Annotated in this window: 39 protein-coding genes, 1 rRNA gene and 1 pseudogene; 21 read left to right on the forward strand and 20 right to left on the reverse strand. The window is 63.1% G+C overall.

Translation table 11 applies throughout. From position 1 onward, the window contains the following. The first annotated feature begins 196 nt into the window (after positions 1–196). A complete protein-coding gene (locus HHL14_RS31055; protein WP_169501430.1) occupies positions 197–964 on the forward strand; it encodes an N-acetylmuramoyl-L-alanine amidase in 768 nt (255 codons plus the stop codon). On the opposite strand, the gene HHL14_RS31060 is transcribed toward HHL14_RS31055, so the two are convergent. Continuing rightward, positions 956–1,315 (reverse strand): hypothetical protein, encoded by a 360-nt coding sequence (locus tag HHL14_RS31060; protein WP_169501431.1) that lies wholly within the window; start codon positions 1,313–1,315, stop codon positions 956–958. The genes HHL14_RS31055 and HHL14_RS31060 overlap by 9 nt on opposite strands. A 61-nt stretch (positions 1,316–1,376) precedes the next feature. Here HHL14_RS31060 and HHL14_RS31065 point away from each other — a divergent pair, with 61 nt between their 5' ends. Further along, positions 1,377–1,952: a hypothetical protein gene (locus HHL14_RS31065; RefSeq protein ID WP_169501432.1), complete on the forward strand. Its 576-nt coding sequence runs from the start codon at positions 1,377–1,379 to the stop codon at positions 1,950–1,952. A 218-nt stretch (positions 1,953–2,170) separates the two neighbouring features. Here HHL14_RS31065 and HHL14_RS31070 read toward each other — a convergent pair whose 3' ends face one another. The 3 genes from HHL14_RS31070 to acs form a co-directional block, all read right to left on the reverse strand. Beyond that, a complete protein-coding gene (locus HHL14_RS31070) occupies positions 2,171–4,189 on the reverse strand; it encodes a sodium:solute symporter family protein (RefSeq protein WP_169501433.1) in 2,019 nt (672 codons plus the stop codon). Between the two features lie 3 nt (positions 4,190–4,192). After that, positions 4,193–4,627, reverse strand: coding sequence for a DUF4212 domain-containing protein (locus HHL14_RS31075; protein WP_206002602.1), 435 nt, complete (start codon positions 4,625–4,627; stop codon positions 4,193–4,195). A gap of 166 nt (positions 4,628–4,793) precedes the next feature. After that, a complete protein-coding gene (gene acs, locus HHL14_RS31080; RefSeq protein ID WP_169501434.1) occupies positions 4,794–6,776 on the reverse strand; it encodes an acetate--CoA ligase in 1,983 nt (660 codons plus the stop codon). A gap of 417 nt (positions 6,777–7,193) precedes the next feature. Between acs and HHL14_RS31085 the strand changes: the two genes are divergently transcribed. The 9 genes from HHL14_RS31085 to HHL14_RS31125 all read left to right on the forward strand — a co-directional run bounded on the left by HHL14_RS31085 (position 7,194) and on the right by HHL14_RS31125 (position 15,091). Next, positions 7,194–8,096 (forward strand): DMT family transporter, encoded by a 903-nt coding sequence (locus HHL14_RS31085; protein ID WP_169501435.1) that lies wholly within the window; start codon positions 7,194–7,196, stop codon positions 8,094–8,096. Positions 8,097–8,412: 316 nt separating this feature from the next. Further along, entirely contained in the window at positions 8,413–8,982 is a 570-nt protein-coding gene (locus HHL14_RS31090; protein ID WP_230413288.1) for a TIGR00645 family protein, read from the forward strand. A gap of 51 nt (positions 8,983–9,033) precedes the next feature. Then, a complete protein-coding gene (locus HHL14_RS31095) occupies positions 9,034–10,557 on the forward strand; it encodes a fumarate hydratase (protein ID WP_169501437.1) in 1,524 nt (507 codons plus the stop codon). A gap of 193 nt (positions 10,558–10,750) precedes the next feature. After that, on the forward strand, positions 10,751–11,230 hold the full coding sequence (gene bfr / locus HHL14_RS31100; RefSeq protein WP_169501438.1) for a bacterioferritin: 480 nt from the start codon (positions 10,751–10,753) through the stop codon (positions 11,228–11,230). A gap of 220 nt (positions 11,231–11,450) precedes the next feature. Further along, positions 11,451–12,338, forward strand: a complete 888-nt coding sequence (gene murI, locus HHL14_RS31105; protein WP_169501439.1) for a glutamate racemase — start codon at positions 11,451–11,453, stop codon at positions 12,336–12,338. 228 nt (positions 12,339–12,566) lie between these two features. Further along, positions 12,567–12,827 carry a (2Fe-2S)-binding protein gene (locus tag HHL14_RS31110; RefSeq protein ID WP_169501440.1) on the forward strand — a complete coding sequence of 87 codons (261 nt, stop codon included), beginning with the start codon at positions 12,567–12,569 and terminating at the stop codon, positions 12,825–12,827. Between the two features lie 334 nt (positions 12,828–13,161). After that, the gene (locus HHL14_RS31115) at positions 13,162–13,899 is read left to right on the forward strand and encodes an energy transducer TonB (protein ID WP_169501441.1); all 738 of its coding nucleotides are present in this window, start codon (positions 13,162–13,164) and stop codon (positions 13,897–13,899) included. 27 nt (positions 13,900–13,926) lie between these two features. Beyond that, entirely contained in the window at positions 13,927–14,655 is a 729-nt protein-coding gene (locus HHL14_RS31120) for a MotA/TolQ/ExbB proton channel family protein (protein WP_169501442.1), read from the forward strand. A 16-nt stretch (positions 14,656–14,671) separates the two neighbouring features. After that, on the forward strand, positions 14,672–15,091 hold the full coding sequence (locus HHL14_RS31125) for an ExbD/TolR family protein (RefSeq protein ID WP_169501443.1): 420 nt from the start codon (positions 14,672–14,674) through the stop codon (positions 15,089–15,091). A 414-nt stretch (positions 15,092–15,505) separates the two neighbouring features. On the opposite strand, the gene HHL14_RS31130 is transcribed toward HHL14_RS31125, so the two are convergent. Continuing rightward, positions 15,506–16,522 carry a LysR family transcriptional regulator gene (locus HHL14_RS31130; RefSeq protein ID WP_169501444.1) on the reverse strand — a complete coding sequence of 339 codons (1,017 nt, stop codon included), beginning with the start codon at positions 16,520–16,522 and terminating at the stop codon, positions 15,506–15,508. 122 nt (positions 16,523–16,644) lie between these two features. On the opposite strand from HHL14_RS31130, the gene HHL14_RS31135 reads away from it, so the two are divergent. The 4 genes from HHL14_RS31135 (at position 16,645) to hemP (ending at position 19,210) form a co-directional block, all read left to right on the forward strand. Further along, positions 16,645–17,523, forward strand: a complete 879-nt coding sequence (locus tag HHL14_RS31135) for a pirin family protein (RefSeq protein ID WP_169501445.1) — start codon at positions 16,645–16,647, stop codon at positions 17,521–17,523. 262 nt (positions 17,524–17,785) lie between these two features. Continuing rightward, positions 17,786–18,184, forward strand: coding sequence for an OsmC family protein (locus HHL14_RS31140; protein WP_169501446.1), 399 nt, complete (start codon positions 17,786–17,788; stop codon positions 18,182–18,184). An 88-nt stretch (positions 18,185–18,272) separates the two neighbouring features. Further along, complete coding sequence (locus tag HHL14_RS31145) at positions 18,273–18,755, forward strand: SRPBCC family protein (RefSeq protein WP_169501447.1); 483 nt, start codon at positions 18,273–18,275, stop codon at positions 18,753–18,755. Between the two features lie 182 nt (positions 18,756–18,937). Then, positions 18,938–19,210 carry a hemin uptake protein HemP gene (gene hemP, locus HHL14_RS31150; RefSeq protein ID WP_169501448.1) on the forward strand — a complete coding sequence of 91 codons (273 nt, stop codon included), beginning with the start codon at positions 18,938–18,940 and terminating at the stop codon, positions 19,208–19,210. A gap of 310 nt (positions 19,211–19,520) precedes the next feature. On the opposite strand, the gene HHL14_RS31155 is transcribed toward hemP, so the two are convergent. The 5 genes from HHL14_RS31155 to uvrB form a co-directional block, all read right to left on the reverse strand. After that, entirely contained in the window at positions 19,521–20,930 is a 1,410-nt protein-coding gene (locus HHL14_RS31155; protein ID WP_169501449.1) for a 4Fe-4S binding protein, read from the reverse strand. Further along, positions 20,927–21,772 (reverse strand): FTR1 family iron permease, encoded by an 846-nt coding sequence (locus HHL14_RS31160; RefSeq protein WP_169501450.1) that lies wholly within the window; start codon positions 21,770–21,772, stop codon positions 20,927–20,929. The genes HHL14_RS31155 and HHL14_RS31160 overlap by 4 nt, the downstream gene beginning before the upstream one ends. A 97-nt stretch (positions 21,773–21,869) precedes the next feature. Beyond that, positions 21,870–22,202, reverse strand: a complete 333-nt coding sequence (locus tag HHL14_RS31165) for a cupredoxin domain-containing protein (protein WP_169501451.1) — start codon at positions 22,200–22,202, stop codon at positions 21,870–21,872. Positions 22,203–22,312: 110 nt separating this feature from the next. Continuing rightward, positions 22,313–22,861 (reverse strand): iron transporter, encoded by a 549-nt coding sequence (locus HHL14_RS31170; RefSeq protein WP_169501452.1) that lies wholly within the window; start codon positions 22,859–22,861, stop codon positions 22,313–22,315. A 359-nt stretch (positions 22,862–23,220) separates the two neighbouring features. Beyond that, positions 23,221–25,314, reverse strand: coding sequence for an excinuclease ABC subunit UvrB (gene uvrB, locus HHL14_RS31175; RefSeq protein WP_169501453.1), 2,094 nt, complete (start codon positions 25,312–25,314; stop codon positions 23,221–23,223). Positions 25,315–25,679: 365 nt separating this feature from the next. Between uvrB and HHL14_RS31180 the strand changes: the two genes are divergently transcribed. After that, the gene (locus HHL14_RS31180; RefSeq protein WP_169501454.1) at positions 25,680–26,879 is read left to right on the forward strand and encodes an amino acid aminotransferase; all 1,200 of its coding nucleotides are present in this window, start codon (positions 25,680–25,682) and stop codon (positions 26,877–26,879) included. Positions 26,880–27,043: 164 nt separating this feature from the next. Here the strand turns inward: HHL14_RS31180 and HHL14_RS31185 are convergent, their stop codons facing one another. Both HHL14_RS31185 and HHL14_RS31190 read right to left on the reverse strand, forming a co-directional pair. Beyond that, positions 27,044–28,276, reverse strand: a complete 1,233-nt coding sequence (locus HHL14_RS31185) for a DUF3734 domain-containing protein (RefSeq protein WP_169501455.1) — start codon at positions 28,274–28,276, stop codon at positions 27,044–27,046. 10 nt (positions 28,277–28,286) lie between these two features. Beyond that, the gene (locus HHL14_RS31190) at positions 28,287–29,084 is read right to left on the reverse strand and encodes a 3-hydroxybutyrate dehydrogenase (RefSeq protein ID WP_169501456.1); all 798 of its coding nucleotides are present in this window, start codon (positions 29,082–29,084) and stop codon (positions 28,287–28,289) included. A gap of 235 nt (positions 29,085–29,319) precedes the next feature. Between HHL14_RS31190 and HHL14_RS31195 the strand changes: the two genes are divergently transcribed. Both HHL14_RS31195 and HHL14_RS31200 read left to right on the forward strand, forming a co-directional pair. Beyond that, on the forward strand, positions 29,320–30,291 hold the full coding sequence (locus HHL14_RS31195) for a potassium channel beta subunit family protein (protein ID WP_169501457.1): 972 nt from the start codon (positions 29,320–29,322) through the stop codon (positions 30,289–30,291). Between the two features lie 149 nt (positions 30,292–30,440). After that, a complete protein-coding gene (locus tag HHL14_RS31200) occupies positions 30,441–31,286 on the forward strand; it encodes a 23S rRNA (adenine(2030)-N(6))-methyltransferase RlmJ (RefSeq protein ID WP_169501458.1) in 846 nt (281 codons plus the stop codon). A 243-nt stretch (positions 31,287–31,529) separates the two neighbouring features. Here HHL14_RS31200 and HHL14_RS31205 read toward each other — a convergent pair whose 3' ends face one another. The 4 genes from HHL14_RS31205 to cueR form a co-directional block, all read right to left on the reverse strand. Further along, on the reverse strand, positions 31,530–32,570 hold the full coding sequence (locus tag HHL14_RS31205; protein WP_169501459.1) for an ABC transporter substrate-binding protein: 1,041 nt from the start codon (positions 32,568–32,570) through the stop codon (positions 31,530–31,532). 340 nt (positions 32,571–32,910) lie between these two features. Further along, on the reverse strand, positions 32,911–33,255 hold the full coding sequence (locus HHL14_RS31210; RefSeq protein WP_169501460.1) for a hypothetical protein: 345 nt from the start codon (positions 33,253–33,255) through the stop codon (positions 32,911–32,913). Between the two features lie 265 nt (positions 33,256–33,520). Beyond that, a complete protein-coding gene (locus HHL14_RS31215) occupies positions 33,521–33,667 on the reverse strand; it encodes a DUF3563 family protein (protein ID WP_169501461.1) in 147 nt (48 codons plus the stop codon). A gap of 304 nt (positions 33,668–33,971) precedes the next feature. Continuing rightward, positions 33,972–34,394, reverse strand: coding sequence for a Cu(I)-responsive transcriptional regulator (cueR, locus tag HHL14_RS31220; protein ID WP_169501462.1), 423 nt, complete (start codon positions 34,392–34,394; stop codon positions 33,972–33,974). Positions 34,395–34,516: 122 nt separating this feature from the next. Between cueR and HHL14_RS31225 the strand changes: the two genes are divergently transcribed. Beyond that, a complete protein-coding gene (locus tag HHL14_RS31225) occupies positions 34,517–34,756 on the forward strand; it encodes a heavy-metal-associated domain-containing protein (RefSeq protein WP_169501463.1) in 240 nt (79 codons plus the stop codon). 13 nt (positions 34,757–34,769) lie between these two features. After that, complete coding sequence (locus HHL14_RS31230) at positions 34,770–35,687, forward strand: dTDP-4-dehydrorhamnose reductase family protein (RefSeq protein ID WP_169501464.1); 918 nt, start codon at positions 34,770–34,772, stop codon at positions 35,685–35,687. Between the two features lie 48 nt (positions 35,688–35,735). Here the strand turns inward: HHL14_RS31230 and HHL14_RS31235 are convergent, their stop codons facing one another. The 3 genes from HHL14_RS31235 to imuA are packed head-to-tail and all read right to left on the reverse strand — an operon-like array spanning position 35,736 to position 41,942. Next, the gene (locus tag HHL14_RS31235) at positions 35,736–39,392 is read right to left on the reverse strand and encodes an error-prone DNA polymerase (protein WP_407945321.1); all 3,657 of its coding nucleotides are present in this window, start codon (positions 39,390–39,392) and stop codon (positions 35,736–35,738) included. Between the two features lie 41 nt (positions 39,393–39,433). Continuing rightward, positions 39,434–41,203, reverse strand: a complete 1,770-nt coding sequence (locus HHL14_RS31240) for a Y-family DNA polymerase (protein WP_169501466.1) — start codon at positions 41,201–41,203, stop codon at positions 39,434–39,436. After that, complete coding sequence (gene imuA / locus HHL14_RS31245; RefSeq protein ID WP_169501467.1) at positions 41,103–41,942, reverse strand: translesion DNA synthesis-associated protein ImuA; 840 nt, start codon at positions 41,940–41,942, stop codon at positions 41,103–41,105. Before imuA ends, HHL14_RS31240 begins: the two co-directional genes overlap by 101 nt. Positions 41,943–42,500: 558 nt before the next feature. Between imuA and HHL14_RS31250 the strand changes: the two are divergent. Then, positions 42,501–42,800 (forward strand): annotated as a pseudogene (locus HHL14_RS31250) (lipocalin family protein); the annotation flags it as partial. Positions 42,801–42,931: 131 nt separating this feature from the next. Here the strand turns inward: HHL14_RS31250 and rrf are convergent. Then, positions 42,932–43,045 (reverse strand): 5S ribosomal RNA (gene rrf, locus HHL14_RS31255). Positions 43,046–43,057: the final 12 nt, after the last annotated feature.

Here is a 43,057-nt window from a genome sequence, read left to right on the forward strand (position 1 = left end):
GAACGCGGCTGAGTGCGTCCGTCGGGTTCTCTTCGTCATCTTCCTGGTTCCTTTGTCGGCATTATCGCCGGCTCAGGCCCCGAGCGTTCCACTTATCCGACCGTCCGAATTTGCGCGCCCACTTCTAGCCGTTTGATATCCACGTGGTTTTTGCGTCGCCGAAGCGCGCACTGAAACCGTACATGGAGGCTTGACCGTGGCGGATTATAAGATTGAGCACTGGACTTCTGCGCGTACCGTTGTCGGCAGCAGCAAAGACGACGCTATTTCGATCTCCGTCAACAACCGTGCCGCAACGCGACAGGCAATCATTACGCGACTAAAGAAGAACGGCTATACGTTGCTTGAGCGATCCTCATGGGACGCAAAACCGCCTGCACACGCGTTGATGCCCAACTGGGACTACCACGACATAGTAATTCATCATGCCGGACGTAGTTATTCATGCGCTGGGAATGTGCAAGGGGCAATCAAGCAAATGCATGACGCTCAAAACTACGACATGGACAAGCATGGCTTTGACGATATTGGCTACCACTACGCTGTGTCATGTCCGGGAGAATTGATTGAAGCTCGTGATATCCGCTTCAAGGGTTCTCATGTGGCAGGCGACAATACTGGAAAGATCGGCATCGTCTTACTTGAAAATTTGGCTGAACGTGGTGAGGCTTGGCAACAGGAATACAGTCGTGAATCGATCGAACAGAAGGTTATTGATTCGCCCAGCATTGTGTACGACAAAATTGCGCCTAATCCCACGAGGCCACCAGATACCCAGATCAACGCTTTATCTGCTCTGATCGCCACACTAAAGGAATATTTTAACGTTACTGCGTTGGGTGGTCACCGCGAATATCAGCTTCTAGCGCCTGGTAACGAGGGACGGGCGTGCCCTGGCAGATATGGCATGGTGATAGTTGAGGAAATGCGAGCCAAATTCCAACTCACGCCACCTTCAAAATGAAGTTATAAAACCCAGGTTCTGGTTGACGATATAGATGCGACGTGCCAATTCGCTTTGAATAAGCTGACAACGCTGACTATTAGAAGAGAGATCATGGCTATCAGGAAGCTTGGCTTGACGTTCGAACGCGTTGAACCATTCTGCGTCACCTGGATCTGGGCCATGCCCTTCTGCATCCGACGTATTGCCGTAGTGTGAATCCAGATACGTGAACCACTCAGGCGAACAAGGCTGGACCGCAGGAGCGTGTGGAATGCTCGTACTGGCAATGAGCCATGCGAGGACGACAAAGGTACAGACAGCGCCAAAGATTTTCATTTGCGATACGAGATTCTGGGTCGGCTTGGGCATTTGAACATACTTGCCGTTAGCCGGGCGGGAAAGATAACACGTGCCAGCCCACGAAACTCGCATGGAGCCAATCAACTACCAAAAACGTGCCCCCTATTGCATAGAAACTGCTGACGGGTACGTTGAATCGAGGCGACTGGACTCTTCGGGCGTGCTGCCCCGCATTTACACCGACAACGCTGCCCCTCACACAATCCATTGGGGTGACGAAGCGTTGCCTGCGGCGAGGCAATTCGTTCAGACAAGGTGCAACATTCGTCTCGGATGCAAGTTGGTCGGACCTTCGAAGCTCAAGGTCAATTCTTTTTTGGGAAATCAAGTGAAGCGATGTGCAGTTGGCCTAGCCGGTTTCGTTTATGGATGTTGGCTCACATGGGCTTGTATGCTCGTGCTCAGCCGCTTCGACTGGTTTCGCGACCCGCATAAAGTTGCTACGGGATGCCATGAACTCGGAAAATGCCCGACCCCGTGGTGGGCCGGCCTGTTTCTTTTCGGGTATTTTTTGGGACCTGCAATTTTATTTGCGGCGGTGAACGTCTACGCGTGGCACAAATGGACCATAAGGCGATGGACGTATTACACGATCGGGATCATGGTGTTAGCTGTCGCGCTTTATCTCCTGGATGCACTTGCGTAGGGTTTGGCACTTCGGAGGCCTCGCTTCGGCGAGGCTTTCCATTGGTGCCACCACAACAACTACAACGACAAGATGTGCCCTGCCCACTCCTCCATCATCGGACGGTGCTGCTCGAAAAGCTCCGTGCGAAGTCATTGACAGCAGTGGGCTTCACGGAATTACGCGGAATTATCCCGGCGCATGACGAGAGAGAAGAAAGAGAAAAGCAACAAGCCCCCCTACGGATGCCGAATATAATCCACCAACGCCATCGTATAAGCATCCGCCTTCCGATCCATCAGGCTCACCCCGATCGCCACCAGAAACCCGGCCGGCACCCCGAACACCCCCGAACTGATCGGCTCGATACCAAACCAGCGCGCCCCGGTGAAACCCGTCATCTGCGTGAAGAACGGATACGTCGACACGATGTAGTAGATGCACACGACGAGCCCCGCCACCATCCCCGCTACCGCGCCGAGCCGCGTCGTGCGCTTCCAGAACACGCCGAGCACGAGCACCGGGAACAGACTCGACGCCGCCAGCGAAAACGCCGCGCCCACCAGAAACAGAATATTCCCCGTATTCAGCGACGCGACGTACGACGCAAACAGCGCGACCCCCAGCAACAGAATCTTCGAGATCGTCACGCGCCGCTGACTCGACGCATTCGGATCGATCATGTGGTAGTACACGTCGTGCGATAGCGCATTCGCGATCGTCAGCAGCAATCCGTCCGCAGTCGACAACGCCGCCGCCAACGCCCCCGCCGCAATCAACCCCGACATCACGTACGGCAAGCCGGCAATCTCCGGCGCCGCGAGCACGACCATATCGGGCTGCATCTGGATCTCGCTCCAGCGCACGATGCCGTCGCCGTTCGCATCGACGAGGCTGATCAGGCTCGGCTCGACCTTGCGCCATGGCATCAGCCATTGCGGTAAATCGGCGAAGTGATGGCCGACCAGGTTCGTCAGGATCTCGTACTTGATCAGCACGGCCAGCACCGGCACCGTCAGATAGAACAGCGCGACGAAGAACAGCGTCCAGCCGACCGAGCGTCGCGCGGAGGCGACCGAGGTCGTCGTGTTGTAGCGCGTCAGGATATGCGGCAGGCTCGCGGTGCCCAACGACAGACACAGCAGCAGCGACAGGAAATTGCGCGTATGCGTGCGGCGGTCTTCGTCGCCGGTTGCGGGAAACGGCTCGTGCATCGGCACCGGTGCGGCCGCGCGCATCAGCATCTCGTCGCGCTGCTGGCTCCAGACGATCTGCGCGGCCGCGGCATCGCGCGGAAACTGTTCGAGCGCGCGCTCGCGCTCCTTGATCTCGCGCAGCGGCCCGTTATGGCGGCGCAGATCGGCGACCTCCACGGTGAGCCGCTGCTTCTCGTCGACGAACGATTGCGGCAACGTATCGAGCCGCCGTTGCATCAGCGCGGCGCGACGTCGATAGTCGTCGCGCACGCGCTGCTCGAGCGGCGCGTCGCGCACCTCCTTCTCGAGCCCTTCCATGCGCGCCATCAGGCGTCCATAGTTGAGTTGCGGCACCCAGCCGAGGCCGTCCTTGTGCGCGATCATCGACACCGGTATCAGGATCGCCGCGATCAGGATGATGTACTGCGCGACCTGCGTCCATGTGACCGCGCGCATGCCGCCGAGAAACGAGCACACCAGAATGCCCGCGAGTCCGCAGAAAATGCCGACCGCGAAATCGACGCCGATGAAGCGCGTCGCAATCAGGCCGACGCCCTGGATCTGCGCGACCAGATAGACGAACGAGCACAGGATCGCGGCCAACGCGGCGAGTCCGCGTACGGCGTTACTCGAAAAGCGCGTGCCGAGAAAATCGGGAATCGTGTAGCGCGCGAGCTTGCGCACGTACGGCGCGAGCAGGAACGCGACGAGGCAGTAGCCGCCGGTCCAGCCCATCAGATACGCGAGGCCGTCGTAGCCGGTCACATAGATCGACCCCGCCAGACCGATGAACGACGCCGCCGACAACCAGTCGGCCGCGGTCGCCATGCCGTTGAACGCCGACGGCACGCGCCGCCCGGCCACGTAGTATTCGACCAGATCGGACGTGCGCGACAGCACGCCGATCACCGCATACACCGCGATCGGCACGAACAGGAACACATAGCCGATCCATACGCCGGGTCCGGTATGACGTTCGATGCGCCACATCACATAGACGAACAGCAGAAAGCCGAGCGTATAAAACGCGTACGAGCGGATCAGTCGATGCGTGAGCTTCATCGTTCAGCGTCCGCGCACGGCCGACGTCCCGCCGTCGACGCCCGTGCCTGCGCCGTTGGCCGGATTCGCCGCGGAATCCGCGGTGGCATCGCTTGTGGCGCGCTGCTGCGAATCCGCATCGAGGGTACGCTGCAACTGCCGGTCGGCGCGCTGCATCAGCACGATATAGACGACGATCAGCGCGAGGTAGATCAGGATCGCGCCCTGCGCGCCGAAGTAGAACGGCAGCCTGAAGCCACCGATACGCACCGGCTCGAGCATTGGCGCCAGCAACGGCACGACGAACGATACGACGAAGCCCAGCGTCATCAACGTCGCGATCAACGCCAGATTGAAGCGCCAGTACTTGCGATGCGCGAGCGCCATCGCCGCCGAAACCGGCGGCGGTTCGGGCGCGGGGTTCAGCGTGGTACGGGAAGGAGGATGAGGCGCGGCCATGCGCCTGTTTATCAAAAAGGCTTCGGCCAGGCAATCGGGATTGTCCGCGCGATGCCGGTTGAAACAGACGACTTGAAGCCGGTCGTTAAAGTGGGCCGCTTGCCGCGGCCCACTTTAACGCCAGTCATCTGAACGAGAAGCCGGACACGGCCCCACGGTCACGCACTCAGAGCGATTCGCCAAGCTGATCGAGAATCGCCGGGTTCTCCAGCGTCGACACGTCCTGCGTGATCGCCTCGCCCTTCGCGAGCGAGCGCAGCAAGCGGCGCATGATCTTGCCCGAACGCGTCTTCGGCAGGTTCTCGCCGAAGCGGATGTCCTTCGGTTTCGCGATCGGACCGATCTCCTTGCCGACCCAGTTGCGCAACTCGTTCGCGAGCTTCACCGCCGCATCGCCTTGCGGACGCGCACCCTTCAGCACGACGAACGCGCACACCGCTTCGCCGGTGGTCGCATCGGGACGACCCACCACCGCCGCTTCCGCGACGAGCGGATTGGCGACCAGCGCCGACTCGATTTCCATCGTGCCGAGACGGTGACCCGACACGTTCAGCACGTCGTCGATGCGGCCCATGATCGTGAAGTAGCCGGTGTCCTTGTCGCGCACCGCGCCGTCGCCGGCGAGATACAGCTTGCCGCCGAGCTCTTCGGGGAAGTAGCTCTTCTTATAGCGGTCCGGGTCGCCCCACACGTTGCGCAACATCGACGGCCATGGACGCTTGACGACCAGAATGCCGCCCTGCCCGTTCGGCACGTCCTGCCCGGTTTCGTCGACGACCGCGGCCATGATGCCCGGCAGCGGCAACGTGCACGACCCCGGCACGAGCGGCGTCGCGCCCGGCATCGGCGCGATCATGTGACCGCCGGTTTCGGTCTGCCACCACGTATCGACGATCGGGCAGCGGCCGCCGCCGACGTTCTCGTAGTACCACACCCACGCTTCCGGATTGATCGGCTCGCCGACCGTGCCGATGATGCGCAGCGTCGACAGGTCGTAGCTCTTCGGATGCACTTTCGCGTCAGCTTCGGAAGCCTTGATCAGCGAACGTATCGCGGTCGGCGCGGTGTAGAACAGCGTGACCTTGTGCTTCGCGATCATCTGCCAGAAGCGGCCGGCGTCCGGATAGGTCGGCACGCCTTCGAACACGACCTGGGTGCCGCCGAGCGTCAACGGACCATACGTGATGTAGCTATGCCCGGTGATCCAGCCGATGTCGGCAGTACACCAGAACACGTCGGAGGGTTTCCAGTCGAAGGTCCACTTCAGCGTTTGCGCGGCCCACAGCAGATAGCCGCCGGTGCTGTGCTGCACGCCCTTCGGCTTGCCGGTCGAACCGGACGTATAGAGGATGAAGAGCGGATGCTCGGCGTCGACCCACTCGGGCGCGCACTGGTCCGATTCGCTCTGCGTGAGTTCGTGCATCCACAGGTCGCGCGACGCATCCCATGCGACCTTGCCGCCGGTGCGCTGGTACACGATCACGCTCTTGACCTTCTCGCAGCCGCCGAGCGCGAGCGCTTCGTCGGCGATGCTCTTGAGCGGCAAGGCCTTGCCGCCGCGCATCTGTTCGTCGGACGTGATCAGCGCGACCGCGCCGACGTCGACGAGCCGCTCGTTGAGCGACTTCGACGAGAAGCCGCCGAACACCACCGAATGCGTCGCGCCGATGCGCGCGCAGGCCTGCATCGCGACGATCCCTTCGATCGACATCGGCATATAGATGACGACCGGATCGCCCTTCTTCACGCCGCGTTTTTTCAGCGCGTTCGCAAAGCGCGACACACGTTGCAGCAGATCCCGATAGGTGACGTTGGTGACGGTGCCGTCGTCGGCTTCGAACACGATCGCGACGCGCTCGCCGTTGCCTGCTTCGACATGACGGTCGAGGCTGTTATACGACGCGTTCAGCTGACCGTCTTCGAACCACGTGTAGAACGGCGCCTTCGATTCGTCGAGCACCTTCGTGAACGGCTTGTGCCAGCTCAGCGTCTCTTTCGCGAGGCGCCCCCAGAAGCCTTCGTAGTCACGCTCCGCTTCGGCGGTCAGCGCCTGGAACGCGTCCATGCCGGAGATCGTGGCGCCCTTCGCGGTATCGGCGGAGGGCGGAAAAACGCGGCGTTCGTGAAGAACCGATTCAATCGCAGACATCGACAACCCCTTGGTGAAGATGAAACGTAAAACCCGTGCGGGCGCACGTGATGCGTGCGCCTTCCTGTTCGAACCGCTCTCGTGCGAGCGGCGCTGTCTCCCACCTCGCGACGCCGCGCCTCGTCGTGTATCGTGCGTGCGGCATCGCAACATCCGTGCAGGCCAGCCGGACCGGCAATCGGTATCAAAATCGGCACCCAGCCTGATGCTTAACCATAAGCGGTGCAACTTACCAGCCACTTACGCGCGGCGGGCCGCCCAACAGGCGAAAACCCTTAGATCGCGCGGAAAGCGCTGCGTCAATGCGCGCGACGTTAATGCAACACACACCGCCCCGCCATCCACATTCCGTTGACACTTACGTGGGCCTGCACGGCCTCTTACAATGCTAACTGAACTAGCCGTCCGGATTCCAGCTTGAATCGTTACGCCCTGCTCCTCATTACCTCGATGCTGCTCGTCGGCAGCAATGTCGGTATCGGTAAATCGATCGTCGCCTTCGTTCCTGTTCCGCTGTTCGCGCTCCTGCGTTTCGTGATCGCGATGGCGGTACTGTGGCCGCTGCTGCGCGTCGCCAAACTACGCCGCGTCAAACGCGACGAATGGATCAACCTGTTTTTGCAGGCGCTATTCGGCACCTTCGGCTTCACGCTGCTGATGCTCAACGGCGTCGCGCGCACCAGCGCGGTCGAGGCCGGCGTGATCACGAGCACGATTCCGGCGGTCGTCGCGCTGCTGTCGTGGCTGATCCTGAAGGAGCGGCCGGATGGTCGCGCGCTCGCGTCGATCACGCTGGCAATCGTTGGCGTCGTCGTCATCAACCTCGCGCACGGCGAGCCGGATGCGAGTGCCGCGGCCGGCGCGAGTTCGCTCGCCGGCAACCTGATGGTGCTCGGCGCGGTGTGCTGCGAGTCGCTGTACATCATCCTGTCGCGCCGTCTCACGCAAACGCTGGCGCCGATCGACATCTGCGCGTACACGCATCTGTTCGGCCTGTTGCTGATGCTGCCGCTCGGTGCCGGCGCGCTCGCGCAGTTCGACTATCGCGCGGTGCCGTCGAGCGTCTGGATGCTGGTGCTGTGGTATGGACTGTCGGCCAGCATCTTCTCGTTCTGGCTGTGGATGAAGGGCATCCGCCACGTGCCGGGCAGTCTTGCTGGCGTCTTCAGCGCGGTGCTGCCGGTCGCGGCGGCGCTCTACGGCATCGTGTTTCTCGGCGAGCGGCCCACGCTCGCGCACGGCGTCGCGCTGGCGTGCGTGATCGCGGGCATCGGGCTCGCGAGTCTGAAAGCGCGACGCGTGCCGCCGGTCGCGTCGTGAGTCGTGAGTCGGGCTGGGCATTCCGCCCGCCCCTGCCCGCCACACGGCAGCAATTTCGACCGACGCTGTACAATAGCGCGCCTGACGTGAGTTCCGCGGCCTTCGGTGGCCGCGCGCCGCAGCGTCGTCGGCGCCGGGTTGGCGTGCCGGCTGTGCAGTCGAGAGAGGCTCGCGCCGTCGCCCGAACCCCGTGCCCGCCCCTCGCGCGCCGCCGGCGTACCGGTCGGCGCATTAGCCCACGTTGCGTCCTCCGCGCCTCATCTGACCGTTGCCTATGTCCGCTTCGCGACCCGCCTCCGCCCGCCAGCGCCGCCCGATGCGCCCGCTGCCTCTCCTCATTTTCGCGAGCCGCTGGCTCCAGGTGCCGCTCTATCTCGGCCTGATCGTCGCGCAGGCGGTCTACGTCGTGCTGTTCCTGAAGGAAGTCTGGCATCTGGTCACCGCGTCGATGCAACTCGACGAAACCAGCATCATGCTGGTCGTGCTGGGCCTGATCGACGTGGTGATGATCTCGAACCTGCTGATCATGGTGATCATCGGCGGATATGAAACGTTCGTGTCGCGCCTCGGTCTCGACGGTCATCCGGACGAACCGGAATGGCTCGATCACGTGAACGCCGGCGTGCTGAAAGTGAAGCTGTCGATGGCGCTGATCAGCATCTCGTCGATCCATCTGCTGAAGACCTTCATCAGCCCCGACCAGAACACGACCCACGCGATCATGTGGCAGGTGATCATCCACGTCTCGTTCCTCGTGTCCGCACTGGTCATGGCGCTGGTCGATCGCCTCACCACGCACACGCACCCCAAACATTTCGAAGAGTCCGCGGCGCTGCACGCCGTGGGCAGCAGCAAAGGTTCCATTCCCCTGAAGGCGCACGACTGACCGCACCGCACTGCGATCCGACAATAAACGCCACTCCCCACTGAGCTAGCCATGACCGTCATCAAACAGGAAGACCTGATCCAGAGCATCGCTGATTCGCTGCAATACATCAGCTACTACCATCCGCTCGACTACATCGAAGCGCTCGGCCGCGCCTACGAGCTCGAACAGAGCCCGGCAGCGAAGGACGCGATCGCGCAGATCCTGACCAATAGCCGCATGTGCGCCGAAGGCAAGCGCCCGATCTGCCAGGACACCGGCATCGTCACGGTGTTCGTGAAGGTCGGTATGGACGTGCGTTGGGACGGTGCGACGATGAGCGTCACCGACATGATCAACGAAGGCGTGCGCCGCGGTTATCTGAACCCGGACAACGTGCTGCGCGCATCGATCGTGAGCCCGCCCGAAGGCGCGCGCAAGAACACCAGGGACAACACGCCGGCCGTGATCCACTACGAGATCGTGCCGGGCGACAAGGTCGACGTGCAGGTTGCGGCCAAGGGCGGCGGCTCGGAGAACAAGTCGAAGTTCGCGATGCTGAACCCGTCGGACTCGATCGTCGACTGGATCCTGAAGACCGTGCCGACGATGGGCGCAGGCTGGTGCCCGCCGGGCATGCTCGGCATCGGCATCGGCGGCACGGCTGAAAAAGCGATGGTGATGGCGAAGGAATCGCTGATGGACCCGATCGATATTCAGGACGTGATCGCACGCGGCCCGAAGGACTGGATCGAAGAGCTGCGCGTCGAACTGCACGAGAAGGTCAACGCGCTCGGCATCGGCGCGCAGGGTCTCGGCGGTCTCGCCACCGTGCTCGACGTGAAGATCATGGCCGCGCCGACGCACGCTGCGTCGAAGCCGGTCGCGATCATCCCGAACTGCGCGGCAACCCGTCACGCGCACTTCACGCTCGACGGCTCGGGCGTCGCCAAACTCGAAGCGCCGTCGCTCGACGCATGGCCGAAGGTTCAGTGGGAACCGGACACCGAGAAGAGCAAGCGCGTCGATCTGAACACGCTGACGCCTGAAGAAGTCGCATCGTGGGCGCCGGGCCAGACGTTGCTGCTGTCGGGCAAGATGCTGACGGGCCGCGACGCCGCACACAAGCGCATCGCCGACATGCTCGCGAAGGGCGAGAAGCTGCCGGTCGACTTCACGAACCGCGTGATTTACTACGTCGGCCCGGTCGATCCAGTGCGCGACGAAGCGGTCGGCCCGGCAGGCCCGACCACCGCGACCCGCATGGACAAGTTCACCGAGACGATGCTCGCGCAAACAGGTCTCATTTCGATGATCGGCAAGGCCGAGCGCGGTCCGGTTGCGATCGAGGCGATCAAGAAGCACAAGGCCGCGTATCTGATGGCCGTCGGCGGTGCCGCGTACCTCGTGTCGAAGGCGATCCGCAGCGCCAAGGTGCTCGCGTTCGAAGACCTCGGCATGGAAGCGATCTACGAGTTCGACGTGCAGGATATGCCGGTGACGGTGGCCGTCGATTCGAACGGCACCTCCGTGCACCAGACCGGCCCGAAGGAATGGCAGGCGAAGATCGGCAAGATTCCGGTCGCCACGGCCTGATACGTCGCCAAAGCCTGATCAAGCCTGTTAGCAGGTAAAGAAGCCGGGGCCGCGGTCCCGGCTTCTTTTTTTTGGTCGCGCGTCATGTCAAGCGAAGCCATAAACAATGCCAAAAGTTGTGTCTGTTTCCTTGGCTTTTTCAGGTGGGGCGTTTATTGTTGTTGAAAATTCAAGGTCCCCGAAAGGAAATAACATGCAAGGCGACAAGAAAGTCATCGAATATCTGAACGCCCAGCTCAAAAACGAGCTGACCGCCATCAACCAGTACTTCCTGCACGCGCGGATGTACCGGCACTGGGGCCTCGAGAAGCTCGGCAAGCACGAATACGACGAGTCGATCGGCGAAATGAAGCATGCCGACATGCTGATCGAGCGCATTTTCATGCTCGACGGTCTGCCGAATCTGCAGGATCTGCACAAGCTGCTGATCGGTGAAGAAACCAAAGAAATTCTCGAATGCGATCTGAAGCTCGAGCAGATTTCGCAAAGCACCTGCAAGGAAGCGATTGTGTATTGCGAATCTGTTCGCGATTTCATTTCGCGCGAAATCTTCACCAGGATTCTCGACGACACCGAAGAACATATCGACTGGCTCGAAACGCAGATCGATCTGATCGACAAGGTCGGCATCCAGAACTATCAGCAAAGCGCGATGAGTTCGGTCGAATCCTGATCGGACCGCGCCGAAGCATCCCGCGCGGCGGAAAAATCTGCCACTGATTCTGCCGCTGATCCGCGAGCGTAGCGCCACCACCACGTGCGCTACGCATTCACGCTAAAGCGTGCCGCGCGGGCGATATACTTGCGCACTTTCCAGCGAATTTCCCCGGGCGTATTTGCCGATTCTCCGCCCTTGGCCGCAAAGCACCGCGTCGCGCACGTTTTCCTCATCTATGCCCGCACATTCGCCGTCTCCGTCTGTCCGCTGTTTTGCCGCTGACGCCGCGTCACAGGCGCCGATCGGCATTTTCGATTCGGGGCTCGGCGGTTTGTCGGTATTGCGGGCGGTGCGCGCGCAGTTGCCCGACGAGGCGTTGCTGTATGTCGCCGACTCGCTGTACGCGCCCTACGGCGAACGCGACGACGACTTCATCACCGACCGCACGCTCGCGATCGGCGCATGGCTGGTCGAGCGAGGCGCGAAAGCGCTGGTGGTCGCGTGCAACACCGCGACCGCGCAGTCGATCGCGCAGGTGCGCGAACAGCTGCCGATTCCGCTCATCGGCGTCGAACCGGGCATCAAACCCGCCGCGTTGCAGTCGAAAAGCCGTGTCGCCGGCGTGCTGGCCACGCAAGCCACACTGCGCAGCGCGCGCTTCCAGGGACTGCTCGAACGTTATGCCGCCGATTGCCGTTTCCTGTGCCAACCGGGCCATGGGCTCGTGCAGGCGGTCGAGCGCTGCGACGTCGGCTCAGCCGAATTGCGCGCGCTGCTGCGCAGCTATCTCGAACCGATGCTCGAAGCCGGCGCCGACACGCTGGTGCTCGGCTGCACCCACTACCCGTTTCTCGACGCGGCGATCCGCGACATCGTCGGCGAGCGACTTGCGCTGATCGACACCAGCGTGGCGATCGCGCGCCAACTGGAGCGCGTGCTCGACCAGCACGGCCTGCGCGCCGCCGCACCGGCCGCCGCCACTGCACTCCCGCGCTTCTATTCCACCGACGACGGCCTCCACCAGCAACAGCTCGCCGCGACGCTGCTACAGATCGAGGCGACGGTCGAACAGGTGCGGATCCCGTCGCGCCGCACGAGCGCACCGGATTCGCGGGCAGCCTGAACGCCCCGAAACCGGCACCAAAGCCGATTCAAACGCCGGCTCAAACACCGGACAACTCCAGCTCAATCCCCTCTCCCCCGCGCCTCCCAGCGCACGCCGGCTCCCCTTCCGGACACGGAAGCCCCTTCTAAGAGTCTGGTTTTGTTACAAAAAAACGCGCAGGGCGCTTGCCAAACGGCCCAAACAAAATGATAATAATTCGCATTAACGTTAGCTATCACCTCTGCCATGATTGTCTGCGTCTGCAAATCCGTTTCCGATCGCACGATCCGCTCCTCGATTGCGGACGGCGTCGACTCGTTCGACGAGCTTCAGTTTGAGCTCGGCGTCGCTTCCTGCTGCGGCAAGTGCGAAGAGTCCGTGCGCGACGTCATGTTGCAAAGCGGTGTGTGCGCGAGCCGTTGCGGTGTCGGCGTGGTCGAACATCAGCACGTGCAGACCGTCGCACAGGTGGTGCAGGTCACGTTCTACGAACGCAAGGCCGCCTGACTGAATCCCAAGGTTACGAAGCGCGGCGCAAGCCGCGTCCCATGTGTTTCGATGCCTCATGTTTGATGCACATTTAATGTAGCGCTTAATGCGACATCGAATGTGCGGCGTATCTGCAATACTCCCGCAGTGCGTTCGCAGTACGTGTTATCTCACTGCCGTCAGCAAGCCAGTATTCGTACCAGCCAGCTACCCCGCTCACCTTGAAAAAAGGAGTTCGAGATGGAATTGCTGATTGGTTTCGTTACTACCCTGTTCATTTCGCTGCTGATCTTCCGAACATGACGTTGTCCCGTCCAACACGCCGCCCCGGCGGCGCGCTGCCACATTGACCATGCAGGCACCGCAACCCGTTTCCGCCGGCGCTCCGCTGGCGTCGTCCCCCCGTCCGAATTCCCGTGCACTGACCGCCGTGGCCGCGGTCGCGGCGATTCACGTCGCGCTGCTCGCGGTCATCATGACGTTGCGCCAGGAGCCGGCCCAGGTCGCGCTCGAATCGCACGTGATGACGGCCGAACTGCTGCCGCCGGCCCCGGTTGCCGCGCCGGTCGCGCTGCAATCGGTCGCACCGCCGCCGCCCAGGCCGACGCCGCCGGTTCACACCCAGCCGAAGGTCCAGCCGAAGCCGACTCCGACGCCCAAGCCAACGCCGGCTCCGTTGCCGCAAGCCGACGCACCGTCGCCGACGCCGGTCGCCGCACCCGATCCGACGCCGCCCGCGCCCGCCGCTCCGGCTGCGCCGCCTGCCGCCGCAGCACCCGCGATCGGCAGGCAGACCATGGAGATCAGCGCGCCGAAGAACGTGTCGCACCTCGATTGCAATATCGGCCAACCGGACTACCCGACGCTGTCGCGGCGTCGCGGCGAGAGCGGCACCGCGTACGTGCATTTCGTGGTCGGCCTGAGCGGCAAGCTCGAAGACATCGCGCTAAAGAAAAGCAGCGGCTTCAGCCGTCTTGACGACGCCGCGCTCGCCGCGGTGCGCGCGAGCGCCTGCAAGCCTTATCTCGAGAACGGCCAGCCGGTCAGGGCCGCCTATACCCAGCCTTTCAACTTCAATCTGACCGATTGAAGCAGCTTTCAAAAACAAGGAATTGCAATGCAAAACTACGGATTGGCGCACGTGTGGGCGCAAGGGGATTTCGTGACGCGCGGCATCGCGCTCGCGTTGTTGATCATGTCGGTGATGTCGTGGAGCGTGATCGTCGTTAAAGGCTGGAACGTGATTCGCCTGAAGCGTCTCACCAAAAACGCCGAACAGGCGTTCTGGCATTCCGACGATCTCGCCGACGGCGTGAAGAAGCTCGGCGGCGGCGCATCGACGCCGCAGGACAACCCGTTCCTCGCGCTCGCGCTGTCGGGCCAGGAAGCGGCCGACCATCATCACCAGACGCAGCCGCATCTGCACGACCGCATGGACGTGTCGGACTGGGTCACGCGCTGCCTGAAGGACACGATGGACGAAAGCGTCGCACGCATGCAGAGCGGCCTCGCGATTCTCGCGTCGATCGGCAGCACGGCGCCGTTCGTCGGTCTGTTCGGCACGGTGTGGGGCATCTATCACGCGCTGCTCGCGATCGGCGCGAGCGGCCAGTCGTCGATCGACCAGGTCGCCGGCCCGGTCGGCGAGGCGCTGATCATGACCGCCTTCGGCCTGTTCGTCGCGATTCCGGCGGTGCTCGGCTACAACGCGCTCACCCGTGCCAACAAGGCGATCGTCGCGAAGCTCTCCCGCTTCGCGCACGGCCTGCATGCGTTCTTCGTGACGGGCGCGCGCCTGTCGTCGAGCAAGCGCGACGGCCTGCGTCTCGCTACCCGCGCCAACTGATCGACGAGGCATTCCAATGGCAATGAGCCCTTTTGCCGGAGACGATGACGACGGCCTGATGAACGAGATCAACATGACGCCGCTCGTCGACGTCATGCTGGTTCTGCTGATCGTCTTCATGGTGACGATTCCGGTGATCCGCCACGCGGTCAAGATCGATCTGCCGCACGCGAGCAGTCAGAAGGAAGACACCAAGCCCGCGCAGGTCACGGTCGCGATCGACGCGGACGGCAATGTTCTGTGGGACAACGACAAGGTCGACGACGCGGCGCTCGCCGCGAAAATCGCGGCCGCCGCGCAGGCCAGCCCGCAGCCCGAGCTGCATCTCGACGCGGACCGCAAGGTGCCGTACGAGAAAGTCGCGCAGGTGATGTCGGCGGCCCAGGCCGGCGGCCTGACGAAGATCGGCTTCGTCACTCAGCCGACCGCGAAGTGACGCGAGCCTGCTGAAAACGTGAAAAAGCCCCTGAAACAGGGGCTCGAAAGTAAAAGGCCTTCATCGTCGGATGAAGGCCTTTTTTTGTGCGCACTCGGCGCCTTCGGGCGGCGGGATCATTTGCCATCGGCCGAAGACTGATGACTCATATCACCGCATGCGACGGCCGTGGTCGACACGGACAGCGCGGTCAGCCCTATCAGGCTCGCTATGATAGCGGCCATGAGTTTTCGCATAGGACGCTCCTTAGCGAAAGGGATTTCAATATATGCCTGTGTCCGCGCTCATACAAGCAAACGGCCATTGAAAGTAATGATGACAGGCCACGCTTAAATGCTAAAAACGATTTGCGCCGCGCGGGCCCGCGTTGCGGGTAGGCCCTCACGCGCGCTTTGAAACAAACGCATGAACAGTTTATGAAGCGACTGCGGACGTTGCTGTTGCCGCGGCAGCGCCCGTAGACGCCGCCTGCCCCTTCGTCTTCCCGTCGTGCACCGGACATTCGCGCATGATGTGTGTCCCCTCGTCCGGATCGAGCATCTCGACCAGATAGTCGACGAACGCGCGCACCGCCGGCACCATCCCCTGTCGCGACACGAACACCGCGTACAGCTGCGGCGTCGGAAAACTCCAGCCCGGCATCACCGGTGACAACTGCCCCGCCCGCAATGCGGCACCGTACATCATCTCCGGCAGCGCGGCGATGCCGACGCCGGCCAGCACCGCCTCGCGGATCGTCATCAGATCGGCGGTAACGAGGCGCGGCTCGTGTTCGTGTACGTGGCGCGTGCCGTCGGGCGAGATCAGGTTGTAGACGTGGCGGCCGTCGCTCGTCGGCACGTCGAGCGTTTCGAAACGGTTCAGATCGGCCGGCGTCAGCGGCGGCGCATTCTGCTGCAGCAGGCTCGGCGCGCCGACCAGCATCTGCTCGGTGCGCCACAACGGCCGCACGACGATGTTCGCGTTCTCCGGCGGATCGGAACGCACGCGCAACGCGACGTCGATCGCATCCTCGAACAGGTCGACCACCCGGTTCGTCACGCGCATCACGACGCGGACTTCGGGATAGCGGTGCATGAACTCGGGCAGGATCGTCGACAGGATGGTCTGCGAGATCGTCACCGGCACGCTGACGCGCACCGTGCCGCGCGGCGACGAGCGCAGTTGCTGCACGACGTTGACCGCCGCCTGCGCCTCGCTCAGCATCGCCTGGCAATGCTGGTAGAACAGCTGGCCGGCCTCGGTCAGCGCGAGCTTGCGCGTCGAACGCTGCAACAGACGCACGCCGAGCGACGCCTCCAGCTCGGTGAGCCGGCGCGACAGACGCGACTTCGAAATGCCCAGCACCCGCTCGGCGGCGGAAAACCCGCCATGTTCGACGACCTGCGAAAAGTACATCAGGTCATTCAGATTGTGTGAATCGATCTTCATCTCATCGTTCCATTAACAGAACAATCCATTGCTATCAGGCGGCTGGCACCTCGAAAAACGGTCCCTATAATAGCTCCACGTTTCAAAAATGACGCTATTCCCCATTTTTTGAGGTGATATTGATGAGCACGTCACGCACGATCGAACGCACGTTTCCGTCGGTTCGCACGGTCGAAGGCGGCGGATTTATCGTCCACCGTCCGTTTCCGACCCGACTGTTGATGGACTTCGACCCGTTCCTGTTACTCGACGAGATGGGACCGGTCGACTACGCGCCGGGCGAGGCGATCGGCGCGCCCGATCATCCGCATCGCGGCTTCGAGACGGTTACCTATGTGCTCGAAGGCCAGTTCGGCCACAAGGATTCGGCGGGCCACTCCGGCACGCTGCACGCCGGCGATGTGCAGTGGATGACCGCCGGCGCGGGCGTCGTCCATAGCGAGATGCCGGATCCGGAATTCACGCGCACCGGCGGCCGCGTGCACGGCTTGCAGTTGTGGGTGAATCTGCCGCGTCGCGACAAGATGATCGCGCCGCGCTATCAGGAGATGCCGTCGGCGAGCATTCCGGTCGCGACGTCCGAGGACGGCAAGGTACGCGTCAAGGTCATCGCGGGCACGGCGCTCGGCGTGCAGGCGGCGATCGAAACGCGTACGCCGATCCTGTACCAGCATTTTTCGCTGCAACCGGGCGCGACGATCCGCCAGCCGGTGCCCGCCGACTATCGCGTGTTCGCCTACGGCCTGTCCGGCAAGGGCGTGTACGGTGAAGGCGATGCGCGCGCTGAAATCGACGCACGCACGATGATCGTGTTCGGCGACGACGGCGACACGGTCACGCTCTCGGCGGGCAACGAACCGCTAGAAGTACTGCTGCTCGGCGGCGTGCCGCTGAAGGAACCGGTGGTGCGCTACGGCCCGTTCGTGATGAACACCGAGGACGAGATCCGTCAGGCGGTGCTCGACTATCAGGCCGGGCGCATGGGTGCCATTACGCATTGATCGCACCGACCTGCGTTCATGACCGCGGCGACGAATTAACGCGCGCCGCCGCGGACTTTCATAACAGGTATCTCGCCACGTAAAGACGCAAAGGAAACGCAAAGGCGCAGCGCGCCGCCACCCGCCCCGGTTCCGCCAATCGCGCCCCCAGAGGCGCGAACGCCGGTAAATTCGGTCACAATAACGATTCATGCCCGCGCGGCGGCCTGTCATCGCAACAGGACGCGGCGCGTGGCGTTTTTGTCCCTCTTCAGGAGCGCGCATGGCAGAGTCCACCGTCACCGCCCATATCGGTTCGACGAATTTCCAGGTCATGTTCGACGACGGCAAGCACAGCTGGCTCGCCGACGAACCCGAATCGCTCGGCGGCGGCGACCGCGGTCCCACGCCGGTGTCGTTGCTGCTGTCGAGCCTCGGCGCCTGCACCTCGATCACGCTGAAGATGTACGCGCAGCGCAAGGGCTGGCCGCTCGACGGCGTGCGCGTCAAACTGTCGATGGAAACCGGCGACGCGGGCTCGACAATCGACCGCCAGATCATGCTCGAAGGCGAGCTGTCCAACGAGCAGCGGGAACGGCTATTGCAAATTGCCAATGCGTGCCCGGTCCACAAGATCCTCACGCACAGCATTTCGATCCGCTCCGCTCTCGCCGTCGCGTGATGCGGGCGTAGCCCGGACATCGTGAGAGCGGGACGCCCGCGCCAACCGGACCACGGGTATTGCAACATTTTCATAGGACGCAGTCGTCTTGAATTTCGAACACCTCATCCAGATCAACGATCCGTTGAATCCCCTCGTCGAATCGATGACCCGCGAACAATTGTGGGAAGGGCTCGTGCTACGCGCCGAGCAGCCGCAACTGTTCGTGATGGGTCTCGACAGCTGCACGATCCTGTCGCGCGCGGACAATGTGCTGGAGCGCGAGCTGCACTACGGCCAGGCCACCGTGCGCGATCGCGTCACGCTGCAGCAAGGCAAGAGCGTGCGCTACGACATCCTGCCGACCGCCGACCACGTCGGCGGCTCGCTGACGATGACGATCGAGCAGCCCGACGAACTGCAGCTGTTCCTGCGCTTCGAATACGCGACCACGCTGCCGGTCTCGACCGACCAGGACGCCGTGCAGACGCAGGAGATCGTCAAGTCGGCGTATCGCGAGAACGATATCGACACGGTGCGGCTGATTCGCCAGTACGTCGCGGCGAAACAGGAACCGGGACCGTTGCACTGAGATTGCCGCGCGGGCACCCTGCCCGCGCTTTCGCGGGGCCCGTTCAGGATGGCCCCCAGCATCGCGTAGTCCCTCTTTCAGTTACCTATCAGAAGTCGAATCCGATCAATTTCTTCAGCTTGTAAATAGGAATAGTTATCATTTAGAATCATTCCATCGAATCGACGAACAAGCTAAAACGAATGACCGATCTCACTCGCTCCTCTACGCTCAGCTTGCGCCGCCCCGCGGCCGCGCTGACCAGCCGCCCGAAATCGTCGACCACGGGCGGATCCGTCGACAAACCCGCGGCCAAACCCGCCGCGGAGCGTACCGGCGACTCGGGCGCGACATCGGAACGGGTCGTGCGCAGCGACGCGCTGCTGCAAGGCCATAGTCACATCAGCATCGTGCATAACGGCGAGACGTATCAGTTGCGGGCAACGCGCCTCGGCAAGCTGATCCTGACCAAGTAACGACGCAACATGAAGTTAGTACCGGGTATTGTGGGGACCACCTCCCAGAGAGGTGTTAGGCATTAGCCAGCCACGACGGCTTGCACGCGAGAAATAGACCCCTTCGTGCAGACACCAAGCCAGCCGTCGCAGCAAGCCAGGCCACTTTTTTGGTTCTCACCGAAAGCGGATGCGCGCAACGGCGCGAATCGCTGAAAACAGATTGAAGAAGGAAAAGAAAAAGCCGTGGGATGGCAACATCCCACGGCTTTTTTATTGGTTTCTGCTGGTTGCTCCGGCGTGAGCCAATAGCACCACGGAAGACAGCAGCTTACTTCGACGCCCAGCCCCAGAACATCAGCCACCACGCGCTATTGACGACCGCGAGCGCCGCGACGAACCACAGCATCGTCAGCGCACGCGGCACGAAGCGCTCGCTGTAGCGACGCGTGACGAGCCACGCGAGCCACGCGCTCCACGCACTGGCCACCACCAGAATCGCGATGCGCAGATCCGACGCCCACCACAGCGGCACGTGCTCGGCGCGCAGCAGCGACAGCGTCGTCGCGGACAGGCCGAGGAACACGCCCGCGCCGGCGATCGGAATCAGCCCTTGCGTCAGATGATGCAGCCGCGTCGCGTTAAAGCGCCCGAGCATGCGCGTCGCGCCGATCAGCAACAGCAGCAGCGCGGTGCCGTAGACGAGCGCCGTCGCGAGGATGTAGCCGATCAGCAGCGAGCCGTCGAGCCACGAGAACACGTCGTTCTGCTCGGGGTAATGCGTGAACAGAAACCACGGCGCGTTGGTGTCGAGCGGCCACGTGATGTCGTGATCGACGAGCCACGTCGCCGCGAACATCTTCAGATCGATGAACCAGCGCGACGCGGTCCAGTGGAACGCGCCGATCGCAATGCCGAGCAGACCGTACAGGATCAGCGCGGTGTCCCACGGGTTCGCCTGCTTGTCGCCCAGCTGTACGACTTCCGTCGACGGCTTGCGCCACGTCAGCGCAATCGCGTCTCGGTGGCCGCTACAACGGCCGCACATATGGCAGTCCGCGGCGCCCTTCATGTTGCGCAACGGCACGAGCGGCGCGCAGTTGATCGGAATCACGCGATGCCCGTGCTCGCCGTTCGTGTACGAGCGGCGCCACGCGTCTTCATCGACCTTGTAGTGAAACGGCGCGAGCCGCGACAGAAGCGAAAAAACCCCGTTGACGGGGCACAGGTATTTACACCAGACACGTTTCTCGCGGCCGTACAGCAGACCGATCACGATCGCCGCGAAGGTCGAGCCGCCCAGCACCAGCAGCACGGCCTTTGGATACTGGTAGACGCTGACCATCTGGCCGTAGATCGTCGTAATGCCGAACGCGACGAAGGGCCAGCCGCCCCAGCGCATCCAGCGCGGGATCGCCCAGCCGCGGCCGAATTTGCTCGCGAATTCGGCGAGCGCGCCCTCCGGACACAGCACGCCGCACCAGACGCGCCCGAGCATCACCATCGACAGCAGCACGAACGGCCACCAGATGCCCCAGAACACGAACTGCGCGGCGAGCGTCAGGTTGTTCCACAGATGCGCGGTGTCGTCCGGCAACGGCATCACCGCGGGCACGATGATCAGGAACGCGTACACCGCGACCACGACCCACTGAATGCCGCGAATCAGCGCGCCATGCCGCTGCATCCACTGGCCGGCCGCCGCGAGGCGGCCCGGCCGGGGACCCATCACGCTGCTCATGCCGCGCGCCCTGCCGTCTGCTGCGCCGGCTTACGACTCGCGCGACGCACCAGCAACCAGACGACCGCCCAGTACACGGCATAGGCAATCAGGTTCATCAGCGCCGGATGCGCGCGATAGCCGGTCAGCGTTGCGACGAGCGAACCGAAGGTGCTCGAGTCGTCGAGAATCGCCGACGAATTCCACAGCTGGTCGACGATCGTCGGCAGGATTTCCTTGTCGATCAGCTTGTCGACGCCGGTCTGGAACAGGCCCGCGCCAAGGAACAGCAGCATGATTTCGGTGACGCGAAAAAAGAGCCGCCACGAGAAGATCTTGCCGCCGAGCTGCAGCACGTAGAACGTGAGGAACGCGAGCGCGAGACCGATCACGACCGCCAGCATCTGGCTGCCGTCCACGTGACCGGACTGGCCGAAGCCGAGGCCGTACAGGAAGATCACCGTTTCGCTGCCTTCACGCGCGATCGCCAGCGCGACCAGCACCGCGACGCCCCACCAGTTCGAATCGCGCTGGCTCTTCTGCAGCGACTGTTCCATGTCGCGCTTGAGCGTGCGGCCGTGCTGCTTCATCCACAGCACCATCTGCACGATCAGCACGCAGGCGATCAGCACCATCGCGGTCTGGAAGTAGTCCTGCGCGTCGCCGGACAGCACTTCGGTGAAGCCGACCAGCGCCGCGCCGAGCGCGATCGCCGCGATAATGCCGGCCGCCACGCCGCCCCACAGATACGGCAAACCGCGGCGCGCGTCGGCGTCGCCATTTTTCAACCACGCGTACAGGATGCCGACGACCAGCAGCGCCTCGACACTTTCCCGCCACACGATGAACAGAATCTGACCCATTCAAGCTCTCCCTTCGATCCTTCTACTGCCCGCATCCGTTGCCCATGCGAACGGCAGCGCTCGCCTCGGGCGACGCGCTCGCGTTCGGGGCCACTGCCTACTTCGCGACGATCACGCCCTGCGCCTGCTGGTGAAAATCGTCGAAAAACTTGTATTCGCCCGGCTGCAACGGCGCAATCACGACGAACGACTCGGCGCCCGGCGCCAGAACCTTCTCTTTACGCAACTGCACGCTTTCGAATTCGGCCGCGCCCTTGCCGGTGTTGCGCACTTCGATCTTGATCCGCTGCCCCGCCGGCACTTCGATCCGGGCCGGGTTGAGCGTGCCGTCTTTCATTTCCAGCTGGAAGGTCGGCAGGTCGGCTGCCTGAGCCACGCCCGCCAGCAACAACGTGGCGGCGAACATCGCGATCTTTCGGTTGATTCCCATTAGCCTTTCCGGAAAACGCGACGCGCCGACGCCAGGTATCACCCCGCACGTCCGCGCGCCGTCTGCTGCATTCATCGATGCGGTATTAGCCGCATCGCTCGCTGCACCGCTTAATACCCACCCTTCTTGCCGATGCCGGCGAAGGTGAAGTCGTATTCGAGCGTGAACGGCTTGAACCACGGACCCACGCCGGTTTCCTTGTCGACGTGGCGGCCGAACGCCATGTGACCCGTCTGCATCGGCGGTTCGACGATCAGCTTCAGGTGGTACTTGCCCGGACCTTGCAGCTTGACGTTATCGCCGTAGTGCGGGCCATCGTTGGCGACCATCGCCATCAGGTCGCCCTTCTGCGGCTGGTTCGAGCCGGCCTTCGTCAGTTCGTAGCGCACCTGCAGATACGGCATCCAGTCGCCTTCGGCGAAACCGGTCGGATTGTTCTTGACGGCGTGGATGTCCGCTTCGAGGTGGATGTCCGAGTCCGAAGCCTTGCGCATCATGCCTTCGGGTTCCATCGTGATCGGCTGCAGGTAGACCGCGCCGATTTCCATGCCGCCCTGGATCTGCTGCTTGCCGATCGGATACTCGGCTGCCGAGGCCGACAGCGCCGCGACGGCGGCCACAGCGGCTGCACCGCCCCGCACAATTGAAGAAATCCGCATTGAAACTCCTTGTTTTTATCAGACTGGAATCGAACTCATTGGAACAGTGCGCCGCGCAAGCCAGATGTAAATTTAAATGCGAACCATTCTCAATATTGGTCGAGTTTATCATCGATCGCCAGGGAGAACAAACAGGGAAGCACGCCAGGCCTTGTGCCATCAGGGTCTTAAGGCTTGCTTAAGGAAGGCCGTGTGCGCGGGTGGAAACGGGGACGGAATCGGCGGCTCTGAGCCCGCCCGGCGACTCAAGCGGGAGCTTAAGCGCCGGCCGCGCTTGCAAGGCGCGGCGCATGGCCGCGCCCCGGTCCGGAACGACGTATGACAGGAAGACGCGGCGGGAGCCGCGTTCGCCAGGTGGGTTATTCGACGCCCGAAATATGGTCGCCGACGTTCGCGCCGAATACGCGCTGACGCAGCAAGGCCAACTGGTCGCGTGTCTGTGCGGCCTTTTCGAACTCGAGATTCTTCGCGTGCTCCATCATCTGCTTTTCGAGCCGCTTGATTTCCTTGGCGAGCTGCTTCTCGGACATGTCCTCGAACTTCGCGCGGGTCTGCTGCTCCTTCAGTTCGGCGCGCGCTTCGTCGACGTTGTACACGCCGTCGATGATGTCGCGGATCCGCTTCACGACCCCGCGCGGCACGATGCCGTTCGCCTCGTTGAACGCGATCTGCTTCGCACGACGGCGCTCGGTTTCGTCGATCGCGCGACGCATCGAATCCGTGATCTTGTCCGCGTACAGGATCGCCTTGCCGTTCACGTTACGCGCCGCCCGGCCGATGGTCTGGATCAGTGAGCGCTCGGCGCGCAGGAAGCCCTCCTTGTCCGCATCGAGAATCGCGACGAGCGACACCTCCGGAATATCGAGCCCCTCGCGCAGCAGATTGATACCGACCAGCACGTCGAACGCGCCAAGACGCAGATCGCGGATGATTTCGACGCGCTCCACCGTGTCGATGTCGCTGTGCAGATAGCGCACCTTGATGCCGTGATCGGCCAGGAATTCGGTGAGCTGCTCGGCCATCCGCTTGGTCAGCACCGTGACCAGCACGCGGTCGCCGGCCTTGACGCGGTCGTTGATCTCGGCGAGCACGTCATCGACCTGGGTGCGCGCGGGTCGCACCTCGATCTCCGGGTCGACGAGGCCGGTCGGGCGCACCAGCTGTTCGGCGACCTGCCCCGCGGTCTTCTTCTCGTAATCGGCCGGCGTCGCCGAGACGAACACGACCTGGCGCATCTTGCGCTCGAACTCGTTGAATTTGAGCGGCCGGTTGTCGAGCGCCGACGGCAGCCGGAAGCCATAGTCGACGAGGTTTTCCTTACGCGCGCGGTCGCCGTTGTACATGCCGTTCAGCTGGCCGATCAGCACGTGCGATTCGTCGAGCATCATGATCGCGTCGGGCGGCAGGTAGTCGACGAGCGTCGGCGGCGGCTCGCCGGGCGCCGCGCCCGAAAAGTGCCGCGAGTAGTTTTCGATGCCCTTGCAGAAACCGAGCTCCTGCAGCATTTCGAGGTCGAAGCGGGTGCGCTGTTCGAGCCGCTGCGCCTCGACGAGCTTGCCGTCGCTATAGAAAAACTCGAGCCGCTCGCGCAACTCGGCCTTGATGGTTTCGACCGCGCGCAGCACGGTGTCGCGCGGCGTCACGTAGTGCGACGACGGATACACGGTGAAGCGCGGAATTTTCTGCCGCACGCGGCCGGTGAGTGGATCGAACAGTTGCAGCGTTTCGACTTCGTCGTCGAACAGCTCGACGCGCACCGCCATTTCAGCGTGCTCGGCCGGGAAGATATCGATCGTGTCGCCGCGCACGCGGAACGAGCCGCGCTGGAAGTCGGCCTCGTTGCGGTTGTACTGCATCGCGATCAGCCGCGCGATGACGTCGCGCTGGCCGAGCCGGTCGCCAGTACGCAGCGTCAGAATCATCTGATGATATTCGGACGGATTGCCGATACCGTAAATCGCCGACACGGTCGCGACGATCACCACGTCGCGCCGCTCCATCAGGCTCTTGGTCGCCGACAGCCGCATCTGCTCGATATGCTCGTTGATCGACGAGTCTTTCTCGATGAACAGATCCCGTTGCGGCACGTACGCTTCCGGCTGGTAGTAGTCGTAGTACGACACGAAGTACTCGACCGCATTGCGCGGGAAGAACTCGCGGAACTCCGAATAGAGCTGCGCGGCGAGCGTCTTGTTCGGCGCGAACACGATCGCTGGGCGGCCGAGGCGCGCGATCGTGTTGGCCATCGTGAAGGTCTTGCCGGACCCGGTCACGCCGAGCAGCGTCTGGAACGACAGCCCGTCTTCGACGCCTTCGACGAGCGTGTCGATGGCCGTGGGCTGGTCGCCGGCGGGCGGATACGGCTGGTAGAGCTTGAACGGCGAGCCTTCGAACGAGACGAATTTCGATTCGTCGAGCGTATCGTCGGCTTCAGTCAGATGGTGTTCGGACATGAGAGACGGCACCGGGCCTTGGGCAAAGAACCATTCTAACGGGTTGCGGGAAGCGGAGATCGAGCGGGCTTGCGTAGGATCGAAGGCCCCGGCGGGCGGGGCTACGCGAATTCCGGTGCCTCGCACATGGCCCCGGAGTGCCTGTTTTTCAAGCAAATAATTGCCCTTTGCCCGTCTCGTCGTCCGAAAAAAGTGTCCGGATTCGTTACAATGCGAAGTTGCGCTCGCACGCCGCTGCCGCCAGGCCGTCGCCGTTTTTTGCGTTTCGCCGGCCTCGCGCCGGCCCGTTGGACCGCCGCCGACGTCCATGGCCGCGCCGCCCGCATGCGAAGCCGCCCTCTTTTCACTACTGCTGCCCACCCACCATGTCTCTGTTCTCCGCCGTCGAACTTGCTCCCCGCGACCCGATTCTGGGCCTGAACGAAGCTTTCAACGCCGATACGCGCGCCACCAAGGTCAACCTCGGTGTTGGCGTGTACTTCAATGAAGAAGGCAAGATTCCGCTGCTGCGCGCCGTGCGTGATGCGGAAAAGGCCCGCGTCGAAGCTGCACTGCCGCGCGGCTACCTGCCGATTGAAGGCATCGCCGCTTACGACGCCTCCGTGCAAAAGCTGCTGCTCGGCAACGACTCGCCGCTGATCGCGGCCGGCCGCGTCGTCACGGCTCAGGCGCTGGGCGGCACGGGCGCGCTGAAGATCGGCGCGGACTTCCTGAAGCGCATGAATCCGACCGCCAAGGTCGCGATCAGCGACCCAAGCTGGGAAAACCACCGCGCGCTGTTCGAAGGCGCGGGCTTCACCGTCGAGTCGTATCCGTACTACGACGCGCAGACGCACGGCGTGAACTTCGACGGCATGCTGAGCACGCTGAACAGCTACCCGGCCGGCACGATCGTCGTGCTGCACGCGTGCTGCCACAACCCGACCGGCGTCGACCTGAGCGTCGAGCAGTGGAAGCAGGTGGTCGAAGTCGTGAAGGCGCGCAATCTCGTGCCGTTCCTCGACATCGCCTACCAGGGTTTCGGCGACAGCATCGAAGCGGACGCGGCAGCCGTGCGTCTGTTCGCCGCAGCCGAACTGAATGCGTTCATTTCGTCGTCGTTCTCGAAGTCGTTCTCGCTGTACGGCGAGCGCGTCGGCGCGCTGTCGATCATCACCGCCAGCAAGGAAGAATCGGCGCGCGTGCTGTCGCAACTGAAGCGCGTGATCCGCACCAACTACTCGAACCCGCCGACGCACGGCGGCTCGGTCGTCGCGGCCGTGCTCGCGTCGCCGGAACTGCGTGCGACGTGGGAAGCGGAACTCGGCGAAATGCGCGACCGCATCCGCGCGATGCGCAATGGTCTGGTCGAGCGTCTGAAGGCGAACGGCGTGGGTCGCGATTTCGGCTTCGTGAACGCACAGCGCGGCATGTTCTCGTACTCGGGTCTGACGGCACCGCAAGTGGACCGTCTGCGCGAAGAGTTCGGCATCTATGCGGTGAGCACGGGCCGGATCTGCGTGGCCGCGCTGAACACGCGCAACCTCGACGTCGTGGCTAGCGCGATTGCTCAGGTGCTGAAGTAAGGTATATCGGCGGCGCGGATTTTATGCCGCGCAGTGCAGCAGATGGTTCGATGCTGCAAACGCCTGTAGAAACGGCGCTCCTTCTTGTGGAAGGGGCGCCGTTTTTTGTTGCCTGGGTCTTATTGCCTGAGCGTACGACCGAAGCGGATTCGAACGGACCTGATTCAGCGTGAATCGCGATGAATATCGTGCGTGACGAAACCCGCTTCGTTATCCGGCATCTCGAGCCAGTCGGGCTGCTCGAGCGAACGACGGATGTCCTCCAGACCGCTTTGCCAATGCTCGCGCATCGTCGACAGGCCGAACTGGAAGTCCTTGTAGTGCCCTTCGTACTCCTTGTGCCGGTAGATCAGATGGATCACGTTGTAGCGCTTCGAACATGACAGATCCTCGGCCATCTTGCACCACGGGTCGTCGCGCTGATCGACGGGCACGCGGTCCAGCACTTCGCGCAGCACATGCCGGAACCGCTGCGAGCGTTGCAGCATGTCGGTCACGAGACGGGTGCGGCTCGAATACTGGATGTCCTTCATGCGCCCCTGCACGTCGGTGATGTTGTCCGGCACCGGCCCGATCGCGCTCCACAGATCGACCTGGAACGCGAGCGTGTCGCGCCGCGGCGTGGACTGGATCACCTCGTAGAGCGGCGTATTCGACATCAAGCCGCCGTCCCAGTAGAACTGACCGTCGATCTCGACCGCCGCGAAGCCCGGCGGCAACGCGCCCGATGCCATGAAATGCTCGGGCCGCAGCGTGGTGTGCGTATTGTCGAAGTACGCAAAATTGCCGGTGCCGCAATTGACCGCGCCCACCGACACACGCATTTCGCCCGAGTTGATCCGGTCGAAATCGCACAGCGACTCGAGCGTGGCCTTCAGCGGCGTGGTGTCGTAGTAGCTGGCCATTTGCGGCGGTCCGGACACCGTGGGCAACGGCGGCGGAAAACGCGGCACGAAAAAGCCCTTTTGCCCTTCGACGATCGCGCTCATGGCCTGCGTCGCCGTAAAGGCTTTGCGCACCGCTTCACTGGAATTGAACAGCGCGTGCTCGATGAAAGCCGGCAACGGCGGTCCGAACGCCGGCTGGCAAATCGTCTCCCAGAACTGCAGCAGACGCTCGACGCGCTTCTCCGGCGGATTGCCCGCGATGATCGCCGTGTTCAGTGCGCCGATCGAAATGCCCGCCAGCCAGTTCGGCTCGATGCCGGCCTCGTGAAGCCCCTGAAAGACGCCGGCCTGGTAGGCACCCAGCGCGCCGCCGCCTTGCAGCATCAGCGCGACGGTTTCGTAGTTGGGCAACTGGGGATGCCGGCTCGACTGGGTGGACGGCGCCGGCCCGGCACCCTCCCCGTCGCCGGACACGCCCACGCGCGCCCGCTTGGGATTGCGTTGCGCCATGGGCAGCTCCTTATTGCATGTACCAGCCGTGGCTCACGATGAACGACTGACCGGTCAGCGCCGCCGTCGGGAAAGTGGACAGGAACAGCACCGTCTGCGCGACGTCTTCGACCGTCGTGAAAATACCGTCGACCGTGCCGCCCAGCATCACGCGCTTGATCACGTCCTCTTCGCTGATGCCGAGTTCCTTGGCCTGCTCCGGAATCTGCTTGTCGACGAGCGGCGTACGCACGAAGCCCGGGCAGACCACATGTGAGCGCACGTTGTGCTTCGCGCCTTCCTTCGCGAGCACGCGAGCGAGACCGAGCAGCGCATGCTTGGCCGCCACGTAAGCGGATTTCAGCGGCGAGGCTTCATGCGAGTGAACCGAACCCATGTAGATCACGATGCCGCCGCGATCGTCCTTGTACATGTGCTGGAGCGCTGCCTTGGTGGTCAGGAACGCGCCGTCCACGTGAATCGCCTGCATTTTCTTCCAATCCGCAAACGAGTAGTTTTCGATCGGATTGACGATCTGGATGCCGGCGTTGGAGATGAGAATATCGATCGAACCGAATTCCGCCGCGACCTTGTCGATACCCTGGTTGACGGCATCTTCGTTCGTTACGTCCATCGCCACGCCGATCGCCTTGCCGCCGCCCTTGCGGATTTCTTCAGCCACGGCGTTCGCGCCGTCCTGGTTCAGGTCGGCAATCGCGACCGCGGCACCCGCCGCGGAAAGAGTCAACGCAATCTGCTTGCCAATGCCGCTCGCGGCGCCAGTGACCACGGCAACCTTGCCGTTCAGATTCGTGTTCGTAGACGACATCCAGAACCTCCATGCAGTTGATGAGTAATGAGACCACAAGACCACGCGCGACGTGAAGTCGGCCAAACGGCATAGACCGTTCGACGGATACAACGCGGCGGCCAACGTTGCTATTGTGCATGAACCCTGTGACCGGCATAGGTAAAACGCACATCGGCCCGCATCTCTTTAAACTGGATGCTTTCGGGCCGGATTCCGGATCGATTTCCGTGGCATCACCTACAAGGAGACATGCATGAACTATCGACGTCTGGGCCGCTCCGGCCTGCAAGTCAGCGAGTTGTCCATCGGCTCGTGGGTCACGTACGGCAACCAGGTCGATCATCGCGCCGCGCGCGAATCGCTGGCCGCAGCGCGCGACGCCGGCGTCAATTTCTTCGACAACGCCGAGGTCTACGCGAGCGGCAAATCCGAAGAAATCATGGGCCAGGCGCTGAAAGAACTCGCGTGGCCGCGCGTGAGCTACGTGGTGTCGACGAAGTTCTTCTGGGGGCTCAACGAAGCGCCGAACCAGTATCACACGCTCAACCGCAAATACCTGCTGAACGCGATCGATCACTCGCTCAAGCGTCTGCAACTCGATTATGTCGATCTCGTGTTCTGTCATCGTCCCGACCCGAACACGCCGATCGAGGAAACGGTCTGGGCAATGAGCGATATGATCGCGCGCGGCAAGGCGCTGTACTGGGGCACCTCCGAATGGAGCGCCGACGAAATCCGCGCCGCCTACGAAATCGCCGAGCGGCATCATCTGCATAAACCGGTGATGGAGCAGCCGCAATACAACCTGTTCCACCGCAAACGCGTCGAACAGGAATACAAGCGGCTCTACGAAGACATCGGCCTCGGCCTGACCACGTGGAGTCCGCTCGCGTCCGGCCTGCTCACCGGCAAATATCGCGACGGCGTACCCGCCGACAGCCGCGCGCAATTGCAGGGCTACGACTGGCTGCGCCAGCATCTCACCGATCCGACGCGGAACAACGTGGTCGGCCAGTTGGGCACGATCGCCGACGAACTCGGCTGCACGGTCGGCCAGCTCGCGATCGCGTGGATTCTGAAGAATCCGCATGTCAGCACGGTGATCACGGGCGCGTCGCGGGTCGAGCAGATCGGCGAAAACATGCGGTCGGCCGAGGTCGCCACGCGCATCACGCCGGAGCTCAAGGCGCGCATCGAGGAGATCATCGGCGACGCTCACGAGTGAGTGCGGCAGCCGGGCCGACGGGAGAACGAGTCGTCGCGCCCGCGCGGTCGCGTACAATACGCGACCGCGCGCCGCCGGCTTCCGCCGGTTCCTGCTGATTCCTTTTCGTATCTTCGTATCGGCTTGCGCTCTTTCAGCGTCTTCTCATCATGCTCAGCTACCGCCACGCCTTTCATGCCGGCAATCATGCCGACGTTCTGAAACACGCCGTCGTGTTGCAGCTCCTAAGCTACCTCGGCCAGAAGGACAAAGCCTACTGGTATATCGACACGCACGCGGGCGCCGGCGTTTATTCGCTGAAGGAAGGCTACGCGACCAAGACCGGCGAATTCGAAACGGGCATCGCGAAACTGTGGGGGCGCAACGATCTGCCGCCGCTGTTCGCGGACTATGTCGACGAAGTCAGCGCGCTCAATGCCGATGGCCAGTTGCGTTTCTATCCGGGCTCGCCGTATCTCGCGTGGCGGCAGTTGCGCGCGCAGGATCGCATGCGTCTGTTCGAACTGCACAGCACCGAAATCGATGTGCTGCGCCACAATTTCCGCGACGCGGGCCGTCGCGCGATGCTGTACGCGGGCGACGGCTTCGACGGCATTCTCGCGCTGCTGCCGCCGGCGCCGCGTCGTGCGCTGGTGCTGCTCGATCCGTCCTATGAGGACAAGCGCGATTACACGCGCACGCTGCGTTGTGTCGAGGAAAGCCTGAAGCGTTTTCCGACCGGCACGTACGCGGTCTGGTATCCGCAGGTGAAGCGCCCCGAGTCGCAACGCTTCCCCGACCAGCTCAAGCAACTGCAGAAAGACAACTGGCTGCACGTCAGTCTGACGGTCAGCAATCCGCCCGAGGACGGCTACGGGTTGTTCGGCAGCGGCATGTTCGTCCTGAACCCGCCGTACACGCTCGCGAAAATGCTGAAGGAGCAGATGCCGTGGCTCGTGAAGACGCTCGGCGAGGACAAGGCCGCGACGTTCAAGGTCGAGTATCGCGGCAATTGAGCAGGGTGGCTGGATGCGCCGTTAGACGCGTTCCAGCTATAGCAGCTGTAGCACCAGCCGCACCGCCAAACGCGCAACCAGGCGCTCGGTGACGAGGTGTGACGGGTTCGTGCTTGCGGGTCCGCCACGCACGCCGGATGCGGTGCCGCACTTATCCACGTCACGCCAGCTCGCCGTTCCCGTTGAGGCTGCGCATACCGCCGACTACCGGCGGCCTCATGCGCAACCGACTCCTCTCCGCACTCACTTCAACTGCGCAGCCGCCCGGGTCGCGAAGTCGTTGGTATAGGTCGCGCCCAGATCGATCTTCTTCGGATCGAGCCGCGTATCGAACGACGACAGCGCGCGCAGCGACGTCTCCGGACCGTCCGCGGGCATCAGGCCATCCGGCGAATACGCGTCGCGCACGTTGTGGAATGCTTCCAGATAAAGCGCCGGGTCGCCCAGCAGATAGGCCTGCGGCACCATCTTCAGCAAGTCGGCGTCGCTCGCGGTCTGCAGCCAGTGATTCGCGCGCACGATTGCATTGGCCAGCGCCTGCGTCGTCTTCGGATTTTTCTGGATGAACGTCTCCGGCGCGTACAGCGTCGCCGCGGGCATCGTGCCGCCGAACACTTCCCGCGTGCCCTTCACCGTGCGCGTATCGACCAGCACCTTGATCGCGCCGCTGCGCGTGAGCTTGGTCATCATCGGATCGACGTTGGACAGCGCATCGATCTGCCCGCTGCCGACCGCGGCCAGCACGGTCGCGCCGCTGCCCACGCCGATCGCCGAGATGTCGCTGCGCTGCACGCCGGCCTTGCGCAACGCCACGGTGAGCACGAGATCCGTCGACGATCCCGGCGCGCTCACGCCGACCTTCGCGCCCTTGAAGTCGGCGAGCGATTTGATCTGATCCGCCTTGGCCTTCACCACGCCGATGACGATCTGCGGCGCGCGTCCCATCAGCGCGAACGCTCGATAATGCTGCCCCTTCGCCTGCATGAACAGCGTGTGCTCGAACGCGCCCGCGCCGACGTCGGCGCTGCCGCCCACCACCGCTTCGAGCGCTTTCGAGCCGCCCGCGAAATCCTCAAGCGTGACGTTCAGGCCTTCGTCCTTGAAATAGCCGAGCTGCTGCGCGGTCAGCACCGGCAGATAGTAAAGACCGGGCAAGCCGCCGACGGCCATCGTCAGCGTCGGCTTTTCGGGCGTGTCCTTCGCGCTCGCGGCGCCGGGCAGCACAGCAAGCGCAAGCAGCGCTACGCAGGCGCGCGTGGCACGCTGCATCCAGTGAATCGGCATGTCGACGTCTCCTTGTTTTTCGATCGAGAGGCGCTGTCCCTGCGCGCGGATCTTGGGCGGCAGAGCGCGAAACGATTGTCGTCGGACGGTTTCGCGGACGCCATGCGCCCAAACCCCAATGCGTCGGCGGAACGATCCGGCTTCAGCGAAACGATGAGGCAAAGCGCGCGGAAGATGGAACGACGCTGCGCGGCAACCCACGCGCAGACATGCCGGACAGGAAAGCGATGCGAAACAAGGCGACGCGCGGAACACAACGTCCAGCGCGCTTCGCCGCCTAATGCAAAGAAAATGGACCAGAGATGGACGTCGCCGTCGACCTTCCGGCGGCTCGCCCTGCTCACTGCGGAAGCGGTGTCGGCCTGGGCCTCGGACGCGGCGGCACGCCGCCACCCGCCGGTAACTGGATATACGGCGCGACCACGACCGGCGGCGACTCCTGCGGCAATTCGACGGGTGCCGCAATCGGCGGCGCAGCGACGATCGGCTGCGGCGAGGCCGGAGAGTTCAACAGCACGGAACCGCTCTGACCGTTGTTGATGCCGCCCAGCGTGTCGAGAATCACCGGGCGACGGCCATTGTCGGATTGAGCAAGCGCTTCGGGCATCGCGCAGAACATCGGCACCGCGACGACGGCCGCGGCCAGCGCAAACTGGAAAGTCTGGAGCGAACGGACGGAAGACATGGGCGGCCTCGTGAGTTATCGCGCTAGTTATCAGTTACCGTCTTCTGCGAAGAACGGCCCACCTTACCTCGCCCCACGTTGCGAAGCTAGCTGAGATTCGCCATGACCAGCTTTTTGACGCCACTGCTGCCAAAACGCGGAAAATCGCGGAATTTCCGGCCTCCAGATACGACAAAGCCCCGCTTTGACGGGGCTTGGGATGCGACTTCGATACTGCGATGGCTGCGCGACAACGTGCGCTGCCGGGTCAAACTGAAGCGAAAACTTACAGCGAGTAGCCGTTGGTTTCGAGCGAGCGGATACGCTGTTCCAGTTGGACGATATCCGACGACGATGCCAGATACGCTTCACGGCGGTCACGTTCAGCCGTTTCAAACCAGGTGCTCAGCTTTTCAAGAAGGAATGCAAACATGATGTTCTCCAAGGATCAGATCGAATCCCCGGTGATCGACATCAGGGATTTCCCGTAAAAGGGTTAACCCGAATTATAGCCGGATGGTGCAACCTGAACAGTGAAATGCCCGCATGACGCACATTCCGTTTTGGAATAAGGCACTAAAACGGTGCGTGAAAGCCGCTGATTCGATTGAAATTCTTTTGACATTGTCGAGGCAACTCATCGCGCCCCTAATTTTTACGCACATTTATGGTGCAAAATTCGACCTGTTGCGCTAGACATGCGATTTGGGTTGCACCTCGTCTTGCTACGCAGCCGTTCAGAGAGGATGACAGCCTTGTCCCGAAACCAGATCGGTATCGGCCAGCCGCTCGATGATCGGACAATCGGGCCGATCGTTGCCCTGGCAGTGGTCGGCGAGGTGCGCGAGGGTGTCGCGCATGTCGGTCAACTCGGCAATCCGGCGATCGAGTTCGGCCACATGCTCCAGCGCAATCCGCTTCACCTCGGCGCTTGCGCGCGAGCGATCGTGCCAGAGCGCGAGCAGCCGGCGAATATCCTCGACCAGAAAGCCGAGCCGGCGCGCCTGGCGGATAAAACGCAGCGAGTGCACTTCCTGCGGCCCGTATACGCGATAGCCGGCACTCGTGCGCGCCTTGGCCGTCAGCAGGCCGACGCTTTCGTAGTAGCGGATCATTTTTGCCGTGACGCCCGACGCGCGGGCCGCTTCACCAATATTCATGACTGTTCCCCCAGGATTTGAATCGATCGTACACCTTCCCACGATGGGAAGGTCAGCCACATTCGTGCGGATCGGCAGGCATAATTCGACTATCTACATTCCGATTCGCCGAGGTATCCGCAATGACAATCGAACTCCATGTCGAAGGCATGAGTTGCCAGCACTGTGTCGCCGCCGTCACGAACGCGATCCGCGAGCACGACGCCGCCGCGCAGGTTCAGGTGGACCTCGCGGCCGGCCGCGTGGTGGTGGAATCGGTCCAGCCGATCGAGGCGCTGAAGGCCGCGATCGACGAGGCCGGTTACACAGTTACGTCTACGGTCACGTCGGCGGTTACCTCCACTGCCACGGCCCCGCGCTGAACGGACTCCGATCATGTTCAAGGTTGCGGTCATTGGCGGCTCCGGGATGCTGGGTCGCGCGCTCGTCGACGAACTGACCCGGCAAGCCGGCTGGCAGGTCGTCGCCACGGCGTTCAGCCGGCCGTCGCCGCAGACGGTCGCGCTGGATATTCGCGACGCCGTGGCGGTCGAGCGCTTCATCGAGCAAAGCGCGCCGCACGCCGTCGTGATCGCGGCGGCGGAGCGCCGTCCCGATGTCTGCGAGCACGATCCGGCACTGGCCCGCGCGCTGAACGTCGACGCGGTGCGCACGATCGCCGCGGCGGCAAACCGGCGCGGCGCGTGGACACTGTCGATCTCCACCGACTACGTGTTCGACGGCAGCCACCCGCCCTATCGACACGACAGCACGCCCGCGCCACTCAACGCGTACGGTCGCAGCAAGCTCGAAGGCGAGCGCGCGCTGGCTGACGCCACCGATTGCGGCTGCGTGCTGCGTCTGCCGTTGCTGTATGGGCCGATCGTCGGCTGGTCGGAGTCGGCGGTGACGAGTCTCGTGCCGGCGATCGCCGCGTCGGCCGCGCCGAACGGCCAGCCCGCCACGATGGACGCGTGGGCGATCCGTTATCCCACCTTCACGCCCGACGTCGCGTTCGTGATCCGGCAAATGCTCGAGCGGCATGCGCGCGGCGAAACGATCACGGGCATCGTGCAATGGTCGGGCGACGAACCGATGAGCAAGTACGAGATCGCCGTGCGTCTCGCCGAAGCGCTGCGGCTCGACGCGCATCTGACGCCGCAACACACGCCGACGGATGCGACGCCGCGCCCGCACAACTGTCATCTGGCGTCGAGCCGTCTCGAGACGTTGGGCATCGGCCGGCGCACGCCGTTCGATACCGCGATCCGGCAGGTGCTGGACGCGTTTCCGTGGCACGGCGACGCGAGTTGAACGACACCCATTGAGAGAGCCGCCGGGTCTGTCCGCGGCCGGTTTCGATCAATGGAAATCGCGGCTCGCCGTGGCCAGCTCACCGAGCCATTCGCTGTAGTCCACGAGCCGATGGGCGACGAGATGCACCACCTCGCCCTGCTGGGGGCGCCGGCTTTGCGCGTTTGCCGCGCCGCTGCCTCCGTCTTCACCCCTCTCTTCGTCTCCGTTACCGCGCCGGTCCGCGTCCTTCGCGCGAGTCGTGTCGCCGGTATCGCGAGCGCCGGTCGTCACGCCATCGTCGCGCTGCACGACGCCATAGACCGCGAGCAGCGACGCCCCCAGCAACGCCTTGCGCTGCTTTTCCACCAGCGACGGCCAGACGATCACGTTGACCGAGCCGGTTTCGTCCTCGATCGACACGAAGATGGTGCCGTTCGCGGTGCCCGGCCGCTGCCGCACGGTCACGATGCCGCACGCGCGCGCGAGGGTGCCGTGGCGGCACGTCGCGAGTTCGGCCGCGGTGCGAAAACGCTGTTGCGCGAGACGCGAGCGCAGCAGCGCAAGCGGATGACGATTGAGCGTCAGACCGAGGCTCGCGTAATCGTCGACGATCTCGCGCTGCTCGCTGGCCCGCGGCAATGCCAGCGACGCCTCCGCGATCGGTGCATCGCGCAACAGCTTCGGCACCGTGTGCTGCGCGGTCACCGCCCACCACGCCTCGCGCCGATGACCGGCGATGCTGGCCAGCGCGTTCGCCGCGGCGAGCGCTTCGAGGTCGCGCCGCGTCAACGCCGCGCGGCGCGCGAGATCGTCGACGTCGACAAACGGCGCGTCACGCCTGGCGATCACGATCCGTTCAGCGGCCTCCCGCACGAGGCCCTTGATCAGATGCAGGCCGATACGCACCGCGGGGCCGCGCGCACCGTAGGTGCCGAACGGCTGGAACACGCGCGCGTTCAGCCGCCGCGCCGCGCGTCGGATCGTCCGGCTCGCCTTCAGATGCGGCGCGGCCAGGTTGCGCAGTTGCTGCGCGGATCGCACCGCGTACTGTCGATGCAAACGGGTCGCGTCCGCATCGATACGCTGCCCTTCGGCATCGCGCTGCTCGAAACCCGACTCCCAATCGCTTAGCGTCACATCCGGCGGCAGGACCTTGACGCCGTGACGCCGCGCGTCCTGCACGAGTTGCGACGGCGAATAAAAACCCAGCGGCTGACTGTTTAGCAGCCCCGCCAGAAAAGCGGCCGGCTCGTAGCGCTTCAACCACGCGCTCAGATAGACGAGCAACGCGAAACTCGCGGCGTGGCTCTCCGGAAAACCGTATTCGCCGAAGCCTTCGATCTGCTGGCAGATGCGGTCGATAAACGCCTGCTCGTAGCCACGCCTGAGCATGCGCTCGGTCAGGTCCTTCTGATACTTCGCAAGGTTGCCGCTGCGTCGCCATGCGGCCATCGCGCGCCGGAGTTTGTCGGCCTGCTCGGCCGTGTATTCCGCCGCGACCATCGCCAGATGCATCACCTGCTCCTGGAAGATCGGCACGCCGAGCGTGCGCGAGAGCACCGGGCGCAATTCGTCTTTCGCGTAATCGACCGGTTCGAGCCCCTGCTTGCGACGCAGATACGGATGCACCATGCCGCCCTGAATCGGCCCGGGTCGCACGATCGCCACTTCGATCACAAGATCGTAATACTCGCGCGGCTTCAGACGCGGCAGCATGCTCTGCTGCGCGCGCGACTCGATCTGGAACACGCCGATCGTATCGGCATGGCCGCACATCTCGTAGACGGCGCGATCCTCGCGGGGAACGTCCTGCACCCTGAAGCGCGGAAAACCGCGTCGCAGCGCGACGAATTCGAGCGAGCGCCGGATCGCCGACAGCATGCCGAGCGCAAGCACGTCGACTTTCAGCAGCTTCAGCGCATCGATATCGTCCTTGTCCCACTCGATCACGCTGCGGTCTTTCATCGACGCGTTCTCGATCGGCACGAGTCGCGACAGCCGGTCTTTCGCGATCACGAAGCCGCCGACGTGCTGCGACAGATGCCGCGGAAAATTGCGCAACTCCTTCGTGAGCAGGATCAGGTTCTGCGTGATGTGCGAGTTCGCGTCGAAGCCGGCCTCGGCCAGATAGGCGGCCACCGCGTCGGGGCCGTCCCACCACTGCTGCGACTTGCTGAGCCGCTCGATCAGCGACGCTTCGAGACCCAGCGCCTTGCCGACGTCCTTCAGCGCGCTGCGCGAACGGTAGGTGATCAGCGATGCCGTCAGCGCCGCGCGATGGCGGCCGTACTTCGCGTAGATGTACTGGATCACCTCCTCGCGCCGCTGATGCTCGAAGTCGACGTCGATATCGGGCGGCTCGTTGCGCGCGCGCGAGATGAAACGCTCGATCAGCATGTTCATATTGACCGGATCGATTTCCGTCACGTGCAGGCAATAGCACACGACCGAATTCGCCGCCGAGCCCCGCCCCTGGCACAAAATATTGCGGGAGCGCGCGAAGCTCACGATGTCGTGCACGGTCAGAAAATACTTTTCGTATTTCAGATCGGCGATCAGGCCCAGCTCCTTCTCGATCTGCCGGATCCGCTTCAGGTCGATACCGTGCGGCCAGCGCTCCATCGCGCCGGCCATCACCAGCTTGCGCAGATAGCTCGACGGCGATTCGCCGGCGGGCACCAGCTCTTCCGGATATTCGTATTGCAGCTCGGCAAGCGAGAAGCGGCACAGCGCGGCGACGCGCAGCGTTTCTTCGAGCGCCTCGCGCGGATACAGCTTGCCGAGCCGCACGCGCGTGCGCAGATGCCGCTCCGCATTGGCTTCGAGCGCGTAACCGCAATCCGACAGCGGCGTGCCGCGGCCGATCGCGGTCAAGGTGTCCTGCAGACGCTTGCGCGAGCGCGCATGCATCAGCACGCCACCCGCTGCGACGAGCGGCAGACCGCTTGCCTGCGAAATCATCCGCAACGCGTCGAGCTGCAGATCGTCGCTGCCGGTTTGCCAGAGTTCGAGCGCGAGCCACGCGCGCGGCGCCGCAAACGACGCGAGCCAATGCGCACAGCGCAGCGTGTGCGACAGCGTCGCCGAGCGTTGCGGCACGAGCAGCAGCACGCAATCCGGCAAGCCTTGCAGATGTTCGAGATGCGGCAGCGAAGCGGTGAAATCGTCCGGACCGATGCGATAGCTGCCTTTGTCCGCGCGCGAGCGCGCGAGCGTGATCAGCTCGGAAAGATTGCCGTAGCCGTTGCGATTGGTCGCGAGCGCGACCAGCGTGCAGAAAGGCTGGCCGTCGGCATCGGTCAGATGGAATTCGCTGCCGATAATCAGGTGGGGGATGGGGTTGGTGGTGGTTTTGTTGTCTTCTGCGTGTGCTTCTATGTGTGCTTCTGCGTGCGCTTCTGTGGACTCTCCGGCTGCCTCGGTTGCGCCCTCTTCTGGCGAGAGCGTCACGTTGCCAGCCTCTTGCTGCGAAGATGCCGCGGCCTGCTGCGCCTGCTTCTGCGCTTTCTTCTCGCGCTCCTCCCGCTCCTCCGCGATTTCCCTGACCGCCGTGTGAGCGCGCACGACGCCCGCCAGCGAACATTCGTCGGTAATCGCCAGCGCGCTATAGCCGAGCGCCATAGCCTGCGCGACCAGTTCGTCCGGATGCGAGGCGCCGCGCAGAAACGAAAAATTGCTCAGACAATGCAGCTCCGCATACGCTGGAAGCTGACCGGTGGGCATCGACTGCGAAGGGACGGACGGTGCGGAACTCATCATCGCGCTCAACCAAACAGGCCCTGCAAATACCACTCGCCCTTGATGCGCTCGCGATACACCCAGAACATGCGACCGCGATCGTCGGCCGCGATGTAGTAATCCCGTTCAACGAGATTGCCGTCCCACCAGCCCGCCTCGATCCGTTCGGTGCGTGTGAGCATTTTCAGCGGCCGGCGATAGATCGGCCGCTGATCTCGCACCATCAGCCGCAGCGGCCGCTCGAGCAGCCACAGCGGACGCGGCTGCGCCGGCAACGCGCTGTCGGGGAGATCGAGCGAAGCCTGGGCGTTGTGATCGGATGGCGGCGACACGACGGCATTCGCTGCGTCGGCCGATACGTCTGCAACCGACGTTGTCACGACGGCTTGCGCTGACGTTTCGCCGCCTTCCCACGCCTCTTCCTCTGCGGCCTTGCGCAGCTCGTCGGTCAGCCAGGTTTTGTCCGCCCTGGGCTTGACGCGATCCTTCGCGGACACACGCTGTCTGCGCGAAAACGCCTGCGCCTGATAGGCCTCCACGCGCATGGCCCGCTCTGGACGATGATCCTCCTGCGGCGACATCTGCAGCACGTTCTCCGCTCCCAGCCGTGCGCTCAGGCGTTCGAGCAGCCGCGCGAGCGAATCGCCATCCGATTCGGGCATCGGGAACAGCGTGTCGGCCTGCCCCGCATAATCGACGATCTGATCCGCCACCAGCTTCAATTCGATGACCGGCGCCGCCAGCGTCGTCTGGTTCAGCTTTTCGCGCAACAACCAGATCAGATGCTCGGCGTCGCGCGAAGGAACCGCCCACGCGACCTTCAGACTCGACGTCTTCGCCGCATGACGCGACGCCAGTTCGTGCTCGAGCAGCAACGTATAGCTGCTGAGCGCTGCATGATGCGCGCTCAGCCAGCCGGCCAGTTGCGCGATCAGGCGACGCGCGGCGAAGAGAAGCGCATCGGCGTTATCGACCCGCGACGGCAACTCCAACTGCGCATGAAACGACGCCGGCGCGCAAAACGATTCGCGGGGGTCGGCCAACGTGCCGTACGCCTGGGCGAGCAGATCCAGAATGCCGCCACCGAAGCGACGCACGATGCCTGCACGCGGCAAGCCGCGCACATCGGCGAGCGTCGCGCAGCCGACGTGCGAGAACGCGTCGCGCTGCGTCGGCTCGAGCGGCAGCAACGCGACGGACAGGCTATCGAGCACGCGTGCGAGCGATGCCTCCTTGACCACATGCCAGCGACGCCCCTGCCGGCACGCACGCGCCTGCGCCAATAGCCACGCTCCCCAGGCAGTCGGCGCGCAGGCGATACGCGCCGTATAGCCGAACTCCGCCACCGTCGCCGACACGCGCGATAGCAGCGCGCGCAAGCCGCCAAACAGACGCAGGCCGGAACCGACTTCGAGCAGCAGCGTGTGCGCCTCGGCAAGCGACACCTTGGGCGTGTAGCTGAGCAAGGACAATGCGATCGCTTCGAACGCCTGGGTTTCGCGAGCGGCATCGGCGCTCAGCAGCGTCAAGCCCGGCGCCAGCGCGAATGCATACGAGCGCGAGTGCCCCACCCGCACACCTTCGCGCAAGGCGGCAAGATCGGGCATCAGGACGTGCGCGTGATCGGCGAGGGCATAACAGCTACGCGCGCTGGAATTCGCGATGGCCTGGGACTGGCTTGCGCTGTCGGGCGATCTAGACGGATTCGGTTTCGCGGACGAACCATCCGGACACAGTACGAACGGTTTCACCGCTTCCAGCGGCAACAGCGGTAAGGTGACTGCGATCCACAACATGTTTGACCTCTGCGCATTGACGACTGGTGCCCTCCTTTTCCGGCAACATGACGCTCCGTAACGGCAACACGAGACGAAGCGGCTGGGCCAGCGGTGGTCCGCGGCGTTTGAAGATATCGATCGACACCCCCACCTCCGTCAACCACTCGCGACGATTGATCTTCTCCGCGTTGGCCGGCAGGTGCGGCTCGCAGATCATTCGCAACGGTGCTGGCGAAGATTGCGAAGCCGTCTCCATAGGACGGATCAGGAAGGCCAGCGCTGTTGACTCCTGAGCGGCCACCTGCAGACGCCGAATCTTGTCGGCGCGCGCACTCGGCAACCACGCCAGGACTGCGCCGACGGCATGCTGCTTCAATGCCTGAGTGGCGGCCCAGAGCGCCTGATCCTCGGTCGAACGCACCCACAGAACCCGCCCGACATCGATCCCCCAAGCCTGGAGCGCGGCGACACAGGGCTGATAAGGCGGTGCCACGAGCATGACGTAGCGACCGACCTGCTGCGTCAGATGACGGAGCGCATGGGCCAGCAAACGAACCTCGCCGACGCCAGGATGTTCGATCAACAGCTCCGTCAGTCCCCCTGCCGACCAGCCCTGCCCCGGCAATAAACGATCAAGTGCGGCATAGCCGCTGGAAATGACGTGCGAGTCTGAACCGGCCAGTTCATCGCCTTGCCATAACTGACGCTGTAATTGCGATGACAGGGTTGTCGTCGCGAGCTGGAGTACGGCTGCCATAGATACATTCGTTGGGCGGAGATGCCCTGCCTTCGCAGGGATTAGACGCCTCGCCGCTTTGAGCGGGATGCGTCACCCTCTCAAGCGATAAAGCAGACAAAATTTCCACTTTTTCACCCAAGTAGGCGCTATATGCGGCCAATTCCTACAATATTGAATTTTATAGGGCCGGATTTGGCCACCCCCTAATACTGTATATTTATACAGTATTTCGTGACGAATGTTAAGGATGGAAGCGTAGAAAAGAGGTAACCGCCAGCGACCTCAAGCTGAAGCTCTACCGAGTTCGGCAGCTTGAAAATAATCAGTTTTACTAATGATTAATGGCGACGCTTTGCTACGAGCCATCGAAAGTCCGACGTACTTTATTTGCTCCGACAGGCCTGCGGATGATTCGGTTGGCTCTTCGTGCGAGCTGACAATGATTTATCGCGTAGCTTCAGTGCTTGAACTTACGTCACGGGGGCCTAGGGAATTTCGCGTCAACATCCGATGGGATGCTTAAAGAAGCTCGAGATGAATCAACACTGCGTATGCGGATGAATAAAGAAGACGCTTCGCGAATCTGATAGACAAGTCACGAACTTCAGCCCGGATCGGGTCGATTTCACAGCGGATCGCACGTGGCGCTCACCGCGCACGGGCGCATCGTATCCGGTATCGATGACGCTCAGGACCGGCGCGCTGACGTGGCAACTCGATCCGCTGATGGACGATCAGGAACTCGACTCGCGGGAATCGACGGGGGCGGTGTACTGGGAAGGCGCGGTGCGTGTGAAACGCGGCCCTGCCGAGGTGGGACGTGCGTATCTGGAACTGACGGGCTACGCGGACGCGCTGCGGACCGGTGGGCGGTAAAGGAAGGTGTGGCGCTGAAGCTGATACGTTTCGCAGCGCATTGCGCTGATTGCCAGCTCAGCGTCCGCTTTATGGCGGCCGTAAACGCAAAAACCCCACCTTTTCGGGGTGGGGTTTTCGACTGAAGAGGAGCCTGACGATTACCTACTTTCACACGGGCAATCCGCACTATCATCGGCGTAGAGTCGTTTCACGGTCCTGTTCGGGATGGGAAGGGGTGGGACCGACTCGCTATGGTCATCAGGCATGACTTGTTG

This window comes from Paraburkholderia antibiotica (assembly GCF_012927125.1).
Classification (GTDB): domain Bacteria; phylum Pseudomonadota; class Gammaproteobacteria; order Burkholderiales; family Burkholderiaceae; genus Paraburkholderia; species Paraburkholderia antibiotica.

Coding starts and splice junctions, on each gene's coding strand:
- acs (WP_169501434.1), bottom strand. CDS start 6,776: ATGTCTGCGATTGAATCGGTTCTTCACGAACGCCGCGTTTTTCCGCCC.
- HHL14_RS31130 (WP_169501444.1), bottom strand. CDS start 16,522: ATGAAGATCGATTCACACAATCTGAATGACCTGATGTACTTTTCGCAG.
- HHL14_RS31060 (WP_169501431.1), bottom strand. CDS start 1,315: ATGCCCAAGCCGACCCAGAATCTCGTATCGCAAATGAAAATCTTTGGC.
- HHL14_RS31070 (WP_169501433.1), bottom strand. CDS start 4,189: ATGAAGCTCACGCATCGACTGATCCGCTCGTACGCGTTTTATACGCTC.
- HHL14_RS31230 (WP_169501464.1), top strand. CDS start 34,770: ATGTTCAAGGTTGCGGTCATTGGCGGCTCCGGGATGCTGGGTCGCGCG.
- HHL14_RS31155 (WP_169501449.1), bottom strand. CDS start 20,930: ATGAGCAGCGTGATGGGTCCCCGGCCGGGCCGCCTCGCGGCGGCCGGC.
- hemP (WP_169501448.1), top strand. CDS start 18,938: ATGACCGATCTCACTCGCTCCTCTACGCTCAGCTTGCGCCGCCCCGCG.
- HHL14_RS31210 (WP_169501460.1), bottom strand. CDS start 33,255: ATGTCTTCCGTCCGTTCGCTCCAGACTTTCCAGTTTGCGCTGGCCGCG.
- HHL14_RS31165 (WP_169501451.1), bottom strand. CDS start 22,202: ATGGGAATCAACCGAAAGATCGCGATGTTCGCCGCCACGTTGTTGCTG.
- HHL14_RS31090 (WP_230413288.1), top strand. CDS start 8,413: ATGCGCCCGCTGCCTCTCCTCATTTTCGCGAGCCGCTGGCTCCAGGTG.
- HHL14_RS31095 (WP_169501437.1), top strand. CDS start 9,034: ATGACCGTCATCAAACAGGAAGACCTGATCCAGAGCATCGCTGATTCG.
- HHL14_RS31120 (WP_169501442.1), top strand. CDS start 13,927: ATGCAAAACTACGGATTGGCGCACGTGTGGGCGCAAGGGGATTTCGTG.
- HHL14_RS31075 (WP_206002602.1), bottom strand. CDS start 4,627: ATGGCCGCGCCTCATCCTCCTTCCCGTACCACGCTGAACCCCGCGCCC.
- HHL14_RS31235 (WP_407945321.1), bottom strand. CDS start 39,392: ATGCCCACCGGTCAGCTTCCAGCGTATGCGGAGCTGCATTGTCTGAGC.
- bfr (WP_169501438.1), top strand. CDS start 10,751: ATGCAAGGCGACAAGAAAGTCATCGAATATCTGAACGCCCAGCTCAAA.
- HHL14_RS31135 (WP_169501445.1), top strand. CDS start 16,645: ATGAGCACGTCACGCACGATCGAACGCACGTTTCCGTCGGTTCGCACG.
- HHL14_RS31115 (WP_169501441.1), top strand. CDS start 13,162: ATGCAGGCACCGCAACCCGTTTCCGCCGGCGCTCCGCTGGCGTCGTCC.
- HHL14_RS31200 (WP_169501458.1), top strand. CDS start 30,441: ATGCTCAGCTACCGCCACGCCTTTCATGCCGGCAATCATGCCGACGTT.
- HHL14_RS31140 (WP_169501446.1), top strand. CDS start 17,786: ATGGCAGAGTCCACCGTCACCGCCCATATCGGTTCGACGAATTTCCAG.
- HHL14_RS31180 (WP_169501454.1), top strand. CDS start 25,680: ATGTCTCTGTTCTCCGCCGTCGAACTTGCTCCCCGCGACCCGATTCTG.
- HHL14_RS31065 (WP_169501432.1), top strand. CDS start 1,377: ATGGAGCCAATCAACTACCAAAAACGTGCCCCCTATTGCATAGAAACT.
- uvrB (WP_169501453.1), bottom strand. CDS start 25,314: ATGTCCGAACACCATCTGACTGAAGCCGACGATACGCTCGACGAATCG.
- HHL14_RS31195 (WP_169501457.1), top strand. CDS start 29,320: ATGAACTATCGACGTCTGGGCCGCTCCGGCCTGCAAGTCAGCGAGTTG.
- HHL14_RS31160 (WP_169501450.1), bottom strand. CDS start 21,772: ATGGGTCAGATTCTGTTCATCGTGTGGCGGGAAAGTGTCGAGGCGCTG.
- HHL14_RS31225 (WP_169501463.1), top strand. CDS start 34,517: ATGACAATCGAACTCCATGTCGAAGGCATGAGTTGCCAGCACTGTGTC.
- murI (WP_169501439.1), top strand. CDS start 11,451: ATGCCCGCACATTCGCCGTCTCCGTCTGTCCGCTGTTTTGCCGCTGAC.
- cueR (WP_169501462.1), bottom strand. CDS start 34,394: ATGAATATTGGTGAAGCGGCCCGCGCGTCGGGCGTCACGGCAAAAATG.
- imuA (WP_169501467.1), bottom strand. CDS start 41,942: ATGGCAGCCGTACTCCAGCTCGCGACGACAACCCTGTCATCGCAATTA.
- HHL14_RS31190 (WP_169501456.1), bottom strand. CDS start 29,084: ATGTCGTCTACGAACACGAATCTGAACGGCAAGGTTGCCGTGGTCACT.
- HHL14_RS31185 (WP_169501455.1), bottom strand. CDS start 28,276: ATGGCGCAACGCAATCCCAAGCGGGCGCGCGTGGGCGTGTCCGGCGAC.
- HHL14_RS31205 (WP_169501459.1), bottom strand. CDS start 32,570: ATGCCGATTCACTGGATGCAGCGTGCCACGCGCGCCTGCGTAGCGCTG.
- HHL14_RS31125 (WP_169501443.1), top strand. CDS start 14,672: ATGGCAATGAGCCCTTTTGCCGGAGACGATGACGACGGCCTGATGAAC.
- HHL14_RS31215 (WP_169501461.1), bottom strand. CDS start 33,667: ATGTTTGCATTCCTTCTTGAAAAGCTGAGCACCTGGTTTGAAACGGCT.
- HHL14_RS31170 (WP_169501452.1), bottom strand. CDS start 22,861: ATGCGGATTTCTTCAATTGTGCGGGGCGGTGCAGCCGCTGTGGCCGCC.
- HHL14_RS31110 (WP_169501440.1), top strand. CDS start 12,567: ATGATTGTCTGCGTCTGCAAATCCGTTTCCGATCGCACGATCCGCTCC.
- HHL14_RS31240 (WP_169501466.1), bottom strand. CDS start 41,203: ATGTTGTGGATCGCAGTCACCTTACCGCTGTTGCCGCTGGAAGCGGTG.